Source organism: Micromonospora sp. NPDC049047 (genome assembly GCF_040649135.1).
Classification (GTDB): domain Bacteria; phylum Actinomycetota; class Actinomycetes; order Mycobacteriales; family Micromonosporaceae; genus Micromonospora.
In genome coordinates this window covers 1-57,439 of sequence record NZ_JBEZEY010000034.1, presented here as the reverse complement: position 1 = coordinate 57,439, position 57,439 = coordinate 1, and the positions used below count along the sequence as shown (strand labels likewise).

Genomic DNA, 57,439 nt, shown 5'->3' with positions numbered 1-57,439 from the left:
CCCGGGTCCGCAACAGTCTCGGCGAACTGACCGGCGCGCTACGCCGCGTCGCCGAGCATGTCCTCAGCGACCCGGAGGCCGCGGCCCGATCCACAATCGTCGAGCTGGCCGAGCGCAGCGGCACCTCACCGGCGACCATCACCCGCTTCTGCCGGGCGATGGGCTTCGAGGGGTACGCCGACCTGCGGCTGGGCATCGCCGCCGAGACCGGTCGGGCCCGCTCGGCCGGCTGGACCGTCGACATCGGCCGCGAGATCCAGCCGAGCGACCCGCTCGGACGGGTGCTCGACCAGATCATGGCCGCCGACACCCGGGCGATGCACGACACCGCCGCGCTGCTCGACCTCGGCGAGGTGGAACGCGCCGCGGTGGCGATCGCCGGCGCCAACCGGGTGAACATCTTCGGGGCCAGCGGCAGCGCCCTCGTCGGCGAGGAGATGCAGTTCAGCCTGCACCGCATCGGGGTGGCAGCCTGGGCCTGGAGCGACGTGCACGAGGGGCTGGCCAGCGCCGCGCTGCTCGGCGTCGGCGACGTCGCGCTCGGCATCTCGCACACCGGCCAGACCCGGGAGACGATCGAGATGCTCGCCGAGGCGGGCAGCCGGGGCGCCACCACGCTCGCGCTCACCGGCTTCCCCCGCTCACCGTTGGCCGAACTGGCCGACATCGTGCTGCTCACGGCCAGCCAGGCCACCACCTTCCGACCGGACGCGCTCTCCGCCCGGCACCCCCAACTGGTGGTGCTGGACCTGCTCTACATCGCCGTCGCCCAACGCACGCACGACCGGGCCCACGCGGCCTTCCGACGGACCGCGCAGGCCGTCGACGGCCACAAGGCGGCGAAGGGAGCCCTCGCATGATCAGCGCCCAGGGGTACGCGGACGCCGTCCGCCCGGTGCTCGACCGGCTGCTCGACTCGGAATCCGACGGCATCACCCGGGCGGCCGACCTGATCGCCGACAGCCTGCGCGACGGCGGCGTGCTCCAGGCGTTCGGCGCCGGGCACTCCGAGGCGTTCGCCGCCGAGCTGGTGGCCCGGGCCGGCGGGCTGGTCCCCACCAACCGGCTCTCGGTGCGGGACCTGGTGCTGCACGGTGACGCGCCGCGCGACGTGCTCGCCGACCCGAAGCTGGAACGCGACCCCTCCATCGCCCACCAGATCTACGCGCTCGCGGCGCCCCAGCCGCGGGACGTGTTCGTGGTGGCCTCCCAATCCGGCATCAACGGCTCGGTGGTCGAGCTGGCGGCGCTGGTCACCGAGCGCGGTCATCCGTTGATCGCGGTCACCTCGGCCGAGCACACCGCACGGGTCGCGCCACGACACCCGTCCGGTCAGCGGCTCGCCGACCTCGCCGACGTCGTGCTGGACAACGGCGCGCCGTACGGCGATGCACTGCTGCCGCTCGAGGGCGGCGGCGCGGTCTGTGCGGTCTCCTCGGTCACCACGGCGCTGCTGGCGCAGCTGCTGACCGCGGAGGTCGTACGACGGTTCCACCAGGCCGGAGAGGTGCCCCCTATCTACCTCTCCGCCAACGTCCCCGGCGGGGACGAGCACAACATCGCCCTCGAGTCGCGGTACGCCGGGCGTCTCCGGCGTACCGCCTGACCCGAATTCCACAAGGAGAGACGACGATGTCGAATACCCCCGAACACCCGGCCGCGCTCGACCGTCGCACGGTGCTGCGTCGCGCCGCCGCCGTGGGCATGCTCGCCACCCCGGCCATCGGCCTGCTCAGCGCCTGCGCGACAAGCGGCGGCGACAAGGAGAACGAGCAGGTCGCCGGTGGCACCAAGAGCGAGAAGAACCCGCTGGGCGTCAAGGAGGACGCCGCGATCGAGGTGGTCATCTTCAACGGCGGTTACGGCGAGAAGTACGCCACCGACGTGCACGAGCCGCTCTACAAGAAGGCGTTCCCCAAGGCGGAGGTCAAGCACCAGGCCACCCAGGCCGTCTCCACGGTGCTCCAGCCGCGGTTCGCCTCCGGCAACCCGCCGGAGTTCGTGAACAACTCGGGCGAGAAGCTGATGGACTTCGGTGCGTTGGTCGCCGACGGTCAGCTGCAGGACCTCACCGAGCTGTGGGACGCCCCGTCGGTGGACGACCCGGCCAAGAAGGTCCGCGACACGGTGGTGCCCGGCACCATCGAGGCGGGCTCGTTCAACGGCAAGCCGTTCGTCCTGTACTACGTCTCCACCGTCTTCGGTATCTGGTACTCCGGCAAGCTGTTCAAGGACAACGGCTGGGCACCGGCGAAGACGTGGGACGACTTCATCGCCCTGCTCACCTCGATCAAGGCCAAGGGCATCACCCCGTACGGCTACGCCGGGGCGAACGCGGCCTACTACCAGTGGAACGTGATCCTCACCCACGCCGCCAAGATCGGCGGCACGGACGTGCTGAAGAACATCGACAATCTGGAGGACGGCGCCTGGAAGCAGGACGCCATCAAGCAGGCGGCCACGGCGTGGGCCGAGGTCGGGGCGAAGTTCAGCGACAAGAGCTTCGAGGGCCTCAAGCACACCGACGTGCAGCTGCGGCAGAACCAGTACAAGGTCGCCCTGTACCCCAGCGGCGACTGGCTGGAGGGCGAGCAGAAGCAGGACACCCCGCCCGGCTTCGACTACCAGCTCATGCCGGTGCCGAGCATGTCCTCCTCGGACAAGCTGCCGGCCACCGCGCTGCGGGCCACCGCGGGTGAGGGTTACTTCGTCTCGGCGAAGAGCAAGAACCCCAAGGGCGGCCTGGAGTACATGCGCCAGATGCTGTCGAAGGAGGGCGCGAAGGGCTTCACCGAGGTGGTCAAGGCCCCGACCGTGGTCACCGCCGGCTCTGAGGGCTTCTCCTTCCCGCCCGGTGTGGCCAGCTCGCAGGCCGCGCTCAAGGCGGCCGGCCAGGACGTGTTCAACCTGTACTTCGACGGTTGGTACAAGGAGCTCGACACGGAGGCGCGGACCGCCACCAACGAGCTGATGTTCGGCCGGATCAACGCGGACGCCTTCGTGGAGCGGATCCAGAAGAAGGCCGACGCGATCAAGAAGGACAGCTCCGTCACCAAGTTCAAGCGCTGATCGATCGGAGCTAGGGTCATGCGGCACGGCAAGTATCCGTTCGTGATCGGGTTCCTGATCGTCCCGGTCGCGCTGTACGTGACCTTCGTGATCGCGCCGTACGCGCAGGCGTTCCAGATCTCGATGACCAACTGGCGGGGCCTGTCGGCCCCGCGGTGGGTGGGCTTCGACAACTACCGGAGGCTGCTCGACGACGGCACCTTCTGGAAGGCGGTCCAGCACCACGGCGTACTGCTGCTTGCCCTGCCGCTGATCACCATCGCCATCGCGCTGTTCTTCGCCTTCCTGCTCAATGTGGGCGGCAAGGCCAGCGGCGGGCAACGCCAGGGGGTCTGGGGGTCGAGGTTCTACCGGGTGGTGTTCTTCTTCCCCCAGGTCCTGGCGGTGGCCATCATCGCGGTGCTGTTCCAGACGGTGTACCGGCCGGACGAGTCCGGCCTGATCAACGGCGTGCTGATGAAGATCGGGCTGGACCCGGTGCTGTTCCTGATCCGGCCGAACCTGGCGCTCTGGTCGATCATCGGGGTGCTGGTCTGGCAGGCCGTCGGCTTCTACGTGGTGCTCTTCTCGGCCGGGATGGCCTCCATTCCCGGTGAGATCTACGAGGCCGCGGAGATGGACGGGGCGAGCAGGGTGACCCTGTTCTTCCGGGTCACCCTGCCGCTGCTCTGGGACACCCTCCAGGTGGCCTGGGTGTATCTGGGCATCGCGGCGTTCGACGCGTTCGCCGTCGTGGCGGTGCTCTCCATCGACCAGGGTGGCCCGGACGGCGCCACCACCGTGCTCGCCGTGGAGATCTACCGCAACGCGTTCACGTACCAGAAGTACGGCTACGCCTCGGCGATGGGTGTGGCGCTCTTCTTCCTCACCCTCACGTTCGCGGCGCTGACGCTGCGGCTCACCAAGCGGGAAAGCGTGGAGTACTGATGGACGCGCAGACGACGCTGCCGCCGACGGCGGCCACACCGCCCCCGCCGAGCACGGGTCCGAAGGCCGCCGGCGGCCGCCGGGGCAGGGGTCCCCGATCCGAGGTACGCCTCTTCGCCGGCCTCGGTCACCTGGCCCTCGCCGCGTGGGCCGTGATCGTCATCGTGCCGATCCTGTGGACCTTCCTGGCCGCGTTCAAGAACACCAGCGAGATCTTCAGCAGCCCGTGGACGCTACCGGCCGAACTGCGCTGGGAGAACTTCGGCCGGGCCTGGACCAAGGCGCACGTCGGCAGGTACTTCCTCAACAGCGTGCTGGTGGTCGGGGCGAGCACCTTCTGCACCATGCTGTTCGGCTCGATGGCCGCGTACGTGCTGGCCCGGTACAAGTTCATCGGGAACCGGGCGATCTACTACCTGTTCGTCTCCGGGTTGGCCTTCCCGGTCTTCCTCGCCCTGGTGCCGCTCTTCTTCGTGGTGCAGAACCTGGGCCTGTTGGGCACCCACACCGGGCTGGTGCTGGTCTACACCGCGTACTCGTTGCCGTTCACCGTGTTCTTCCTGGCCGCGTTCTTCAAGACGCTGCCGACGTCGGTCGCCGAGGCGGGGATGATCGACGGCTGCGGGCACACCCGGCTGTTCTTCCAGGTGATGATGCCGATGGCGAAGCCGGGCCTGATCAGCGTGGCGATCTTCAACATCATCGGTCAGTGGGCGCAGTACCAGTTGCCGCTGGTGCTGCTGCCCAGCGGCTACGAGGACAAGTGGGTGCTCACCCAGGGCATCGCGAACATCTCGGTGAACGCCGGCTACCAGGCGGACTGGTCTGGACTGTTCGCCGCACTGACAATCGCCATCCTCCCGATGATCGTCGTGTACGCGGTCTTCCAACGCCAGATCCAGGCCGGCCTCACCGCCGGCGCCGTCAAGTAGGCAGTCACCTCGGGCGCTCGTCGGCCTGACTGTGCCAGGAGCGCCACAGGTCCGCGTACGCCCCGTCGGCGGCCACGAGGTCGTCGTGGCTGCCGATCTCGGTGATCCGCCCGTCGGCCAGCACGGCGACCCGGTCGGCGTCGTGCGCGGTGTTGAGCCGGTGCGCGATGGCGATGACGGTCCGTCCGACCAGCACCGCGGCCAGCGTCCGTTCGGTACGGCGCGCGGTGCTCGGGTCGAGCGCGGCGGTCGCCTCGTCGAGGATCAGCGTGTGCGGGTCGGCGAGCACCAGCCGGGCCAGCGCGAGCTGCTGTGCCTCGGCCGCGCCGAGCTGCCGGGCCCCGTCGCCGAGCTGCGTGTCGAGCCCGTCGGGCAGCTCGGCGTACCAGTCGGCGCCCACTGTCGCCAGCGCGGCGCGCATCTGCTCGTCCGACGCGTCGGGCGCGGCGAAGGAGAGGTTGTCGCGCACCGAGCCGATGAAGACGTGGTGTTCCTGGGTGACAAGGGCGATGCGCCGTCGACGCTCGGCGGGGTCGAGGTCGGTGACCGGGCAACCGCCGATGCTGACCACGCCGTGGCGGGGAGCGTCGATCCCGGCCAGCAACCGGGCCAGGGTGGACTTGCCGGCGCCCGACGGACCGACGACGGCCAGCCGTTCACCCGGCTGCACCTCCAGGTCGATGCCGTGCAGCACGTCCGGCCCGCCGGAGTAGGAGAACCGCGCCCCGCGGACGACCACCCGTTCGCCCCGCGACGTGGCCGGCTGCCCGGGTGGCTCCGGCGGGACCATGCCGACGCCGAGCAGCCGGGCGTACGACGCGAAACCGCGCTGCGCCTGCTCCGTCCACTGCAACAGCCGGTCCAACGGATCGATCGCCTGTTGCAGGTAGAGCGCGGCGGCGACCACCGCGCCGAGGGTGACCAGATCCCGGGAGAGCAGGTAGCCGCCGACGAGCAGCACCACTGCGATCGGCAGCGGGTAGCTGGCCTCGACTACCGAGAAGAACACCGTACGCAGCGCCAGGGTCGCCCGGCGGGCCTGCCACACCCGGGTGATCCGGGCGGTGCCGTGCCGGATCCGGTCGTCGGTCAGCCGCAGCGCCTCCACCGTGCGGGCGCCTTCGGCGGTGGTGGTGAGCGTCTCGGTCAACTCGGCCGCCGCCGCGCCCTCGGTGAGGTAGGCGGGACTGGCTCGCCGCAGGTACCAGCGGGTGACCGCCACGATCGACGGGAGCCCGGCCAGCGCCGCCAGACCGAGCAGCGGGTGCAGCAGGAAAACCGCCCCGAACAGCAAGATCAACTGAACCGTGGCGATGACGATGGTGGGCACCACGTCGCGCACCGTGGTCCCGACCGTCGAGACGTCGACCGAGCTGCGGGTGGCCAGGTCGCCGGAGCCGGCGCGCTCGACGACCGAGACCGGCAGGCCGAGGGTCCGGGAGACGAACTCCTCCCGCAGCTCGGCGACGGCCCGTTCACCGAAGCGGTGGCCGGCGTACTGGGCGTAGCGGGAGAGCAGCGCGCTGACCAGGACACAACCGGCGATGGCCAGCGCCAGCCGGTCCACTGTGGCCACTCCGGCGCCCGCGGTGACGCGGTCGACGATGGTGCCCAACAGCCACGGCGGGGCCAGGCCGGCGATCGCTGCCGCGCCGTGCAGCGCCAGCACGACGCCGACGGCCCGGCGGTGCCGGCTGATCATGTTCCGCAGGGCGCGCCGTACGGTGCGCCGGTCGGCCACCGGCAGCGGGCTCACCGGTAGACCTCCTCGGTGTCGGCGGGCTGGTCGAGATCCGCATCGCCCCGGGCCACCAGGTGCCGGTAGCCGGCGTCGGAATCCAGCAGGTCGGCGTGGCTGCCGGTGGTGATGCTCCGGCCGGCGCCCAGGTGTGCCACCAGGTCGGCCCGGCCGAGCAGCAGCGGCGAGGTGGCGATCACCACTGTCGTCCGTCCGGCCCGGGCGACGCGTAACCGTTCGGCGATCCGCGCCTCGGTGTGCGCGTCCACCGCCGAGGTCGGGTCGACGAGGATCAGCACCTCCGGCTCGCTGAGCAGCGCCCGGGCCAGGCGCACCCGTTGGCGCTGACCGCCGGAGAGGGTCCGGGCCCGGGCGTCCAGCGGGGTGTCCAGCCCGGCGGGCAGGGCGTCGACGATGTCGTCCGCCGAGGCGGCATGCAGGGCTGCCCGGATCCGGCGATCGTCGCCCCCGGGGCACAGCACGTCCCGCAGGGTCCCGGCAAAGAGGTACGAGTCGTGGTCGGCGACCACGATCCGGGCGCGGACCTCGTCCAGGGCGACCCTGGCCAACGGCACGCCACCCCAGGTGGTGTCGCTGACGACGTAGCGGCCGAGCCGGTCGGCGAGCGCCACGGCCGCGGCCGGGTCGTCGGCGGCCACCCCGGTCAGCCGGCCGGCGGGCACGGTCAGGCCGGTCTCCGGGTCGTGCAGGTCGGCGGGGCCGGCCGGTGCGGCCAGGGCGTCGGGCCGGCGGGCGTCGGGCTGGCGGGGGTCGGGCACCGGGCCCGACCATCGCCGACCCGGGCCACCGACCTCGTCCGCTGTCACGTTGAGCAGGTCGGCGATCCGTCGGGCGGCGACCCTCCCCCGGATCAGCTGGTGGCTGCCCTCCAGCAGGAACCAGACCGGCACGATCAGAGTCGCCACGTAGCCGTAGACGGCGACCAGCTCGCCGATCGTGACGGCACCTGTCACCGCCATCCGAGCCGTCAGCCACACCACGGCGGCCAGGAACAACCCGGGGATGGCGACTGTCGCCGCGTCGATCCAGCTGTTCACCGCGCCGACCCGGTAACCCTCGGCGCGCAGGGCCTGGGACCTGGCCGCGTACCGCCGGGCGAACAGGTCCCGGCCGCCCACCCCGGCGAGCACCCGCAGCCCCGCCACGATGTCTCCGGAGCGGGCCGTGAGCGCGCCCTGCTGCCCCCGATAGACCGACTCGGCCCGTTCCAGCCGGCGCAGCAGCGGGCCGACGACCAGGCCGACCGCCGGCACTCCCAGCAGCACGCAGAGCGCCAGCAGCGGGGAGATCGACCAGAGCACCACGGCGATGATCCCGTACGCCACGATCGCGCCGACGCCCGGTCCGGTAAGCGTCAGCACCTGTGCGGCCCAGTCGATGTCGGAGCCGCCGATGGTGGACACCTCGCCCGCGCCGACCCGGCGCGGCAGCACCGCGCCGATCCGGGACAGGTGGCGCAGCAGCACCTCCGCCGAGCGCGCCTTGGCGTCCTCCCGGATGAAGGTCATCGTGCGGTGCCGCATGATGCCGAGGTAGGACAGGCCCACTCCCGCGACGATGATCGTCGCGACCCAGAACGCCAGGGCGCGGGTGTCCCCGGCGCGCAGCCCGTCGTCGACGGCTCGGTAGATCAGGTAGGGCCGCGCCGACAGCCCGACCATCCAGGCCGTCCCGAACAGGCTGCCGCGCAGCACCCGCCACGGTTGGCAACGGACCAGCCACCACAGGTATCGCATCGGACCCCGCGTGTCGGGGGTGCCAGGATCGGAATGGGGGATTTGCGGGGGCACCTGACCACGCTACCGAGCAGCTCCGCCGCCCGACCGACCCATTTCCGGTGAGGTGCGCCTCCGTTTCTGTCGGGAGGGGGAGGCAGAATCACGTTCGTGCTGGTGGCGGTGGTGTCCGACGAGCGGGGTGGGGGCGTGCTGTGCCCGCTGGCTGCCGACGGGCGCCCGACCGGCCCGGCCGAGGTCGTCGTCGACCTGGCCGCCGCGGTCGCCGCCCGCGAGGCCGCCGAGCACCCGCGGTGGGTCTGGTCCACCGCCACTTCCGCCTACCCGCCGCTGCTGCGCGCCGGCGTCCGGGTCGACAGGTGTCACGACGTGGAGTTGACCGAGGCGTTGCTGCTCGGGCAGGCGGGCCGCTGGGGTGAGCCCCGCTCGCTGGCCGCGGCCTGGGCCCGGTTGACCGGCGCGCCGGTGCCGCCCGACCCGGCGCCGCGCGCCGCCGCACCTCCCGGGCACGGCCAGGGCGCGCTCTTCGACACGGTGCCCGGCCCGCCGGGCCCGGGCATCGAGGCACTGACCCGGGTGTACGCCGACCAGCTCGCCCGCATCGCCGCGACCGAGCACCCCGGCCGGTTCCGGTTGCTGGTGGCCGCCGAGTCGGCGGGCGCGCTGATCGCTGTGGAGATGGGTGCCGCCGGGTTGCCGTGGCGTGCCGACGTGCACGACGAGATCCTGCACGAGTTGCTCGGCGAGGCGTCCCCGGTCGGTGGCCCGCCCCGCCGGCTCGCCGAGCTGGCCGCCCGGATCGCCGACGCGTTCGGCGTCCGCCACCTGCACGCCGAGTCCCCGGCGGAGCTGCTGAAGGCCTTCGCCCGGGCCGGGGTGGAGCTGCCCAACACCCGGGCCTGGGTGCTGCGCGGGGTCGACCATCCGGCGGTGCCGCTGCTGTTGGAATACAAGGAGCTCTACCGGATCTGGACGGCGCACGGCTGGTCCTGGCTCGATCAGTGGGTGCGCGACGGGCGGTTCCGGCCGGAGTACGTGCCGGCCGGTGTGGTTTCCGGCCGCTGGGCGACCCGCGGCGGTGGCGCCTTGCAGATCCCGAAGGTGATCCGCCGGGCGGTGGTGGCCGATCCGGGCTGGCGGTTGGTGGTCGCCGACGCCGGCCAGTTGGAGCCGCGGGTGCTGGCGGCGGTGTCCGGCGACGCGCGGCTGGCGGCGGCCGGCGGAGCCGGCGACCTCTATGCCGCGCTGGCCCGCGACTCGTTCGGCGGCGACCGGGCCAAGGCCAAGGTGGCCCTGCTCGGCGCGATGTACGGGCAGACCGGCGGCGCGGCGGTGCCCGCGTTGGCGGTGCTGAAGCGCAGCTACCCGACGGCGTTCGGTTACGTCGAGGCGGCGGCGCGCACCGGCGAGGCGGGTGGGCTGGTGCGGTCGTGGTTGGGGCGGACGTGCCCGCCCGGTTCGGTGGGGTTCGGTGATCCCGACGACGCGCCCTCCGATCCGGACGGGGCGGCTGACCCACACGGTCCCCGGGCTCGTGCCGCGCGATCCCGGGGCCGGTTCACCCGCAACTTCGTCATCCAGGCGACCGCCGCCGAGTGGGCCGCCACCTTGCTTGCCACGCTGCGCACGGAGTTGGCCGGCAGCGACGCGCAGCTGGTCTTCTTCCAGCACGACGAGGTGGTCGTGCATGCGCCCGCCGCGCAGGCGGAGGCGGTCGCCGAGGCCGTCAGCCGGTGCGGCGAGCAGGCCTCCGCATTGCTGTTCGGTGTGACGCCGGTCCGGTTCCCGCTGGATCTGTCCATCGTGGAGTGTTACGCCGACGCGGCCTGACCCGCGCGGTTGCGCAGGTCGTCGGGGTGGGCCGCGTGGGGTGGAACCTCGCCGAGGGGGCCGACTCGGTTAGCCTCACCGCTGGCGTCGGATAGTCGTCGTCGCAACGGGGGAGGTGCGCCGTGGTTGCCGGAATCGCCCGTCACCTGGCTGGCATTGTCGTCGCCTGGTTGGTCTTCGTCGCCGAGGCGATAGTGGGCTACCTCGGGCTGCTGGCCTACACGTTGGCCACCGGTTCCGAGGTGGGCGGCCCACTGGCCGGGCCGATGCTCGTGTTGATCGCCGCCGTGCTCGGCGTGGCCCTGGTACCACTGCTCTTCCTGCCCTCGGTGGCGGTCGCGGAGCTGGCCAGCCGGCGGCGGGGGACCGGTCGGGTGGTGGCGGTGGCCGCGCCCGTCGCGGTCGTGCTGGCCGCCGGGTACGCGGTGGCCGGGGCGATCGCCACGCAGGTGCCCACCGGGTACGTGCCGCTTGTCGCGGCAGTCGCCGCGCTGCTCGTCCTCGCCCCGGTCGTGCTGTACGCGCTCACCGCCCGCGGCGTCGGCTGGATGGCCCGACGGGTGTCCCTGCGGTGGGGTGGCACGGCGGTCGCGCTGTCTCCCCAGGTGGGCTGACCGCCGCTCGACGGCCGCCGGGACTCCCGCCGGTCCACGACGCATCCTCGCCCGACCGCTCTGAGGGGAGCCGCCGGGCGTGTAACGGTTGTGCTATTTCTCCTTTTCGCCCCGCTACTCCCGGCCGGCCGTCCTCGTTGCAGTGTCCGTAGGAGGGGGCGGATCGGTAGCGGTCGCTCCCATGCGTGAGGGGGCACAGCTGAACGGGATCGCAGGAATGATCATCGCCGCAGGCGGGGGACGACGGATCGGTGGTCCCGAGGCGCTGCTGCACCAGGGCGAGAAGCCACTGGTCAACCAGATGATCGACACGATGACCGAGGCGGGCTGCGAGCAGATCGTGGTCGTGCTGGGTGCCGCCGCCGAGCAGGTCCGGGAGACCGCCGACCTGGGCGGCGTCACCGTCGTCATCAACAAGGCATGGGGCACCGGGGTCGGCTCCTCCATCCGGGCCGGCCTCGCGGCAATGGACGACGAGGGGATCGAGGCGGTGGTGGTGGTCCCGGTCGACATGCCGGGGCTGACCGCCGTGGCGGTCCGTCGGGTGGCCGCGCTGCCGTACCCCGACGTGCTGGTCTGCGCCACCTACGACGGGCTGCGCGGCTACCCGATGCTCTTCGGTCGTCGGCACTGGTCCGGCATCGCCACCCTGGCCAGCGCCGACGTGGGTGCCCGACCGTACCTGCTGGCACACAAGGACCAGATCGTCGACATCGCCTGCGACTCGGTGGCCGACGGCAGTCGGGTCGACACCCCGGCGCTGATGGAGCTCTACGGGCTCACCGTCCCGCCGCAGCGCGTCGAGGTGTAGCAGGCGTCGGCGACCAGCAGGTCACCGCGCCACCCGGGCCGCGCTCTCGTACGCCGCCGCTCGGGCGGTCACCTCCTGGCTGGCCCGGTCGGGATGGCCGCTGTCGAACGGCGGTTGTGGGTCGTACTCCATCCAGAGCTGAACGGCCCGCGCGGTCGTCCGGTCGGTCAGGAGTTCGACGAGTCTCAGCCCCATGTCGATGCCGCTCGACACGCCGGCCGCGGTGATGATCCGTGCGTCCAGTTCTTCGACGACCCGCTGGTTCGTCGGCTCGGCGCCGAAGCGGCTCAACTCCCGCGCCACCCGGTAGTGACTCGTCGCGCGCCGCCCCCGCAGCAGCCCGGCCGCGCCGAGGAGAATCGAGCCGGAACAGACGGAGGTGGTGAACGTCGTCGTCTCGTGGATCCGCCTGATCCAGCCCGGTAGTGGTCCGGCCAGGGCCTGGACGGTCCCCGGTCCTCCCGGGACGACGAGAACGTCGGTCGCCATCACGTCGTCGAACCCGGACTCGGCCACCAGTGAGGCCGCTCCGCAGTCGTCCCGGACGGGGCCGGGGAGTTCGGCGACCAGGGTCACCTCGATGCCCGGAGTGAGGGCCAACGGCTGGTAGACGCCGATGACGTCCAGCGCGGTGAAACGCTCGTACAGCGGGATGACGACCTGGGTCAACAGAGGCTCCTACTCGGGTGGGTTGCGGTCAGCGGGTCGAGAAGCGTTCGCGAAAAGCGCCAGGGGTGGTGCCGAGCCGATCGCCGAAAATCCGCCGCAGCGACTCGGCGGATCCGAATCCCGCCCTGGCCGCCACGGCGTCGAGACCCAGGTCGGACTGCACCAGCAGGCGTTTGGCCGCCTCCAGGCGCAGTTCGGCGAGGTAGCGCCCGACGGTGAGTCCCGTCTCCCGGGCGAAGAGCCGCTGAAAGTGCCGGGGTGACATGGCGAACCGCGCGGCAAGGTCGTCGACCCGATGTGTCGCGGCCGGATCGGCGTCGAGAACCCGCTGAACGGCGGCGATCCGCTTCTCTGTGGCGCGTTCCAACCACACCGGGCCGGAGAACTGCGCCTGCTGGCCGGGCCGGTGCAGGAACATCACCAGCCAGCGGGCGATCTCCTGGGCGACTCGTGCCCCGTGGTCGGCCGCTACGACGGCAAGTGCCAGATCGATTCCTGCCGTGACCCCACCCGAGGTCCAGACCGGGCCGTCGTGCACGTAGAGGGCGTCGTGGTCGACGGTGAGGTCGCAGAACCGCCGACCGAGGGCCCTGGACAGCGACCAGTGGGTGGTCACCCTGCGACCGCCCAGCAACCCGGCCCGCGCGCACAGGAACGCCCCCGAGCAGATCGACAACAACCGGGTGGGGCGGCACCGCCGCAGCCAGGCGACGAGGTCGGCGTGTTCGTCCTCGGCCGCCGCCGCAGCGCCGCCGGGCACGACGAGGGTGCCGGAGCTGACGGGCTCTGCCAGCGCGTCGGCCACCATCACGAGGCCGCTTTCGGACGCGACAGCGCCCTGCCTGCCCGCCAGCCTCAGGTCGTACGCGGGGCGCTCACCGTGCGCCGCCCGGTACCGGTTCGCCCCCGTCAGGACCTCCCACGGCCCGGTCACGTCGAGGGACTGCATGCCCGGGAAGGCGACAACTGTGACGTGCTCAACCATGCCCCGAGTCTGCCGACGCAGCCATCGTGGCGCCATGACGCCGTTGCCACGGAAAGTGACACGGCGGTGGACGCCCCGGTCCGGGTTGAAGCGTCCTAACCCGGCGGTGACCGTCGGTCACCTTCGTGGGATCGGTTGCGGCGGTGAGCGGTATACCTGAGGGTCATGTTCATACCCCTGAGGTAAACCGCTCACCGGCACATCGAGAGGGCGGGCAGCCACAGCGGATGGCGAGAGCCCTCCGGTCAGTCCTGCGCCGAGTCGAGCTTTCCGGTGGCGGCGAGCCGCTGGTACCAGTGGGCGCTGTCCTTCCAGATGCGCTCCTGGGTGTCGTAGTCGACCCGGATGATCCCGAAACGGCGGTCGTAGCCGTAACCCCACTCGAAGTTGTCGAGCAGCGACCAGACGAAGTAACCGCGCACGTCCGCGCCCTGCGCGCGGGCGTCGGCCATCGCGCCGATGTGCCGACGCAGGTAGTCGATCCGCCGGTCGTCGTGGATCCGCCCGTCGGCCGACACCACGTCGTCGAACGCCGCACCGTTCTCGGTGATCATCATCGGCTGGCTGGGGTATTCGCGGTGCAGGCGCAGCAGCAGTTCGGTAAGGGCCGGCGGGTCGATGTTCCAACCCATCGCCGTGTACGGGCCGGGCTGCGGCAGGAAGTCGACGTCGTCCGCGGCGACCCACGGCGTCGAGGCCGACGCACCGTGCCCGTCGGCGTCGGAGCGGGCCGACACGCCGTCCCACGCCCGGACCAGGGTGCTGGAGTAGTAGTTGACCCCGAGCACGTCCAGCGGCACCGCGATCAGCTTCTCGTCACCGGCACGCACGAACGACCAGTCGGTGACGGACGCGGTGTCGGCCAGCAGGTCGGCCGGGTATTCCCCGTCGAGCATCGGGCCGAGGAACGCACGGTTGGCCAACGCGTCGATCCGCCGCACCGCGTCCTGGTCCGCCGCCGAGTCCGAGGCGCCCCGGATGACGTGCAGGTTCAACGTCACCGACAGCTCGGCGGCGGGCGCCAGCTCCCGGACCACCCGACCGGCCAGGCCGTGCGCCAGGTTGAGGTGGTGCACCGCGGCCAGTGCCGCCGCCGGCTCGGTCCGACCCGGCGCGTGCACCCCGGAGGCGTAGCCCAGGTACGCCGAGCACCACGGCTCGTTGAGCGTCGTCCAGGTGTGCACCCGGTCGCCAAGCGCGCCGACGATGCCGGCCGCGTACTCCTGGAAGCGCAGCGCGGTCTCCCGGGACGCCCAGCCGCCAGCGTCCTCCAACTCCTGCGGCAGGTCCCAGTGGTACATCGTGGCCACCGGCTGGATGCCCCGGTCCAGCAGACCGTCCACCAGCCGTGCGTAGAAGTCGATGCCGGCCTGGTTGAAGCGGCCCGAACCGCCCGGCTGCACCCGCGGCCAGGCGATGGAGAACCGGTACGCGCTGAGCCCCAGGTCGGCGACGTGCCCGAGGTCGTCGGCCCACCTGTGGTAGTGGTCGGCAGCCACGTCGCCGGTGTCACCGTTCAACGTCCGACCCGGCGTGTGGCTGTAGGTGTCCCAGATGGACGGTCCGCGCCCGTCCTCGGTGACCGCACCCTCGATCTGGTACGCCGCCGTCGCGGACCCCCAGACGAAGCCTTCCGGGAAGTGGTGTTGCGTCATCGTTGCGTCCCCTGGATCTCGCAGCTGTAGCCCGTCGAGGTGCCGGCGACCAGTTCGACACTGGCCGTCGCCGCCTCGTAGCGCACGTCGAACTCGGCGCCCGGCCCGTCCCCGGGTGACGGTACCCGTACCCGGGTCCGCTGCCCCTCGGCCGGTGCGTACAGCCGTAGCCGCACATCGTCGGCCCACTCGTAGTCGGGTCGGTCGGTGCGGGAGCCGAACGGGATGACCGCGCCGGGCCGGGCCAGCACCGGCAGGCTGTCGATCGCGTGTTTCTCGGTGACCCACGCCGGACCGGTGACCTGAGCGCCGCTGACCAGGTGCGTCCAGGTGCCGGCCGGCACGTAGTAGGTGACGGTGCCGTCGGCGCTCAACACCGGTGCGACAAGGACGTCGGGGCCGAGCATGTACTGCCGGTCCAGGTGCGCCGTGGCCGGATCGTCCGGGAACTCCAGGAACATCGGGCGCATCACCGGCGTACCGTTGCGGTGCGCCTCCTGCGCGGCGGCCGCCAGGTACGGCATCAGGCCGAGCTTGAGCCGGGTGAAGTGGCGCAGCACGTCGACGGCCTCCTCGTCGAACGCCCACGGCACCCGGTACGACCCCGAGCCGTGCAGCCGGGAGTGCGAGGAGAGCAACCCGAAGGCGACCCACCGCTTGAACACCGTCGGATCGGGGGTGCCCTCGAAGCCGCCGATGTCGTGGCTCCAGTAGCCGAAGCCGGACGCGGCCAGGGACAACCCGCCGCGCAGCGACTCGGCCATCGCGACGAACGTCGCCTCGCAGTCGCCACCCCAGTGCACCGGGAACTGCTGGCCGCCGGTGGTGGCCGAGCGGGCGAACAGCACCGCCTCGCCCTCGCCGCGTTCGGTCTCCAGCAACTCGAAGACCGCCTTGTTGTAGAGGTAGGAGTAGTAGTTGTGCATCCGCTGCGGGTCCGAACCGTCGTGCCAGACCACGTCGGTCGGGATGCGCTCACCGAAGTCGGTCTTGAAGCAGTCGACGCCCATGTCGAGCAGCGCCTTGAGCTTGCCGGTGAACCAGCGCACCGCGTCCGGGTTGGTGAAGTCGACGAGCGCCATGCCGGCCTGCCACTTGTCCCACTGCCAGACCGAACCGTCCGGGTTGCGGACCAGGTAACCGGCCTCGCGCCCCTCCTCGAACAGGTACGACCGCTGCGCGATGTACGGGTTGATCCAGACGCACACCTTCAGGTCACGCTCGTGCAGCCGGCGCAGCATCCCCTCCGGGTCCGGGAAGGTCGCCGGGTCCCAGACGAAGTCGACCCAGTGGAACTGGCGCATCCAGAAGCAGTCGAAGTGGAACACCGACAGCGGCAGCCCGCGTTCGGCCATCCCGTCGACGAACTCGGTGACGGTCTTCTCGTCGTACGAGGTGGTGAACGAGGTGGACAGCCACAGCCCGTACGACCAGGCGGGGATCCGGGCCGGGCGGCCGGTGAGCGCTGTGTAGCGGCGCAGCACGTCCTTCGGTGTGGGCCCGTCGATGACGTAGTAGGTGAGCGACTGACCCTCGACGCTGAACTGGGTCTGCGCGACCACCTCGGAGCCGACCTCGAACGACACGTGCTCCGGGTGGTCCACGAACACCCCGTAGCCGGCGCTGCTCAGATAGAACGGCACGTTCTTGTACGCCTGTTCGCTGGCGGTGCCCCCGTCGGCGTTCCAGATGTCGACGGTCTGCCCGTTCTTCACGAACGGGCCGAAGCGCTCACCCAACCCGTACACCGTCTCACCGACGCCCAGGGCGAGCCGCTCGTGTACGTGCCGGCGGCCCTCGCCGTCGGTGACGACGCCGATGCTGCGCTCGGTGGACGCGGTGACGAGCCGGTCGCCGTGCCGGAACTCGACCCGCCAGCCGTCGATGAGCGCGACCCGCGCGGTCAACTCGCCGGTGGTCAACGTCGCGCTGATCCCGGTGATGTCGACAGCGACCGGGTGCGTCTCGTCGGTGTTCAGCCCGAAGTGCGGCTCGCGGGGCAGCCCACCGGTGTGGTGGGCGATGGTCACCCCGATGACGCCGGGGGCGGGGGAGAAGAACCGGACGGTGACCACGGGTCGGTTGAGGGTGGCGCCGCGACCGGTGAGCTGGCCGGTCGGCGCGAAGACGGTGAAGCCGCGCTCGTCCGGCTCGACCGACTCCACGACGCCGGGGCGCAGGACGCTTACCCCGGGACGCAGTTGCCAGTACCCGTCGGTGAACTTCACTTCTCGGCTCCTGCCGTGATGCCGCGCGCCAGAGTGCGCTGGAAGATGAGGAAGAAGAGGATGGCCGGTACCAGGCTGATCAGCGCGCCGGCGTTGGTGGTCGGCGCGTCCATCAGCCGGTCGCCCTGCAACGACGCGAGCGCGACCGGGATGGTCTGCGTCTGGTTGTCGATGAGCATGACCAGCGGGATGAGGAACTCGTTCCAGGTCCAGATGAAGAAGAAGATGAGCAGCACCGACAGGGTGGGGCGCAGGTTGGGGAAGACCACCCGCCACAACACCGTCCACTTGCCCGCGCCGTCGAGCGCCGCCGCCTCCAGCAGCGAGCGGGGGAACGTGCCCAGCACCGAGGCGAGCAGGTACGTGCCGAACGCGCTCTGGATCACCGTGAAGATGATGATCACCGCGAGTCGGGTGTTGTAGAGCCCGACCTCCTTGGCCGCGTAGTACAGCGGGTAGATCAGCGCCTCCTGCGGCAGCATGTTGGCGAGCAGGAAGAGACCGACGATCCAGAGCCGGCCGCGGACCCGGCCAATGCCCAGGGCGTACGCGTTGAGCAGCGAGACGGCGACGCCGAGCACTGCCACGCAGCCGGCGATGAGCGCCGAGTTCCAGAGCTTGAGCGGGAAGTCGACAGCGGTCCAGTACGTGCGCAGACCCTTTGTGTAGAACTCCGTCGGCCAGCTCAACGGGCCACCCGAGGAGTAGTCGCCCGGCGACTTGAACGCGTTGAGCAGCATGAACGCGAACGGCACGAGCATGACCAGCGCGCCGAGGACGACCAGGGCGAGCACCACCCAGCGGCTGACGCCACGGTGGTGCCGATCGGGTACGTGCCGACGTGGCGCGACCGGCGCGGTGCTCGGTGTGAGCGTGACAGCCATGTCAGATCCCCCGGTCCCGGCGTTCGCTGCGCGCCTGCATCCAGATGAAGACCACTGCCACCACGACGATGATCAGGGTCAGCACCGTGGAGATCGCGGAGCCGTAGCCGACCTGCAACTTCTTGAAGAACGTGTAGTACGCGAAGTAGCTCGGCACGTTTGTCGCGTTGTCCGGGCCGCCCCGGGTCAGGGCGAAGATCGGCCCGAACACCTTCAGCGCGGCGATGGTGCAGGTGAGCGCCACCACGAACGTCTCCGGCCGGATCTGCGGGAGGGTGATCGCCCGGAACCGGTGCAGCCAGTTCGCGCCGTCGACCTCGGCCGCCTCGTACAACTCGGGGTCGACCCGCTGGAGCGCGGCCATGAAGACGACCACCGGGTAGCCGATCTGCACCCAGATCATCACCGCCATCACGGCCGGCAGGGCGGTGCCCGGGTCACCGAGCCAGTCGTGGCGCAGCGCGCCGAGACCTACCGCGTCGAGCAGACTGTTGAACGCCCCGTCGGGGCGCAGGATCCAGCCCCAGACGATGCCGGCCACCACGACGGGCAGCACCTGCGGGAGGTAGAACGCGGCCCGCAGCGCGGCGGCGGTGCGCGGCTTGAACCGGCGACCGATGACGTCGAAGAGCACCGCGGCGAGCAGCAGCCCGAGCACTGTGGGCACCACCACCATCGCGACGATCATCCAGACGGTGTTGCGGAACGACGCCCAGAACACGTCGTCCTGGAAGAGTTGCCGGTAGTTGTCCAGGCCGACCCACCGGGGGTCGCCGATGCCGGACCACTTGGTGAGCGACAGGTAGAGGGTGCCCACCAGCGGAACGCCGATGACCAGGATGAAGAGCACCACTCCGGGGAGCAGGTAGAGCCAGTACGCCGCGTTGCGGCCGCGGCGTCCGCGGCGGGGCGCGGGCGGGGTGGGCGTCGCGGCCGGTGGTGTGGCGGCGACGGTCTCGGAGACTGCCATGGAAGATCCTTCCCGGCGGGGCGGGCGGGCGCGCCGGTCGTGCCGGTCGCGCCCGCCGCTCGCCGTGTCACTTGCCGGTGATCTCCTTGACGCCGTCGGCGTACGGCTTGGCGATCGTGTCGAGGACCTGGTCGGGCGACTTGGAGCCGTTGATCAGGGCCTGGAAGCCGGAGACCAGCACGTCGTAGTAGCCGGGCACCGGCCAGTCCGGGTAGAAGGCGAGCCCGTCCTGCTTGCTCACGGTGTTGAAGTCCTCGATCAGCTTGCGGTCCTTCGGGTCGCTGATCTTCGACGCGTCCGCGGCGATCGGGACACCACCGTTGTTGCCGATCAGGTCCTGGATCTCCGGACGCAGCGTGATGTCGATGAAGTCGTACGCCAGGCTCTTGGCCTTGCTGTTCTCCGGCACCACCCAGAGGTTGCCGGAGGAGCCGGCCTGCAGGGTGTTGCCGGGGAAGAGGAAGGTGTCCCAGTTGGCCTTCATCTCGGTCTTGAACCGGCCGTACCACCAGCTACCCGAGACGATCATCGGAACCTTGCCGCCGATGAAGGCGGTGCCCATGTCCTCGGCCTTGAGGCTTGCCGAGTTCTTCGCGACGTAGCCCTTCTGCACCCACTGGGCGAAGGTCTCCGCGCCGTACTTGAGCGGGCCGGCCTTGAAGTCGACAGGGTTCTTGTAGAGCTGGTAGTTGTCGACGAACTGCCGGTCGCCCTTGGAGAGGGCGAGCTGGTAGAAGAGCTGCCCGGCCGGGTACTCGGCACCGGCCATGCCCAGCGGGGTGATGCCCTTGCCGACGAAGGTGTCCATCGCGGCGGTCATCTCCGCCAGGGTGGTCGGGACCTTGACGCCGTTGCTCTGGAACAGGTCCTTGTTGTAGTAGACAGTGACGTACTCGCCGTAGTTCGGCACACCGAACCACTTGCCCGAGCCCATCACACCCTTGTCGCTGTACCGGGCGGTGGTCTGCAGGCTGGGGCTGAGCTTGCCGGCCCAGCCGCGCTTGTCGGCCTCCGCGCTCAGGTCGGAGAGCAGGCCCTGGGTGGAGAGCAGGCCGGCGGTGGCGTTGCCCTTGTTGTACTCCATGATGTCCGGGCCCTCGGACGAGTTGATGATCATGCCGGCGTTCTGCTGGATCTGCTCGAACGCCTTACGCTCGAAGCGCACCTCGACGCCCGGGTGCTCGTCCTTGAAGATCTCGATGGCCCGGTTCCAGCCGACCCCCATGGCACTGTTCTCGCTCTCGTAGTGCCAGAGCTTGAGGACCTTGGCGTCACTGTCGTCACCGTTGTCGCCACCGCCGCAGGCGGCCAGGGTGGTCGTCGCGGTCGCCGCCAGGGCGAGCGCGGCGACGATCCGGCGGAATCGTTGCATTACCATCCTCCTCGTTGAGTATCTAGCCGGTACTTCACGAGGCCCGTCGTCGCGTTGCCGCGCGGCGGCGGGCCGTTCCTACCTGTCAGCCCCCATGGGTTGGCGGCTTCGTGGCGCGGCCGTCGAACCCCGGATCTCCAGCGAGCACGGCAGCAGTTGCTGGTGCAGCCGATTACCGGCGCCATCCAGGTGACGCACCAGCGCCTCGATCGCGATCCGACCCAGTGTCGAACCGGGTGACGTCATCGCGGTCAGCGCCGGGGTCGCCAGTTCGGCCACCTGCGGCGAGGTGACCATCGAAACGACGGAGACGTCGTCGGGCACCGACAACCCCCGGCCGGTCAGCTCGCCGAGAATGCCGAAGATCGCGGTCTCGTTCATGGCCAGCACGGCGGTCAGCTCCGGGGCCCGCGCGAACGCGTCGGCCAGGGCGGCACGACCGCCGGCGGCGCTGTCCTCCGCCGTGATCATCACGGGGTCGAGGCCGTGCCCGGTCATCGCCGCGACGAAGGCGTCCCGGGTCCGCAGCGCCGGCCCGTACCCGCTGGCCACCGTCGCGGCCGAGTGGTTGACGTAGACGATCCGCCGGTGCCCGAGACCAACCAGGTGTGCGACGGCCTCCCGGACGGTCTGGTCGAAGTCGATGTCGACGTAGGAGAGCGCGCTGGTGTCGCCCGTCCGACCGATCAACACGAGCGGTACGCCGGCCTCCTGGAGCACGGTGACCCGCTCGTCGGCGAGCTGAACCTCCATCAGCACGACGCCGTCGAGCATCCGCTGGGTGGCCAGCCGCCGCAGGTCGTCCAGGTCGCCACCGCCGACCGGCGAGAGCACCAGGTGGTAGCCGGCCGCGCTGGCCGCCGAGGCGGCGCCGGTGACGAAGGCCGTTTCGGTGGCGCCGAGGCCGCGCTCGTCCATCGGCATCAGCAGGCCGAGGATCCGACTGCGCCGGCTGGCCAGGCCACGGGCCATCGCGTTGGGTTGGTACTGCAACTCCGCCATCGCGGCGAGCACCTTGTCCCGGGTGGCCTGGGAGATCGGCCGGGCGCCGGTGAGCACGTACGAGACGGTGCTCACCGAGACCTGCGCGAGGCGGGCGACGTCGTGCATGGTTGCCACGCGTACCTCCTCTGGCCGGCGGCGGGACCGCGTCCACAGCTTCGTCGAAACGCTTCGTCGAAGCGGTTCGACAGGACGCTAGGCCACCTGTTACGGCGACGTCAATAGCGGATGTCGAAAAGAATTCGCCTCGCGCCTCGCGCCTCGCGCCTCGCGCCTCGCGCCTCGCGCCTCGCGGTTCAAGATCGCGCTTGATCCTGGATGTAGTTCCCTCTGTCTTTTCGGATGCCACTGCATCCAGGATCGAGCACGATCTTGAGGTGGGTGTGGGTGTGGGTGTGGGTGTGGGTGTGGGTGTGGGTGTGGGTGTGGGTGTGGACGTGATCTGCGGGCCTCGCGGTTCAAGATCGCGCTCGATGCTGGATGTAGTTCCCTCTGTCGTTCTGGAGGCCACTGGATCCGGGATCGAGCACGATCTTGGGCGCGGGGCGCGGGGCGCGGGGCGCGGGGCGCGGGGCGCGGGGGGCGCGGGATGGCTTGGCCTCGTTGAGCGGGGGCTCCTGGGCGGGGGCGTGTGGGATGGGGGGCGAGTGCGGGGGCGTCAGGGGAGGCCGAAGAGGGCGGCGGCGTTGTTCCAGCAGACTGCGCGGAGCCAGTCGTCGCCCAGGTCCAGGCGGGCCAGTCCGGTCAGTTGGTCGGCGTACGGGTAGGGGATGTTGGGAAAGTCGCTGCCGAGGAGCACTTTGCCGGCCAGCCCCAACTCGCGCAGCCGGGGCAGCTCGGCTCTGGGGAAGGGGGCGAACCTGTCGAGAAACGGCGTGAACGCCATTGTGGTGTCCAGCCGGACCTGTTCGTACGTCTCGCTGAGGTCCAGGAACTCCCGGTAGTCGGGGGCGCCGAGGTGTGCCACCACCGCGGGCAGCCGAGGGTGGCGGGCGAGCAGGGCGGCGAACGGGTCGGGGCCGGTGTGTGCGATCCCGACCGGGGCGTGCCCGGCGTGTACGACCACCGGTACGCCCGCGTCGGACAGCATCCCCCACACCTGGTCCAACGCCGGGTCGGTCGGCGCGAAGTTGCCGACCTGGATGTGCACCTTGAAGACCCGGGCGCCGCCGGCCAGTGCCGCCGCCACGTAGCTGGGGGCGTCCGCCTCGGGGAAGAAGGTGGCCGAGGGCAGGCAGCCGGGGGTGTCGCGGGCGAATTCAAGTGTCCAGCGGTTGAGTTCGACTGCCATGCCCGGCCGGTGGGCGTACGCCAGGGCGCTGAATGCCACGACTCCCAGCCGGCGCAGGTGCGCGACCCGGTCGGCGTCGCTCCACCGGTACCTGATCGGCCACTCGGTGCCGACCAGCGGCCCGGCCGCGTCGAAGTACGCCCAGACCCGGCGCATCAGCCGTGGGGGCAGGAAGTGCACGTGTACGTCGGCCAGCCCGGGGAGCCCCAGCGCGCGCCAGAACGCCGGCACCTCGTCGTCGGCCGCTGGCGGTGACGCGAGAGCTGGATCGGTCATACCTCGATGTCGAACCGGCTCAGCACCGAGGGCGCGATCAGGCCGATGGTGGCGAGCGCGGAGACGATTGTCAGTGCGATGCGCATCCCGACCACCTCGGCCTTGCTGCCGACCCGCAGGGCGATCTTGTTCGGTAGGCCGATCATCATCCACATCCGCCGCTTGATCGGGATCGGCCAGAGGATCGGCACACCCGCTCGGGTGATCATGTCACCGAGGATGTGCACGAAGCAGCCAACGCCCAGGGCCGTCCCGATGAGCGGATAGCCGCGACCACCCGGCAGGTTCGCATAGGTGAACCAGGCGGCCCCGGCCGACGCGAGGGTGATGATGACCCACCCGGCGCGTTCGGCCCACTCGTCGAACAGCCCGCGCAGCGCGAGGCCGAACATGAAGAACAGGATGGTGATGACCGCCCACTTGCCGTACGCCGCGCAGAGCGCGGTGGTGCCCCAGCCGACGAGCACGGTGAACGGCAGGGTGTGGGTGAGCGTCCGGTGTCCGTTGTTGCGACGGGGGTCCTTGCTGAGCTTCGTGGCGTAGTAGACCCCGAGTGAGATCTTCTCCATCACCTCGGCGGCGAAGAGCGAGAAGACGCCGAAGGTGCGGGCTACCGTGGCTCCACCCTGGTTCTTCGTCACCTTGCCCGACATGTCGAGGTCGGGAAAGAGTGCCCCGCCCGCACACACCGCGGTGCCCACCGCCAACGCGAGTGGCGACTGGTGATAGTCGGCGAACTGGTCCAGTGCCCAGGACCCGGCCAACCACGCCGCCGCGCCGGACAGCGCGTGTTGCGGTCCCATCATCTCGGCTCACCCTCCCCAGGGATCTTGAGCGCCCAAAACTACGCCACTGTAGTCAGCGCCGGTGCCGCAGGGGCATCACCCGGAAGGTCCACATCGGACCGGGTCACATCGCGGGCGTGAAGCTCTGCCGGATCATCGGCAAGTATGCCGCGTTGACCTGCCAGTCGAACTCTTTTGTCAACCACGAGACGGTGTAGGAACGCGTGGCCGAGGTGTTGGCCAGCAACCGGAAACTGTGTAGCTGATCGCCGGCGGCGTTGCGCCAACCGCACTCCCAGACCGCGCCGCCCCTGAAGATGTCCATCGCGGAGATGTCCACCCCGACGTAGCCGGTCAGCAGCGCGTCGCCGGTGGTGAGCCGCGCCTCCTCCGCCTTCAGGTACGCCACCGGGTCGGCCCGCGCCGGCCCTGCCTCGACACTGAGTACCCGGGCGCCCCCCTGCTCCCGGAAGCAGGTCACCGCCCCCTCGGTCCAGCGTGTCCAGCCCACCGGCGCGGCGATCCGAAACCCGGTCGGGTCGTCGTGCCACGTCCAGCCCTCGCGCAGTCGGTAGGGCGCGTCCGCCGGGCGCGACATCGCGACCACCGGAGTGGCCGACGGTGGCGGCGGCGGTGGTGCCGCGCAGGCGAACGCGGCCGGTCGGGCGGTCGGCGCGCCCCCTCCGGACCCCGACGGTGGTGTCCGCTCGACGGTGCGGTCGACAAGTGCCAGCGTCACCCCCGCGGCGACGAGCAGGGCGGTGACCGCGCCGCCGAGGACGATCAGACGACGCCGGCCGGGCCGGGTACCCGGCGCGCGGGTCCGCGTCGGTGCGTCGCCGGGTGGGCCCGGCGGGTCGACCGGTTCGGGCCGCAGGGCCCGGCTCGCGCTGCGTACCGCGCTCACCGCCGAGGACGGCATCGGGTCGACCGGCTGCTCGTGGCCCGCGGCGGCGCTGCGCAGCAGCGGTTCCACCTCGGTCGCGGTCAGCCGCCGCCAGGGGTCGCGTTGCAGCAGGCCGGTGAGCGCGGGGCGCAACGGACCGGCGCGGCGCATCGGGTCCGGCGGGTCGGTGGCCAGCGCGCTGAGGGTCGCCATCGCGCTGGACCGGGCGTACGGTGACTGCCCCTCGACCGTCGCGTAGAGCGTCGCGCCCAGCGACCACAGGTCGGTGCGCGGATCGGACACCCCCTCGCGGGCCCGCTCCGGCGCGACGAACTGCGGCGAGCCGAGCACCGTGCCCGGCCCGGTCATGGCACCCTCGCCGCCGTCGAAGGTGGCCAGCCCGAAGTCGGTGAGCACCACCCGCCCGTCGTCGGCGACCAGCACGTTGTGCGGTTTCACGTCGCGGTGCAGCACCCCGGCGGCGTGCGCGGCCCGCAGCGCGGCGAGCACCGCCAAGCCGATCTGGGCGGTGCGCTGCGGGCTCAGCGGCCCCTCGGCGCTGATGATCTGCTGCACCGACCGGGACGGCACGTACTCCATCACGATCCAGGGGCTCTCCCGGTCGTGCACCACGTCGTAGATCCGGACCACATTGGGGTGACTGAGCCGGGCGGCGGTGCGCGCCTCGCGCAGCGTGCGCAGTCGCGACTCCTCGCGCTCGGCCTCGGACAGCCAGGACGGCGGCACGACCTCCTTCACCGCGACGTCGCGGTGCAGCATCTCGTCGCGAGCAAGCCACACCCGACCCATCCCGCCGGTGCCGACCAGGTCGAGCAGCCGGTACCGACCCGCGATCAGCAACTGATGCACGGTCGCTCCCCCTCGGTCACCCCGTGTTACACGATAGCCACCGTCGGCCGCATTCTCATCCGCTGAGCGGCCTCGATCCACGCCGGACGGTGGTCGGGATCATGGCCATACGGTGCAGGTCAGCGGGGTGGTCGGAAACTTTCTCGCACCACTGCCCAGTCGGCGTCGGCTGCCGCCCAGTCCCCGTCGTCGGTGATCCAACCCAGCGTCCACGGGCCGGCGCCGACGACGAGTTGTCGGGCGTGGAGCATGGGCCCGTCCGGAGTCCGCCAGCGGCACTCCCACTCGGCGCCACCGTCGCTCGCGGAGAGTCGGATCTCGTCGTACGCCGGCAGTGCCCCGGCGCGGGCCGCCGCGTCACGGACCGCCCGCAGCCCGGCCAACGGATCGGCGGTGCCACCCGCGCCGACGCTGAACGCCCGGCCGGTCGCCGGGTCCTGGAAACAGGCCACCACCCCGTCGCGGGAGTAGTACCAGGTCGCCGGCACGGAAACCCGGAAACCGGCGGTGTCGGCGTGCCAGACCCAGCCGGACGGCGGGCGGAATCGTTCGCCGGGAGCCGGCGCACCGGCCGACACCGGGGCACCGCCAATGTCCGGTCGAACGCAGGCGAACGGTGGCGGGGCCACGCCGCGCCCGCCGGGTGGCGGTTGGTGACGGTCCGGGCCGGGACCGTCCCGGCCGCCGTCCCACCGGGCGCGCGGGGGTGGGTCGGTGGGTCCGCTCGCGGTGTCGGTGGGCTGGTCAGCGGTGACGGCCAGCGCGGTGCCGACACCGGCGGCCACGGCCACCAGCAGTGACACGGCGACAAGCGCGACCCGTCTCGTCGAGCGCCGCCCGTTCGAGCCGGAAAGCGTCGCAGCCGGCTCACCTGGTGCGGCGGCCCCACCGGCCGCGGGCAGCGCAATTGTCGGCTCCTGTTCGGCCAGCTCGTCGGTACCGGCCGGCGGTGCGCCCGCGGCCGGGCCGAGCCGGCCCGCCGCCGAGGCACCCGCCGGCCGTGCCGACGCCAGCTCCGTACCCGACGCGGCCGACGTCGGCTCCGCCGCTGACGCGGCCGACGCAGCTGACGTCGGCTCCGCCGCCGACGCGGCCGACGCAGCTGACGTCGGCTCCGCCGCCGACGCGCCCGACGCCACCGACCCGGCCGACGCCACCGACGACGACGCCGCCGACGTCGCTGCCGAGCCGGCCGGGGGTGGGTCGGTGCGGCCGGTCGCGGCCCTGACCAGCAACCGGCGGGCCGCGTCGTGGTCGAGGCGGTCGCGCGGGTCACGGCGCAGCAGCCCCGCGAGGACCGGCGCGAGCACTCCGGCGTGCGGGGCCGGGTCCGGCGGTCCGGCGGCCAGCGCGCTCAGGGTGGCCATTGCGGTGCTGCGGGCGTACGGGGAGCGGCCCTCCACCGCTGCGTGCAGGGTCGCCCCGAGGGACCACAGGTCGGCGGCGACAGTGGACGCTCCCTCGGCGGCCCGCTCCGGGGCGACGTACTGCGGGGAGCCGAGGACCATGCCGGGGCGGGTCGTCACGCCGTCACCGCCGTCGAAGGTGGCCAGCCCGAAGTCGGTGAGCATCACCCGCCCGTCGTGCGCCACCAGCACGTTCTGCGGTTTGATGTCGCGGTGCAGCACCCCGGCGGCGTGCGCGGCGTGCAGCGCGTCGAGGACGGCCAGGCCGACCCGGGCGGCGCGGCTCGGCTCCAGCGGCCCCTCGGCGTCCACCACGTCCTGCAGCGTGCGGGACGGGACGTACTCCATCACGATCCACGGGCTGCCGTCGACCGGGATGACGTCGTAGAGCCGGACCACTGCGGGATGGTTGAGCCGGGCCGCGGCCCGCGCCTCCCGCAGGGTGCGCGAGCGCAGTTCGTCCCGCTCGTGGTCTCCCAGCCAGGTCGGCGGCACGATCTCCTTGACCGCGACGTCGCGGTGCAGCATCTCGTCGCGGGCCAGCCACACCCGACCCATGCCCCCGCGCCCCACCAGGTCGAGTAGCCGGTACCGACCGGCGATCAGCACCTGCGCACGCTCCTCCTCCACCGCTGTCCGGGCTACACCCTAACCAGCGGATCGGGAGTCACCTATCGGTAGTCCGACTTGGCTCAGCAGGCGGCGTGGTCGACGCGTGCCAGCAGATTGCCCTCCGGTATGGCAATCCGGGCACGTCCGCCGGCCAGTCGGGCGGAGGCCCGCCGGGCCTGGAGCGGGTCGTGCTCCCGGCGGGCCGCGGCGTAGCTCGCGGCCGTGCGGGCGGCGATCGTGGCCCAGCCGTACTGTTCGCCCACCATGGTGCGGGCCCGGCGGGCCACCCGCCGGGCGAAGATCTCGTCGTCGAGCAGTTGGCCCACCGCGCCGGCGAGCGCATCCGGGTCGCTGTGCGGGAAGGTCACCCCGGTTACGCCGGACTCCACGATCTCGGCGAGGCCGCCGGTGCGGGCCACCGCCAGTGGCGCCCCGGCGGCGGCCGCCTCGAGCGCCACCATGCCGAACGGCTCGTAGAGGCTGGGCACCACCGTCGCGTCGGTGGCGCCGAGCATCGCCGGCAGCTGGGTGGAGTCGAGGAACCCGGTGAACCGGACGGTCGAGCAGAGCGCCAGCCGGCGGGCCTGGTCTTCGAGCTCGGACCGGTACGGGCCGTCACCGGCGATCACCACACGCAGGCCCTGGTGCTGCTCGCGCAGCCGGGGCACCGCGTGCACCAGGTGCTGCACGCCCTTCTCGTAGACCAACCGGCCGGCGTACCCGATCAGCGGGCCGTCCGCGGCGAACCGGGCCCGGGCCGACGCGACCGCACGCGGACGCGCCCGCCAGGCCCGGCCGTCGACCCCGTTGGGCACCACGTCGACCTGGCTGGCCGGGATGTCGAACAGGGCCTTCACCTGCTCACGCATGTACCCGGAGCAGACGATCACCCGACCGGATTCGGTGCTGAGCCATTGTTCGACGCCGTGGATGGTGCGGTTCATCTCCTCGGGCAGCCAGCCCTGGTGCCGTCCGGCCTCGGTGGCGTGGATGGTGGTGACCAGGGGTAGGTCGAGGTGGTCGCGCAGTGTCATGGCGGTGTGGGCGACGAGCCAGTCGTGGGCGTGGATGACGTCGTAGGCGCCGGCTTGGGTGGCGCGTAGGGCGGTGCGGGTGAGGGTGTGGTTGAAGGCCATGGTCCAGGCCAGCAGGGAGTTGGTGGCGAGGGGGAAGGTGACGGGGTCCTCGGCGGCGCGCAGGATGCGGACACCGTCGGCGTACTCCTCCATGGGTGCGCCGTCGGTGTGGCGGGTGACGACGGTGACCTCGTGGCCGGCGGCGGCGAGGGCGACGGAGAGTGCGTGCACGTGGCGGCCGAGGCCGCCGACGAGCACCGGCGGGTACTCCCACGACAGCATCAGCACCCGCAGGTGCCGGGCGGGGTGAATGTCGATCACGTGGGCGTCGGGTGACATGCGGCCCCCTTTGAGTTGTCCCCGGGCGCGCGCCGACCGACACCGGAAGTCGATGTCGCCGTCGCGTCTGGATCGGGGCCAATCCTGCCGCGATCGAGATAACCGGCGGCGACACCGCCGTTGCGGTCGTGTAAAGCGCTACTGGCCCTTTCGGCGCACCCGCAGCAGCTCGGCCACCGACCACGCCTGAAAGGGGCAGCCGGTCGCGGCGTGCGGCGCGAGGCCGTCGGCCGTCTCGCTTACCGAGCCTAATCCATATTCGGTCAGATGTGACTCAATCCCAACGAACGCGTCATCGACTGACATCTTCCTCCGGCGGGCGGCGTCGACGTACGGGCCGAGCAGCCACGGCCACACGGTGCCCTGGTGGTAGCCCCCGTCGCGTTCGGCGGGGCCACCCCGGTGCCGGCCCACGAACTCCGTCGAGTCGGGGGCGAGGCTGCGGGGCCCGAGCGGGGTGAGCAGCCCGTCCGCGACGCGGCGCAGCGTCGCCTCGTCCGGCTCCAGCGGCGCGAACGGCAGCGACCAGGCCAGCAGCTGATTGGGCCGCAACGCGTCGTCGTCGTGCAGGGCCGCACCCCCGAGGGGGTACGCCGGCGCGGGCGCGTCAAGCACGTCGTGCAGCCACCCGGTCGGCGCCGGGAAACGCTCCCGGAACGAGGCGGTCGCCTGCCCGTGCCGTCGCCACAGCTCGTGCGCGTCGTGCCCGGCCAACTCGGTCAGCTCGGCGAGCCCGGCCAACCCGTTGATCCACAACGCGTTGACCTCGACCGGTTTGCCGGTACGCGGGGTGACCGGCACCCCGTACACCCGGGCATCCATCCAGGTCAGCGCGGTGCCCGGGGCGCCCTGGGTGAGCAGCCCGTCGGCCGGGTCGACGGCGATGCCGTAGCGGGTGCCGGCGACGTGGGCGTCGATCACCGCGCGCAGGGCGGGCAGCAACTCGTCGCCGAGGTCGGTGTCGCCGGTGACGGTGACGTGCCGGCTCACCGCGTGCAGGAACCACAGCGTGCCGTCGACGGTGTTGTACTCCACCCGACCGGTGTCGGCGGTGTTGGCGAGCATCCCCTCGGACAGCGTCGCCGCGTAGGACCGCAGTAGCGCCTTGCCCAGGTCGGCGCGATTGGTGCAGAGGAACAACCCCTCGTACGAGATCATGGTGTCCCGCGACCAGGCCCCGAACCAGGGGTAGCCAGCCACCACGTCCGCCGGCGCGTCGTTGGTGCGCACCACGAACGCGTCGGCGGCCAGCGCCAGGGTGGCCTCGACGTCGTCGGCCGGCTTCGCCGTCGCCACCACCTGCCGGTTGCGCCGCCGGGCCGTCGCCACGATCTCCTCGGCCGGCCCCGGCTCCAGGTCGAGCTGGCCGGCCCAGGCCCGCACCGACACCGTGTCACCGGGGCGTTCCAACTCTCCGGAGAAGCGGCCCGCGTACCAGAGGTCCTCGTCCGGGTGTAGGCCCCGGTTGGCCTCCTCGCGGTGGTGCACGCCCAGCCACCACTGCCCCTCGGGCGTCCAGCCCGGCCCGGCCAGCCGGTACGCGCCCTCGACCACCGCGCCGTCGGCGACCGCCTCGACCTGCGGGGTCGGGCCGTCGGCCCGCCGCTCGCCGTGCGCGTCCCGCCAGGTGCAGGCGGCCGACAACTCCAGCCGGACCGGCCCGCCGGCGACCAGCCGGTGCACCACCGCCACGCAGGAGCGGCCGGGCAGCATGGCCACCTCCCGTTCGATCACCACCGCGCCGATCCGCCACCGCCAGCGGGGCAGCCCGTCGATGAGGTCGAAGCGCTCCAACAGCTCGAAGCCGCGTGGGTCCACGTCACCTGAGGCCCACTCGTGCGCGCCGAGCCGCACCCGCGCCCCGGACGGCAGGGTGACCGCCGGATCCAGACTTACCAGTCCCACCTGGCGGGAGGCCGGGGTTTCGCCGGGGACCACGAGCAGACCGTGGTAGCGGCGGGTCCGCAGCCCGGCGACGGTGCCCATCGCATATCCGCCGACACCGTCGGGCACCAGCCACTCCCGGCTGGCCGCGCTGGTCAGATCGCCGCAGACCTGCGGACCGAAGTGAATGTCGATCAACTTTCCTCCACCGGCGGCAAGGTGTAACACGCCACGACGACAATGGCTGCTGTGGTCAAGTACGGAGACGGCGTCAAGGATGTGTACGTGATCACTGACCGATCGTCCTCCGACGCCTCGCCACCCGACGCTGAGCGGCTCCGGCTCGCCCAGGCCGACTCGGGGGAGCAGGACTGGCGCGCATGGGGTCCCTATCTGTCCGAACGGGCGTGGGGGACGGTACGGGAGGACTACAGCGAGCACGGTACGGCCTGGGACTACTTCCCGCACGACCACGCGCGGTCCAGAGCCTACCGGTGGAATGAAGACGGGATGGCCGGCGTCTGCGACGAACGACAGACGTTCGCCTTCGCTCTCGCGCTGTGGAACGGCAGGGATCCGATCCTGAAGGAACGGATGTTCGGCCTCGGCGGCGACAGCGGCAACCACGGCGAGGACGTCAAGGAATACTGGTGGTACGAGGACTCCACGCCCACCCATTCCTGGATGCGCTGGCGTTACCACTACCCGCAGGCCGCCTTCCCGTACGACGAACTCGTCGCGGTGAACGCGTTGCGCGGCCGCGACGACACCGAGTACGAGCTTGTCGACACCGGAATCTTCGACGACGACAGGTACTGGGCGGTGACAGTCGACTACGCCAAGGCGTCCCCCACCGACCTGTGCATCGTGGTGACGGTCACCAACCGGGCCGACCGGGCGGAGACCCTGCACGTGCTGCCCACCCTGTGGTTCCGCAACACCTGGGCCTGGGGCCTGCCCGGCGGTGACCGGATCCCCCGGTTGACCGGCCAGGGCACCCGGCTCGTCGGCGAGCACCGGGTGCTCGGCCAACTGCTGCTCGAGGGCGACGGCGGGCCGGTGCCGCTGCTCTGCGACAACGACACGAACGCCGAACGGCTCTGGGGCCTGCCCGGCCGCTCGAAATATCCCAAGGACGGCATCAACGACCACGTCGTCAACGGCGCGGCCACTGTCAACCCCGACCGGGAGGGCACCAAGGGCGCGCTGCACTACGTGCTCGACGTGCCGGCCGGCGGGCAGCGTCAGATCCGGCTGCGGCTGACCCGTACCGCGTCACCGCCGGCCGCCGCGCCGCCCCCGCCGGCCGACCTCAGCGACGGCTTCGAGGCGGTGGTGTGGGCGCGGCGGGCCGAGGCGAACAGGTTCTTCGCCGGGGTGATCCCGCCGGCGGCCACCGCCGACGAGGCGCTCGTCGCCCGGCAGGCCATCGCCGGGCTGATGTGGGGCAAGCAGTTCTATCACTTCGACGTCAAACGCTGGCTCGAAGGCGACCCCGGCTCGACACCGCCGGCCGGGCGTCGGCACGGGCGCAACAGCGCCTGGTGGCACATGACCAGCTTCGACGTCATCTCCATGCCCGACCCCTGGGAGTATCCCTGGTACGCGGCCTGGGACCTGGCCTTCCACTGCGTGAGCATCGCCCGGGTCGACCCGGGCTTCGCCAAGGAGCAACTGCTGCTCCTGCTCCGCGAGTGGTACCTGCATCCCAACGGGCAGATCCCGGCGTACGAGTGGGCGTTCGGTGACGTGAACCCGCCGGTGCACGCGTGGGCGGCGCTGAAGGTGTTCGAGATCGACGGCGGTCAGGACTACGAGTTCCTGGGCCGGGTGATGCACAAGCTGCTGCTCAACTTCACCTGGTGGGTCAACCGCAAGGACACCGGCGGCAACAACGTCTTCGAGGGCGGCTTCCTCGGGCTGGACAACGTCGGGCCGTTCGACCGCTCGGCGGCGCTGCCGGTGGCCGGTGTGCTGGAGCAGTCCGACGGCACCGGCTGGATGGCGATGTACGCGCTGAACATGCTGGACATGGCGATCGTGCTGGCCGAGCACGACCGGACCTGGGTGGACACCGCCACCAAGTTCTTCGAACACTTCGCCTACATCGCCGCCGCCGCGTACGAGCAGGGGTTGTGGGACGACGAGGACGCCTTCTTCTACGACGTGCTGCGCCTCGCCGACGGCACGAAGGTGCCGTTGAAGGTCCGTTCCGTCGTCGGTCTGCTGCCGTTGGCCGCGACCACCCGGCTCACCGCGAAGACCCTGCACCGCATCCCGGAGTTGGGCGCGCGGTTGCGCTGGTTCCTCACCAACCGACCGGAGTACGCCCAGGTGATCGGCGTGCGCCGGCTGGGCCCGGACGGCCGGCAGCAGCGGCTGCTGTCCATGGTCGGGCCGGAGCAGGTGGTCCGACTGCTCGCCCGGATGTTGGACTCCGACGAGTTCCTCTCCGACTTCGGCCTGCGGACGCTGTCCCGCGCGCACCTGGACAAGCCGTTCTCGGTCACCCTCGGCGGGCAGGAGTTCTCCGTCGGCTACGAGCCGGCCGAGTCGACAAGCGGTCTGTTCGGCGGCAACTCGAACTGGCGTGGCCCGATCTGGATGCCGACGAACTTCCTGCTGATCAGTGCGCTCCGCGACTACGCGGCGTTCTTCGGCGACGACCTCCAGGTGGAATATCCGACCCGCTCCGGGGTGAAGCACACACTCGACGAGATCGCCGACGACCTCTCCGCCCGGCTGATCTCGCTCTTCACCCAGGACGACTGGGGTCGGCGGCCGATCTACGGTGCCGCGCAGATGTTCCAGACCCACCCGGACTGGCGCGACCTGATCGCCTTTCCCGAGTACTTCCACGGCGACAACGGGGCCGGTCTGGGCGCCTGGCACCAGACCGGCTGGACCGCCCTGGTGGCCGACCTGATCCTCACCCTGCGCCGCTGACCACCCACCCCGGCGCGGCGCGGTGCGCCGTGTCCGCGCCGCGCGTAGTCCGGGGCCGCCGCGGCCATGATCGTGCTCGATCCATGTTGTGGTGGTGTCCTTGCGTCCGGAGGCCACCACATCCTCGATCGAGCACGATCATGCGCGCAGCGCGCAGCGGGCTGCGCTAACCGCACGCGGCGTTGTGGCTGGCGACCAGGCTCGGCAGCTCGTCGAGCGAGTCGATGCGGAAGAGGCACTGCGCGGCCACGTCGGGAAGGTCGAGGATGTGACCCCACGGGCCGCGCCGGATCAGGCACGTCGGCATGCCGAGCTCCTGGGCCGGGCGTACGTCGTTGTCGGGCCGGTCGCCGACGTACAGGATCGTCGACGGGTCGCCGCCGCCGGCGCTGACGACCTGCTCGAAGAAGGCGGGCGACGGCTTCGCCACTCCCCACCCGTGCGACGTGCCGATCACGTCCACGGGGAGGTCGAGGGCGCGAAGGGACGCCTCGGCGTGCGCCGGCTGGTTGCCGGCCAGGCCCAGGAGCAGGCCCTGTTCCTTGAGGGAGATCAGGCACTGCCGGGCGTCCGGGTAGAGATCCTCCTCGCCGAACGACTCGGCCTGGCCCGCGGCGGCCCGCCGCTCAAGCTCGGCGTCCAGGTCGAAGTCGGGCCGGAAGGCCCGGAACGTCTCCTGATAATCAAGCCCTCTGGCGATCACCGCGCCCAGGACGGCCGAGAGCGTGTGCCGGGGCACACCGAACCAGTCGGCCCAGGTCGCGAACTCGCGGGACTCGTCGAGGATCGTGCCACCGACGTCGAAGAAAACCGCCTTGATCACTGCGCCCCCCGGGTCACGGTCGTGATGTCGGTGCAGCGTAGCCGCTTGTCGCCTGTGGACAGGGGGCGAGGGAATGGCACTCACGTCGTACCGTGTGCCGGTGCATGTCCTTGACGATCCGGCCCTGTCGGCGAGGGTGGCCCGCTTCCTCGCCGCGCACGGGCAGCGGTGGCCGAGCACCCCGGTCGAGCAAGTCCGGCGGTTGGCGAGCGCGGACGGACCGGACGGGCCGCTGGCCGTGGTGCCCGACGAGCTTGTCGCGGTCGCCGTCGCGTTCGAGCAGCGGTACGGCGGGCTCGCCTACCGGCTCAGGACCAACGGCAACCACATGGAGTACGGCCTGGACGGTGAGGCGTACTTCCGCTGGACCGCCGAACACGGGTGGATGTTCCCGGCAGCCGTCGACGGGGACTGGACCTGGGGTGTCGATGTCCTGCTCGACGGGCGGACCGCCATGGCCCCGGGTGAGTGGCCGTACCGGCTGATCGACAGTGCCGTGCAGCAGCGGCTGGAGAAGCACGCGCTGCTGGCGGAGGTGCGGCTCTGGCCGCACGTCACGCTCACCTACGAGACCGAGACCCTGGTCCCGCCGACGGTCACAGTGACCGGTGTCCCCGAGGTGCCCGAGGCCACCGGCCCGGCCGACCGTTGGTGGTACGACGGCGAGGTGGCCGCACACCTCTCGCTCCGCGGCTGGCCGGCGGGGACGGACCACTGGGTGCTGCGGTGCTTCTCCCGAGCGAGAGCTGGGTTGTCCGGCGTGCTCGACAGGCTCAGCGCGGTCGGCGAGTTGGACGACTGGTGCTCGATCTGCGGCCGGGCCCTCCAGCCGTCGTTCCGTTCGTACGTGCCCCAGGGCGGCGAACTCGGCCTCTGTCTGCCCTTGCCGGTAGCCCGCTGAAGCGTGCTCCGCCCACGTTTCCTGGCGCTGCGCCGACGGCGCCGAACGTGTCGACCATTCACTATCGTGAACGTCCATGGGGGAGTCGGCCGAGCCGGTGGGTGAGGTGCTCGTACTCGGGCAGTCCCGGGTCTGGCCCGCCGTCGCGGTGCCGGCTGCGGTCCTGATCGGGCTGATCGTCGGCGCGGTGCTGCTCGACTGGGTCAGCTGGGGCGGGTTGCTGCTCGGCGCCGTGTCGATAGTTCTCGCGTTCCTCCAACGGCGCAACGCGGTGTTGGCTGACGACACCGGTCTGCTGGTGCGCGATCGGGGCGGCTTGCGGCGCTCGTACGCGTGGCCGGAGATCGAGCGGATGGGCTGGCAGAATTCCGGAATGTGGGGGAGTTCCCTGGTGGTGTATCCCCGCGGCGGCCCCTACGACGTACCCGGACCCAATGCGTCCGTCACCGTGGCACGCATCTGGCGACCGACACGCGCACACCTCGCCGACCCGATGCCCGCGCTGCTCCGGACGCACGGCATCAAGACGATCAGCGAGCCCTGACCCGCTCAGGGGCGAGGTGGCTCATGATTCATGACCAGTCGCAGCGTCCGGGCGGCCGTGGGTGCGAAACCCAGGGCGCGGTAGATCGACTCCCCGTCCTCGCTGGCCTTCAACTCGATCACCGTCACCCCACGGTCGTGATACCAGGCCAGCAGGGCCTCCAGGCAGGCTCGGGCGTAACCGCGGCGGCGATGGTCGGGGTCGGTGGCGACGTTGAAGACGTACCCGGTCGCACCGCTGGGGTTGATCGGTCCGCCGAGTCGGTGCTCGACGACGCCGACCACGCACGCCGCCAGCTCGTCGGGCACGTCTGGCTTGTCGACCACGTATGCCGCCAGCGAACCCTCCGGATCCGTGAGGTGTCGCCGCAGCGCCCGCAGGGCTTCGTCCTGCCACGGGCCGGGCTCCGGCGCCCGCCCGTCCATGGCGGTAAGCAGCACCCCGCGCAGCCGCACCAGTTCCCGGGCATCGTCGATGGTCGCCCGGCGTACGGTGATCACACGCCAGACCCTAGGCCTCTTGCCTCTTGCCTCCAGGACTGGCCACGACGACCGGCGGCGGTGCGCTGAACTACCTGTCTAGTAAGGCGGGGTGGGCATTTCCGGCGCGCGCCGACGTGACCGTCGGGAGTCCGCGCCGACCACGGCGAGCAGTACCACGGCGGTGGCGGCGCTGGCGATGAGCGGGTTGAGGTGCGGTGCCACCGGCACCAGCAGGCCGAGGGTCAGCAGGCCGGCCGTGCGCGATGGGGAGACCCGGGCGAAGACCTGGTATTCCAGGGCCGCCCGGCCGGCGAGGAAGAGCGCCGGGCCACCGAGGATGGCGATGAGCCAGGCCGCCGAGAGGTGCCGGAGTGGTTCGGTGATGACCAGTTCGAAGCCGACGCCGGTCAGTACGATTCCCGCGATCATGATCAGGTGGGTGAAGGCCATGTCGGTGGCGAGCCGGGCGGCGTCGCGGGAGTGGCCGATGGCGGCGTCCAGCAGTCCTCCCGCGACGTGGAAGTAGATCCGCCACAGCAGGACGGTGCTCGCCATGGCGAGCAGGAAGCCGCCCGTCTGGTCGGCGTGGAACTCGCTGCCGCTGAACGCCAGCCCGATGACGAAGATCGCCTCACCGAGGGCGATGAGCAGGAACTGTTGGTACCGCTCGGCCAGGTGCTCGGCCGCGATGGCCTGGACGCCGAGCCGTCGCGCGCCGAGTCGCGGTGTCGGCCAGCCGAGGAACAGGCCGGTGTAGTCGATCAGCACCGCGGCGGTCCAGAGTGGCCCTCGGACGTTTCCTTCGGCGGCCAGGGCACCGATGACCCAGAGTGGCGCGCTCATGCCGAGCCAGAACAGCACCCGGATGGATTGCCGGGGGTCCGGTCGGCCGTGCGCGGCGAGGTGGAAGTAGATCACCCGGCCGATCTGCAGGCTCACGTAGGTGATGGCGAACAGGGGTGCCCGCGCGCCGAAGCCGTCGGGGACCGCGACCGCCATCGTCATGGCGCCGACCACTGTCATCACGATGACGATCTGGACGATCGGCGCCTCCGGGTCGAGCCAGCTGGTCGACCAGGCAGTCAGCGACCAGACCGCCCAGAGCGCCAGGAACAGCAGCAGGGCCTGACCGAGGCCCGCGTACACGCCCCGCTGGCCGTCGGTGAAGTCGCTGATCACCCGGGCCGAGATCCGGGTGAGGGCGAAGACGAAGACCAGGTCGAGGAAGAGTTCCAGGAACGTCGCTCGTTGCCGGCTGGCGGCGCTGCGCACCAGCCCTTCGGCGCGCCGGTCGCTCATCCGTCCGCCACGGGCCGGTGCCGTGCAACGACCACGTGCCCTCCCGTCGTGGTGATCTCCTCACCTAACGACTGACGGTTGGCGGTGGCACGTGGGGCGGAGAAGCTGACCTGTTCGCCTTACGACGGTTGTAAGGTCATGCGGCGACCACACCGAGAACGCGGGCTCGCAACAGGCGCGGCGAGGGTGCCCAGCTCCGGGCGGCGACGCCGCTGTTTCCCTGGCCGCCGAACCTGCCGGCGCCCCCCCGTAGGCCGGCTGGCATTGCTGGTCTGACCGGCCCAAACAGTCGCCAATCCGTCACCAGCCGGCTGCGCTCGGTGTCCGCCCTTACGCTCAACTGCGTGCCCGGACCTGCCGAGAACGCCACCGAACAGGACCGGCGTGACCTCTGTGTGCCCGGATCTGGCGAGCAGGCCACCGAACGGGACCGGCGTGACCTCATCGTCACCGTGGCGCGCGAGCTGGCCGAGGCGGAGGGCTGGGCGGGGGTGAGCACCCGGCGGCTCGCCGAGCGGGCCGACGTTGACGTCGGGGACCTCTACCGGCACTTCCCGGATCTTGACGCACTCCTCGCCGCCGTGGCCGTCTGCGCCTTCGCCGATCTGGCCGCCGATCTGGCGGAGGCGCACGCGGAGGCAACAGGCAGCCCCGAGGGGGCCTGGCCGGCGGTCGCGACCGCGTACCTCGACTTCGCGTACACCAATCCGGAGGTCTATGACGCGATGCTCGCGCTGACCCCCGACCTGGCCCTCGGCGTCGATGGCGTCCCGGCCGCGCCGCGGGCGGTCTTCGCCGAGCTGCGCGCGGCGCTGACCCCGTTGGCCGAGGGGCGCGACCCGGACACCCTCGCCGAGGTGGGTTGGAGTCTGTTGCACGGCGTGGTGATGCTCACCCGGGGTGGTCGGCTCCGCCCCGAGGGGCAGGAGGAACGCGAGGTGTTGATCGCTCAGCAGATGCTGCGCTGGCCGTGACCGACGGTGCGGTCAGTCCGTGCGCTCGCGGTCGGCCGGCCCCCCGTCGCCGATCTCCCGCCTATCCTGTCCCTTCGACCCGGCGGGTGACGTCACGGGGGAGGGGAGACGGTATGACGGACGGTGCGGTGGCGCGGCGGCAGGCGCAGGTGCTGATCTTCGATGCGGACGACACGTTGTGGGAGAACAACGTCGTCTTCGAGCGGGTGATCGACGACTTCCTTGAGTGGCTCGACCACCCCACCCTGGACCGCACCGAGATCCGGCTGATCCTCGACGACATCGAGCGGGCCAACACGGTGGCGCACGGGTACGGCAGCAAGGTCTTCCTGCGCAGTCTCGCGGAGTGCCTGGAGCGGCTGCGCGAACGGCCGGCCACCGACGCCGAGCGTCAGGAGATCGAGCGTCTGGCAGTCGCTCTCGTCGAGCACCAGGTGGAGCTGATGCCCGGGGTGGCCGACGCGCTCGACGAGCTGGCCGGCCGGCACGAGCTGCTGCTGCTCACCAAGGGGGACAAGGCGGATCAGCAGCGCAAGTTGGACGCCTGCGGGCTGCTGCACCACTTCCGGGCCGCGCACATCGTCGCCGAGAAGGACGTCGAGACGTACCGGTGGCTGGTCCGGGAACACCGCCTTGATCCGCCCCGGGCCTGGATGATCGGCAACTCCCCGAAGTCGGACATCCTGCCGGCCCGCGCGGCCGGGTTGAACGCGGTCTTCATCCCGAACGAGAACACCTGGGTGTTGGAGCACGACGAACTGGACCCCACCGACGCCGGGGTGTTGCGGCTCGCCGCGTTCCGCGACCTGGTGCGGCACTTCTGAGCGTTCCGAAAGCCAACAGCGTCAGCGATCATGGTCGCGTTACGGAGACTTGTCTGATTTTCACACTGGGCTCAGGCACGCCGTCGGTCGCCCGGCACTGCTTGTCCGCCCGGTCCGGCTCGGCCTAACCTGGCTCGGCGCTCACGGCATTCGGGGTGTCTGCCGGGGGTGCGCGCCGGTGTTCGGCGGCTGGCACCGTGGAGCTGAGTGCCGGAGCTGTCCGCTCCCATCCGGACGGCAGCGGGTCAGGACCGGGTAGTTGCGGACCCGGCCCTGACCCGGCCACGGATCGACCCCGCCACCGGCGAGCCGGGCAGACCGCGCGCCGGTTGGACTGTGAGGATGACGGGATGAACCGCCGAGCACTCCTGTCTGGCGCTGCCGCGGCTCTGGCGGCACCTGTCCTGTTCGCCCCGACGACGCCCGCGCTCGGCGCGACCCGGCCGAGGCCGCCCGAGGCTGCCACGCCGCCGCCCCGCCGCAGCGGACCGAGCACCCCGCGCCGTAACCTGGCCGCCCGGTTGACCACCCTGCCGACACAGACTCGGCAGGTGCTCGTCGTCGGCGCCGACAGCTACACCACCACGTACGCCACCCTTGAGGCGTACGTGCGGATCCGGGACCGCTGGCAGCCGGCGTCGGCCGCGTTGCCGGCCCGCCTCGGCTCCAGGGGTTTCAGCGACAACCACGTGGAGGGCGTGCCGACCACCCCCACCGGTGTCTACTCGATCGGCCCCACCATGTACGGCATCGCCGCCAACCCGGGAGTGCGCTACCCCTATCACCAGTTGGTCAGCGGCGACTGGTGGAACGAGAACCCGTCCTCCCCGCGCTACAACACCTTCCAGCACAGCTCGACCAGCCCGGGTGGGGCCAGCGAGGCGCTGTGGCAGGAGACCCCCTCGTACACGCACTTCGCGGTGATCACCTACAACATGCCGCCGAACGTGCCGACCCCGATCCCCAACGCGGGCAGCGGCATCTTCCTGCACCAGTTCCGGGTCAGCGCCGGCAACGCCACCGCCGGCTGCGTCTCGCTCGCCCACGACCACCTGGTCGGCGTGCTCAACTGGCTGGACCCGGCACTCTCGCCGCGCATCGTGCTCAGCCCGTACGCGCAGCTTGACCGATATTGACCAGCGTCGTGCGGGCCCGGCCTCAGGAGGTCTCGCCCCGGACGATCGCGACCGCCACCCGACAGAACTCGTCCATGTCCGGGTTGAACCCGGCGGCGATGTCGGGATGCAACCCGGAGCGGGTCTCCTCCAACAGTCGCTGGCAGACCTGCTCGACCGGTTCGCCGCCGTAGCCGGCGCGGACCCGGTCGGTGGCCGCCTGAAGCGCCGAGGTCAACTGCTCTTCCAGCGGGCCCCGTAGCTTCTGCTGGACCGGGTCGAGCCCGCGTGGGTCGAGCGTGACATGTGGCTCCGACATCGGTGCTCCCTTCATCGGCGTCCGCGATACCCCACCGCGATCGTCGGTCAAACCCCGTCCGGCACGGCGGCGACCCGCACCTGGTACGAGAAGTCCTCGCCCGGCTTCTCCTGGTACGACAATCGGCGGATCTGCCGGTCGTCGTGGTAGAGCGCGACGTCCACCAGCACACCGAGGTGGGTGAGGCCGATTGACGACACCCGCTTCTTGTCCTGCAACACGGCGCAGACGCCGCCGAGCAGGGTGCTGGCGTCGGCCGTGCGGTGCCCGGGCGGGCATCGCAGGACCAGCTCCACCTCGATCGGCCCGGGCAACGGCGTCCAGCCGGTGCGCTGAGCCGCCGCCAGGGCGGCCTGGAGCAGGGTGCGGACCCTCGTCGCCTGCCGATGCCCGGCGGCGAAGATGGACAACGCTTCGGTCTTGACCGGTGGCAGGCCGCTCACCTCGAACGTCAGGGCGAGAGCGCGGGTGTCCTGCACGAGCACCTCCTCGTTGGGACGATCCTGCCGAACCGGGGGAGCGGCGGTGGGACGTTCCCGCGATTACCAACCGATCGGGCAGGCAGGGGTCGGCCGGAGGCGTGTCGACGGCGGCGGCGAGCGCCCTGGCTGCGGCGTGAGGAAAACGCTAGCCGACGGCGCCCGCCCCCGGTAGTCGGCCAGTTACCCGATGGGGTGCGGCGGAAAGGCGCAGAACTCGTTGCCCTCCGGGTCGGCAAGCACCCACCAGCGGGCCTGGGGGTGTGGCTCCCGCAACAGGGTCGCGCCCGCGTCGATGAGCGCGGTGGGCTCCGGGTCGACCAGGTCGACGTCCCAGTGCAGCCGGTTCTTGACCGTCTTGGGCTCGGGCACCCCGACGAAGACCCAGTAGTCCCAGGGGAAGCCGGCCGCGCCGCTGATCCCCGCGTGGCTTGACTCGTCCTCGACGGTGCCGCCGACCACGCCGGCCCACCAGGTCGCCTGCGCGAGCGGGTCGGCCGAGTCGACGACCAGCTCGAACGGGCCCGGCCGGGCGCCCTCGCGAGCCGGGAACGCGCAGAACTCGTTGCCCTCCGGGTCGACGAGCACCCACCAGGTCGCCGCGCCGGCCGGTTCGCGGACCAGCCGGGCGCCGGCTGCGAGCAGCGCCGCCGGGTCCGCGTCGGCCAACCGCAGATCCAGGTGTACGCGGGTCTTGCCGACCCGTGGCTCGGGCACCTTGTTCACCCAGATCGATTCGGCAGGTGAGCGTGCGGAGCGGGGGTCGACCCGGGTGTCGTCGTCGCCGGCGTCGGCCACGTCGGCGTCGAGCATCCGGGCCCAGAAACCGCCGAGGGCGAGTGGGTCGGCGGCGTCCAGACAGAGATCCTTGAAGCGCGCGATCATGTGTCGGCCGGGTCAGTGCTGCTTGGCCGAACCGACGAAAGCCTTCCAGGCCGCCGGATCGACACGCAGGGTGTCGCCGGACCGGGTCGACTTGCGCCACTGTGGGGTCAGCATGTCCATGACTTCGCCACTCCCTTGATCAGCTCGGTTGACTGCCGGCGGGGAACGCCGCGTTCCGCACGATCTCCCACGTCTTCGCCAGCTTAGCGACGTCGGTCGGTGCATCGCCCTGTCGTCCGGTGCAGCAGCGCCAGGTCCTTGCCGGTCGCCATGGTCAGCGCCTCGGTCGCTGCCACCACGCAGGTGACGCTCGTACCGTCAGGCGGGTTTGACTCTGGTGGTGTCCGGGTGCGAGGTGTCGGAGGCGGCCCGGCCCTCGCGCACTGACAGGTGACGTGCCAGTGCCGTGGCGCCCGCGAGTGCGGCCAGGACCAGGGCGATCTCCGTGACCACCACTGACGGGGCCAAGCTGTAGCCGGTGGCCCAGGCGAAACCGATGGTGATCGGCATGATGATGATGCAGGCCACCGGTACGAAGACGGTCATCATCCGAGCCGTCCGCCGAATCATGGGCAGGTCACGTAGTCGAGTCCGTACCGCGATGACCATTCCGGCGGCGACCACAACGGCCGGTACGCCGTAGTAGACGGCGACGGCGAGTTGGATCGGTACGTCGATCGAGCGGGGGATGTCGACCATGCGGACGAAGACCGGGTAGGCCGCCATCAGGAGGCCGTAGCCGAGCACGGCACCGAGCACCGCGCCGGTCAGTGCGGTGCCGAGAACCCGGCAGTAGTCGCCGCGCACCCGTCGGACGCCCGCCTCGTCGGCGAGCCGCCGTGCGAAGCCGGCCACGTCGCCGCCGATCAACTGGGCGGGATCGCCCCCGTCGGAGGCCGCGGCCCGCAGGTCGAGGCGCAGGTCCGCGGCGAGTGCCGCCCGGTCGGCCGCGCCGACCCCGTACCCACGCCACGCCTGGTCGGCTTCGCTCAGCAGGCAGTCGATGGTGTCCATGGGTCAGCTCCTCGTGGGGTTGTGGTCGAGCGGGCGGAGGGCGGCGTCGACGGTGTCGGTGAAGCGGTCCCACTGTTTCCGCCAGGCATCCAGGTGGAGCTGACCGGACCCGGTCAGCGCGTAGACCTTTCGGGGCGGGCCGGTCGGACTGGCCTGCTGTTCGTGAGCGACGAGGCCGAGTCGGCGCATCCGCGTCAGCAGGGGATAGATGGTGCCGTAGCTGATGGCGCCGAAGCCGGCCGTCTCCATCCGCCGCACCAACTCGTAGCCGTGCGCGGGCTCGCGCGCCAGCAGTGCCAGCAGACACATGTCCAGCGCGCCCCGCAGTAGTTGGGTCTGCCGGTCGTTGTCGTCGATCGGCTGGCTCTCCGCCCCTATCATGCGACACATACTACCTCGCTATTTGGCGTCGCGATATACCGGAACGGACTTCCGCTGTGACAGCAGGTTTCGCGACTTCGCGGGTGGGGCAGAGTAGCCGCACAGAGCTTCCGGGCCGGGGCGTTTTCGCAGCTCGTCGACTTGGACATGGCTCGCCGTGCACCGGGGCACGGACGCCCTCCCCGGTCTTTCGCCGAGGAGAGGGGGAGGGCGATGACGGACCCCGAAACGGCTCGACACCGACGCCGGCCGATTGTTCGGCTGGGCGCGGCGGCTGCCTCGTTGGCGCTGGCCGCACCGCTCGCCGCGTGCGGCGCGGGCGACGACGGCGGCCCACCGACGATCAACCTGTACTACCCGCCCGAGCAGAACCTGCAAAAGGTCGTCGACGACTGCAACGCGCAGGCCCAGGGGCGCTACGAGATTGCCTACCAGGTGCTGCCCCGCCAGGCCGACGACCAGCGGGTGCAGATGGTGCGCAGGCTCGCCGCCGAGGACAGCGGCATGGACCTGCTCGGGCTGGACGTGACCTGGACCCAGGAGTTCGCAAGCGCCGACTGGATCCGCGAGTGGACCGGCCAGGACAAGGCCGAGATCGAGCAGGGCACCCTCGCCGGGCCACTGTCGACCGCCCGCTACCAGGACAAACTGTACGCGGCACCGAAGAACACAAACGTCCAGCTGCTCTGGTACCGCAAGGACCTGGTGCCGCAACCGCCGACCACCTGGGACCAGATGATCAGCGCGGCCCAGCAGCTCAAGGACCAGGGCAAGCCGTACCAGGTGCTCACCATGGGGGCCCAGTACGAGGGCCTGGTCGTCCTCTACAACACCCTGGCCGAGAGCGCCGGAGGGAAGATCCTCAACGACGACGGTACGCAGGCCGTGATGGACGAGGGCACGGTCCGGGCGTTGGAGCAGCTCAAGAAGTTCGCCACGTCGGGCGTTACCTCGCCGTCGTTCAGCAACGCCACCGAGGACCCGGTCCGGTTGGAGTTCCAGTCCGGCTCGGGCGCGTTCCAGGTGAACTGGCCGTTCGTCTACCCGGCCCTGCAGGAGGCCAACCCGGACCTGGCCAAGCAGGTCGGCTGGGCGCGGATCCCCGGCGTCGACGAGGGCACCCCCAGCAAGGTCACCATCGGCGGAGTCAACCTGGCGGTCAGCTCGTACTCCAAGCACCCGGAGATGTCCTTCGAGGCGGCCCGGTGCATCCGTAGCGCCGAGCACCAGAAGTTCTCCGCGATCAAGGACGGCGTGCCGCCCACCATCGAGGCGGTCTTCGACGACCCGGAGATGACCGAGGCGTACCCGATGAAGGACACCATCCTGGAAGAGCTGAAGGAACCGGCGACCCGTCCGCTGACACCGGCGTACCAGAGCATCTCCACAGTGATGTCGGCGATCCTGTCGCCGCCGTCGGGGATCCGGCCGCAGCAGACCGCCGACGAGCTACGCGACGCCATCGCCGACGCCCTCCAGTCGAAGGGGGTCCTGCCGTGAGCATCAACGCCACGCCTACCGGCGCGGACGTCGCCGCCCAGGAGACCCGTGCGCCCGCCGCCGTGCCCACCCAACGCGGCGGCCGCCGTAAGCCGCCGTTGAGCGAGAACAAGAAGGCCGAACGCCGGCTCGGCTGGTTGCTCTGCGCACCCGCCGCGCTGGTGATGGTCGCGGTGACCGCGTACCCGATCATCTACTCGGTCTGGCTGTCACTACAGCGCTTCGACCTGCGCTTCCCCGACGAACGTGAGTTCATCGGGCTGGAGAACTACGTAACGGTGCTCACCAATGAGTTCTGGTGGACCGCGTTCGGGGTGACCGCACTGATCACCGTGGTCACCGTGGTCGTCGAACTGGTGCTCGGCATGGGCCTGGCGATCATCATGCACCGCACCCTGGTCGGCCGCGGCCTGGTCCGCACCTCGGCGCTCATCCCGTACGGGATCGTCACTGTCGTCGCGGCGTTCTCCTGGCGGTACGCCTGGACGCCCGGCACCGGCTACCTGGCCGAGCTGTTCAGCGACGGTGCGCCGCTCACCGAGCGGGCCAGCGCGCTGGCGATCATCATGCTCGCGGAGATCTGGAAGACCACCCCGTTCATGGCGCTGCTGCTGATGGCCGGGCTGGCGCTGGTGCCGGAGGACCTGCTCAAGGCGGCCTCCACCGACGGCGCGACCGCCTGGCAGAAGTTCACGAAGGTGATGCTGCCGGTGATGAAGCCGGCGATCCTTGTCGCGCTGCTGTTCCGCACCCTGGACGCCTTCCGCGTCTTCGACAACATCTTCGTGTTGACCGCCGGGGGCAACGAAACCTCGTCGGTGTCGATGCTCGCCTACAACAACCTGATCCGGGGCCTGAACCTCGGCATCGGCTCGACCATGTCGGTGCTGATCTTCATCACCGTGGCGATCATCGCGTTCGTCTTCGTGAAGCTGTTCGGCACCGCTGCTCCCGGCAGCGACGACGGGGAGAGGCGCTGACATGGCTGTCGAAACCACCACCCGGGCGAAGTTGCGCTGGGGCCTGCTGGACGTCCTCGTGATCGTCTTCGCGCTCATCCCGGTGCTCTGGATCGCGTCGCTGTCGTTCAAGACGTCGGCCACCCTCACCGACGGGAACTTCATCCCGCGGGAGTGGACGCTCGACAACTACCGAACGATCTTCGACACCGACCAGTTCGTCCGAGCGCTCGTCAATTCCATCGGCATCGCCCTGATCGCCACGCTGATCGCTGTGGTGCTCGGTGCGATGGCCGCGTACGCGATCAGCCGGCTGGACTTCCCCGGCAAGAAGCTGTTGGTCGGGGTCTCCCTGCTGATCGCGATGTTCCCGCAGGTGTCGCTGGTGTCCCCGCTGTTCGAGATCGAGCGTCAGCTCAAGATCTTCGACACCTGGCCGGGGCTGATCCTGCCGTACATCACCTTCGCCCTGCCGCTGGCGATCTACACGCTGTCGGCGTTCTTCAAGCAGATCCCCTGGGACCTGGAGAAGGCGGCCAAGATGGACGGCGCCACGCAGGCCCAGGCGTTCCGTCGGGTGATCGCCCCGCTGGCCGCGCCCGGATTGTTCACCACGGCGATCCTGGTGTTCATCTTCTGCTGGAACGACTTCCTGTTCGCCATCTCGCTGACCTCCACCGAGCGGTCCCGCACGGTGCCGGCCGCGTTGTCGTTCTTCACCGGCGCGTCACAGTTCGAGGACCCCACCGGGGCGATCTGCGCCGCCGCCGTGGTGATCACCGTACCGATCATCCTGTTCGTCCTCTTCTTCCAGCGCCGCATCGTGTCCGGTCTGACCTCCGGCGCCGTCAAGGGATAGGTGAGTAGTCATGGCTGACATCGTGCTGGACAAGGTGAGCAAGAGCTTCCCGGACGGGACCGTCGCCGTGCAGGACGTCGACCTGGAGATCGCCGACGGCGAGTTCGTGATCCTGGTCGGCCCCTCGGGCTGCGGCAAGTCCACCACCCTCAACATGATCGCCGGGTTGGAGGACATCAGCTCCGGCGAGCTGCGCATCGCCGGCCAGCGGGTCAACGACAAGGCCCCCAAGGACCGGGACATCGCCATGGTGTTCCAGTCGTACGCCCTGTACCCGAACATGACGGTGCGGGAGAACATGGCGTTCCCGTTGCGGCTGGCGAAGCTGGACAAGGAGACCATCAACTCCAAGGTCGACGAGGCGGCCAAGGTGCTGGAGCTGACCCCGCTGCTGGACCGCAGGCCGGCCAACCTCTCCGGCGGGCAGCGCCAGCGGGTGGCGATGGGCCGGGCGATCGTCCGCCAGCCCAAGGCGTTCCTGATGGACGAGCCGCTGTCCAACCTCGACGCCAAGTTGCGGGTGCAGATGCGCACAGTGGTGTCCCGGCTGCAGAAGCGACTCGGCACGACCACCGTCTACGTCACCCACGACCAGACCGAGGCGATGACCCTCGGCGACCGGGTGGTGATCATGCGCGGTGGCGCGGTGCAGCAGGTCGGCGCACCGCAGGAGCTCTACGACCACCCGCGCAACCTCTTCGTGGCCGGCTTCATCGGCTCCCCGTCGATGAACTTCCTGCACGCAGCCGTCCAGGACGGCCGGCTGCACACCGCGCTCGGTGACGTGCCGCTCGGCGACCGGGTCCGCCGCGAGTTGGAGGCCGCCGACGCACCCCGGGAGCTGATCCTCGGCATCCGCCCCGAGCACTTCGAGGACGCCGAACTTGTCGACGACGACACCCGCCGCCGGGGCATGGAGTTCGAGGCGCCTGTCGACATCGTCGAGTCGATGGGCTCGGACAAGTACGTCTACTTCACCGTGGAGGGCGAGAAGGCCAGCGCCGCCGAGCTGGAGGAGTTGGCCGCCGACGCCGGCGCCGCCGACTTCGCCGGTGGCGGCGACAACCTGGTGACCCGGCTGTCCGCCGAGTCGCCGGTGGCCGAGGGAGAGTCGCGCCGGGTCTGGTTCAACCTGGAGAAGATCCACCTGTTCGACCCGGCCAGCGGCCGCAACCTGACCCTGCGCGAGGGGCGGGCGGCCGGCGCGCTCGCCGACTGACAGCGGATCCGGCACCCCGATCGCACTCGATCATCGTGCCGGTGTCGGGCCGTGCGGGATGCCCCCGCAACGGGGATCCTGACGAGGGGGTCGGCGGTGAACCCGCCGGCCCCCGATCGTGTCCTGCGCCGCGCCGCAGGTCGTGGCAAGGTGGTCGAAGGTCGCATCGTGAGGCGGGGGGCGGGATGGACCGACGACTGGCCGCGCTGGCCACGGCGCACGGCGTGTCCACGTGGTACGAGGACTGGCGGCACCGCCGCGTCGAGGTCGCACCGGAGACCGTCGTGGGCGTGCTCGGCCTGCTGGACGTGGACGCCACCAGCCCGGCGGCCATCGCCGAGGCGCTCGCCGCCGCCCGCGCGGTCGACCGGGACGCGCTGCCGGAGACGGTGGTGCTCACCCACGGCGCCACCCGGGCACTGCCCGGCTCCGCGGTGGTGACCCTCGAGGACGGTGGTCGGCGCACTGTCGACGGTCAGTTGCCGGCCGACCTCCCGCTGGGCTGGCACCGGCTGGCCTGCGCCGGCCGGGAGGTGACACTCGTGGTGGTGCCCCGCCGGCTGCCGGTGCCGCCGCGCACCTGGGGTTGGCTGCTCCAGCTCTACGCGCTCACCTCGGAACGCTCCTGGGGCATGGGTGACCTCGGCGACCTCGCCGACTTCACCACCTGGGCCGGTGACACCGGCGCCGGGCTGGTGCTGCTCAACCCGCTGCACGCGGTCGGGCCGGCGCACCCGGTCGCTGCCTCGCCCTACTCGCCGGCCAGCCGACGCTTCGTCAACCCGCTCTACCTGCGGGTCAGCGACACCGCCGCGTACCGGGCGGCGGACCCGGCGACCCGGGCGGTGGTCGACGCCCTGCGCCCCGACCGCGCTGCCCGGATCGACTACGACGAGGTGTGGACGGCCAAGCGGCACGCCCTCGAGCTGCTGCACCCGCACGCCGAGCCGGTCGACCTCGCCGCGGACCCGGCGCTGGCGAGCTTCGCCACCTGGTGCGCGCTGGCCGAGCGGCACGGTAACGACTGGCGGGCCTGGCCGGCCGAACTGCACCACCCGGACGCCCCGGCCGTCGCCGAGCAGCGCCGCCAGCTCGCCGACCGGGTGGCCTTCCACGCCTGGCTGCAGCACCTCTGCGATGAGCAGCTCGACGCCGTCACGGCGGCGGCCCGCGCGGCCGGGATGCCGGTCGGCGTGGTGCACGACCTGGCGGTCGGCATCGATCCGGGCGGCGCGGACGGCTGGCAGCTCGCCGACGTGCTGGCCCAGGGTGTGCGGGTGGGGGCCCCACCCGACGACTTCAACCAACTCGGCCAGGACTGGGGCCTCGCCGCGTGGCGCCCGGACCGGCTCGCCGCGACCGGGTACGCCGCCTACCGGGACATGCTGCGCCGCACCCTGCGGCACGCGGGCGGCCTGCGGATCGACCACGTCGCCGGCCTGTGGCGGCTGTGGTGGGTGCCGCCGGGCGGCGGGGCCGCCGAGGGCACCTACGTCCGCTACGACGCCGCAGCGATGCTCGGCATCCTCGCGCTCGAGGCGCACCGGGCCGGCGCGGTGGTGGTCGGTGAGGATCTCGGCACGGTCCAGCCCGCGGTGACCCGAGGGCTGCGCGGCCGCAACATGCTCGGCTCGACGGTGCTGTGGCTCGCCCGCGACGACGAGGGTGACTTCGTCCCGCCGGCCCGCTGGCCGCGCAACGCGCTCGCCACCATCTCCACCCACGACCTGCCGACCGCACCGGGCTTCCTCACCGGCGAGCACGTGCGGGTGCGCGACGAGCTGAAACTGCTCGGCACGGACGTGGCGGTGGAGCGGGCCCGCGCCGCCGCCGACCGGGAGCGCCTGCTCGCGATGTTGCGGGCCGAGGGCCTGCTGCCCGACCCGGCGCTGCCCGACCCGGCGCTGCCCGACCCGACCGCGACCTCCGGCCCGGCGCTCGGCCAGCCGGCCGCGACCTCCGATTCGGCGTTGAGCCGGCCGGCGGCGACATCACCCGACGGCGAGGTGGTGGTGGCGATGCACGCCGCGCTCGTCGCGAGCCCGGCCCGGCTGCTCGGCGTCTCCCTCTACGACGTGCTGGGCGAGGTGCGCCAACCCAACATGCCCGGCACCGTGGACGAGTACCCGAACTGGCGACTGCCGCTGCCGGCGACCGTGGCGGAGATCCGCACGGACCCCCGGGTGGCGCGGATCGTCGACCTGCTCAGCACCGCCCGGCCCCGACGGGCCAACACCGCGCCGGCCGAGGACTGACGTCGGCCCGGTCACCCCAGCCAGGTGAATCGGGGCGGGAGCCCGAGGAAGTCCGCGTACCGTCCCAGCGCCTGCTCCACCCGGGCCCGGGCCACGGCGTCGAGTGGCGCGAGCGGTTGGATGGTCACGGTGACCGCGGCGCGGCCGACCTTGCGCTTCCACACTCCGACGACCCGACCGGCGCGAACCACCGTTGCCTGGAAGATGCCGTTGTTGCCCGGTACGACGGCCGGTTGGTGGCTGGGGTCGAGCATCAGCCGGCGATCCCGGTAGCCGAGCAGGTACTCGTCGAAGCCGGGCAGCACGAGCAGGTCGTCATCCGGAACACCAGGCATCTCGGCCAGCGCCGCGTCGACGTACATCGGCTCGCCGTCGACCCGGACGGTGCTGAGCGCGTTCTCGGCGGCGGCCAGACCGCGTCGCGCGTCGGTGAGCGTGAGGCCGCTCCAGCCGGCGAACTCACGGGCGGTGACCGGCCCGTGCCCACGGACGTAGCGGAGGGCGAGCAGCGCCAGGGCCTCGTCCCGGTCCAGCTGGCGTGACTCGGGCGCCCACTCGTCGAGCAACGCGAAGGTCTGTTCGGTCCCGACGTTCGGGGCCAGGCAGGTCACCCCGCGCACGCTCGCGGACCACAGCAGGTGGTACCCGCGTTGCCCGTCGGTGCCGATGCCGGCCGCACGCAGGGTGGCGAGGCACTGCGCGCGGGTGAGCCGGCCGCCGCCGGCCAGCGCCTCGCCGAGCACGTCTATCGCGCGGGCCTCGTCGGCCTCGCTGAGGCCGAGCTGTGCCCGCCGGGTCGCCGAGGCGGGAAGCGAGCGTACGCCGGTCAACGCCAGCATCCAACGGGCGTCGGCGGGCGGAACGAGATGCACGGTGCCCCGCATCGGCCAGGTGCGCAGTGCCTCGCGCCGCTCCAACGCCGCCTGCACCTGAACGACGGTCTGCCCGGGCAGCCGGGCGCCAAGCGACCACAGACCGCTCGCCAGGTCCTGCGCCTGCATCGCGCCGAACCACTGCACGACGTCGGCGACACTGCCGGGTTGGCCGCCCGGGTGCGGGCGCAGCAGCAGGCTCGCCATCCGCAGACCGAGCGCTTCGGACGCCGTGAGGTCCCTGCTCATCGAGCTCCTTTCCCGGGGTCGTCGCGCCAGGGTAGGGCAACCGGCCGACATCGACCCCGTGCCGGCGGTGCCGGCCCGCTGCCACCGGTGGTGTCGCCCCGACGGGTGGCATAACCGCCCACGCAGGGGGAAGGCGGTCGCCCGGAGGTGCGCGCGCCGCGCGCACGGAAGGGAGTCTCATGACTGCCGCAAGCGAGCCGGCCCGCGGGGCCGGCGTAACCGCCGGGTCCCGGGGCCACCGGGGGGACGCCCGTGCGAAGACCAGCGCGGCTGCCACCTTCGCCCTGGTGTTCGGGGTGGCCGGCTTCTTCAGCGTGCTGACGGCGATCCTCGCCTGGTTGGGGCTGGTGCTCGGCATCATCGGGATCATCCTCGGCATCGTCGGCCTCAAGATGGCGCGTCGACCCGGGGTCACCGGTCGTGGCGTGTCGATCGGCGGCCTGGTGCTGAGCATCCTGGCCGTGCTGATCGGCCTCGGACTGGCCGCCGGCATCACCACGTTCGTCAACAACGAGAACGCGGTGAACCGGCTCCAGACCCAGGTCGACAAGCTGCGCGACAAGCTCGACTGAGGGTGTGCGGGGGCCAGGGCATGCCGCTGGCCCCCGGCCCGGTCCGCGGCGACCACGCCGACCCCGGCCTCGGAGATCACAGTAGGGTGGGCCACGTGCTCCGCCAGGTAACCGCGATCCGCTACGTCACCCCGCTGCGCGAGGGTGGTTCGTTGCCGGGCGTCGTCGAGGCCGACGACCTGGGCACGTACGTGGCGAAGTTCCGGGGTGCCGGCCAGGGGCCCAAGGCGCTGATCGCCGAGGTGATCTGCGGCGAGCTGGCCCGCCGTCTGGAGCTGCGGGTGCCCGCACTGGTCGTGCTCGACATCGACCCGGTCATCGGGCGGGCCGAGCCGGACCAGGAGGTCCAGGAGTTGCTGCGCAACAGCGGCGGGGCCAACCTGGGGATGGACTTCCTGCCCGGGGCGCTGGGCTTCGACCCGCTGGCGCATTCCGTCGACCCGACGCTCGCCTCCCGGGTGCTCTGGTTCGACGCGTACGTGGAGAACGTCGACCGGAGTTGGCGCAACCCCAACCTGCTGGTCTGGCACCGGGAGTTGTGGCTGATCGACCACGGTGCCGCGCTCTACTTCCACCACAACTGGCCGCGCGCCGGGGCGGCAGTGCACCGCGCCTACCGAGCCGACGACCACGTGCTCGCACCGTACGCCTCCCGGCTGGCCGACGCCGACGCCGAGTTGGCTCCCCGGATCACCCCGGAGTTGCTCACCGAGGTGTTGGCGCTGGTGCCGGCGGAGTGGCTGACCGCCGCCGACTTCGCGACGGCCGAGAGCGCCCGCGCCGCGTACCTGGAGCACCTGTCCCGCCGGGTCGCCCGCACCACCGACTGGCTGCCGCAGGGGAGCGCCGCATGAGGCACCCCTTCGAGTACGCGCTGATCCGGCTGGTGCCCCGCATCGAGCGCGGCGAGCAGATGAACGTCGGGGTGCTGCTCTACTGCCAGCAGCGTGACTTCCTGGCGGCGCGTACCCACCTGGACGCCGACCGGGTCCGCGCGCTGGCGCCCGACGTCGACCTGCCGGCCGTGGCCGCCGTGCTCTCGTCCTGGGACCGGACCTGCTCCGGCGACGGGCCGGCGACCCGGATGCGGTTGGGCGAGCGGTTCCACTGGCTGGCCGCGCCACGCAGCACGATGATCCAGACCGGGCCGGTGCACACCGGGCTCACCGCCGATCCGGCGGCCGAGTTGGAACGGCTGATGGCGGCCCTGGTCCGCTGAGCGGCGGCAGCCCGGGGTGGGTCCCCTGATCGCGCTACGCCAGCGTCGTTGCTGGCGGAGCGCGATCCCCCGTTCAGGTGCGCGGTGCGGGGCGGCGGTCGGTTCCCGCCGGCACCGGTGGCATCAGGATCGCCGTCCGTACGGGCCGGGGGACCGAAACAGTCGGGAAGTTGCGGAAAACTTGAGCCGGCGGACCGGAACAGGGGTCCGTCCGCCCCGCCGTTAGAGGTCATGGCCACCGGGTAGTCGCGAGAGCTGACCCGAGACGAGAAGGGGACATCTGATGGCTGCCCAGACCAAGGTAGCGGTGATCTACTACAGCGCCACGAGCATCACGTACCAGATGGCGCAGGCCGTCTGTGAGGCCGCCGGAGAGGCCGGCGCCGACGTCCGCCTGCGTAAGGTCCGCGAGCTGGCGCCAGACGAGGCGATCCGCTCCAACTCCGGCTGGCAGGCGCACCATCTGGAGACCCAGGATGTGCCCGAGGCGATGGTCGACGACCTGGCCTGGGCCGACGTGGTGATCATGGGTGCCCCGACCCGGTACGGCATGGTGGCGGCCCAACTGAAGCAGTTCATCGACACCACCGGTCCGCTGTGGGCCCAGGGGGCGCTCGCCAACAAGGTGTACGCCGCCTTCACCTCGACGGCGACCTCGCACGGCGGCCAGGAGACCACGCTGACCTCGCTCTTCAACGTCTTCTACCACTGGGGCGGGGTGGTGGTCGCCCCCGGTTACACCGACACCAGCCAGTTCATCGCCGGCAACCCGTACGGCGCCTCGCACACAAGCAACAACGGGGAGATCGCCCCGGACGCTGTGGCACTCGGGGCCTGCGCGCTCACCGCCCGACGCGCGGTGTTGTTGGGAACCGCGTTGAAGGCGGGCCTGGCCGGCTGACGACCGGTGGCGTGGGCGGGGGCTCTCAGCCCGTCCACGCCACCGGTCGCCGCCAGCCCTACCCGGTGCGGGGGACGGCTAAGCCCGTCCACCAGTGGCGGACAGCTCGTCGGCACGCGGTGCCGGCAGCAGATCGGTCAGCAGTTCGGTGAGCACCGCCAGCCCGTCCGGGCTGAGCACCGACTCCGGGTGGAACTGCACCCCGGCGAAGCCGTGCCCCCGCAGGGCGTGCACGGCGCCGTCGCCCGCGTCCCGGGCCAGCTCCACCGACCCGTACGCGCTGGCCAGCCGGTCCGCCTCGGCCCGCGCGGTGAAGGTGGAGTAGAACCCGACCCGCCGGACCCGACCGAACAGCGACACCTCCCGCTGCATGCCCTGGTAGGGGGCCTCCCGGCGGTGCAGGGACAGCCCCAGCAGCCCGGCCAGCACCTGATGGCCGAGGCAGACCGCGAGGGTGGGTCGCCCGGTCGTCAGCAGCTCGGTCAGCAACTCCCGCAGCACCACCATCTTCGGCTCGGTCGAGCTGCCCGGGTCGCCCGGCCCGGGACCGACCACCACCAGGTCGTAGTCGTCGACCGGGCCACCCGCGTGCCACTGCCGAAGGCTCACCGTGAGGCCGAGCGCGCCCAGTTGGTGGGCCAGCATCGCGGTGAAGGTGTCCTCGGCGTCCACGATCAACACGTGGCGGCCGACCAGAGCGGGCAGCCGGGACGCGTCCGGCGCCCGCTGGTCCAACCAGAACCGGGCCAGCGGCGCATTGCGGGCGGCCAGCGCGTCGCGTACCGCCGGGTCGTCGGCAAGCCGCGCGACCGGGCCGGCGCTGGCGGACGCCGCCGGCCCGAGGCCGAGCGCGGCCAGCACCCCGGCGGCCTTGGCGTGCGTCTCGGCCACCTCGCCGGCCGCCGTCGAATGCCGGACCAGGGTGGCGCCCACCGGCACCCGCAGGTGGCCGGTGGGGGAGATCTCGGCGGTACGGATCAGGATCGGCGCGTCGAGCGTCTGCCGGCCGGCCTCGTCGTGGCCGAGCAGGGCCAGCACACCGGCGTAGTAACTCCGACCGCGACCCTCGTGTCGGGCGATCACCCGGCAGGCGTTCTCCATCGGGCTGCCGGTCACGGTCGGGGCGAACATCGTCTCGCGCAGCACCTCCCGAACGTCGCGGGTGCCCCGCCCGGCCAGCAGGTACTCGGTGTGCACCAGGTGCGACATCTCCTTCAGGTACGGCCCGATCACCTGGCCGCCGTCCTCGGCGACGGTGGCCATCATCTTCAGCTCCTCGTCGAGCACCATGTACAGCTCCTCGACCTCCTTCGGGTCGGCGAGAAAGCGCAGCAGTGCCTCCCGGTCCGCGGTGCCGCCGCCGGACCGGAAGGTGCCGCTGATCGGGTTCATCATGACGAGCCCGTCGTCGACGCTCACATGCCGCTCCGGGCTGGCACCGACGAGCGTCCTGGTGCCGGTGTGCACGACGAACGTCCAGTACGCGCCGCGTTCGGCGACCAGCAGCCGGCGGAGCGCGGCCAGCGCGGCGACGAGCGGTCGGCCCTGCACTGTGGCGTGCAGGGTGCGGTGGATGACGAAGTTCGCGCCCTCGCCGCGGCCGATCTCCTCGGCGAGGACCCGCTGCACGGTCCCGGCGTACTCCTCGTCGGTGACGTCGAAGGCGACGTCGGTGGTGCGGACCGGCTCGTCGGGCAGCGTGGCCAGGGCGTCGGCAAGCGCGATCCGCCGGTGCTCGCGGACCTGGAGGCACTCCAGCGCAGCGCCGTCGTCGACGCAGGCGAAGCCGCGTTCGGTGATCTGCCGGTACGGGACCAGGGCCAGCGTCCGGGCTCCGGGCGGGCCGGCCGGCAGTGGAATGTCGGCCAGGCGCTCGACGGTGTCGACCGGGCCGGTGAACAACTCCAACTCGTCCGCGCCGTCGCGGCGCAGCAACGCGAAGGGGCCCGGGTCGGCGCCACTGGTCACGGCGGCGAGCAGGTCGGTCAGGTGGGTCATCGATGTCTCCATGGGGCCGGGCGCCGCCGGTCGGGGCGGCCATCCGGGCCGGGAGAACCGGCGGCCGCCTCGATGGCGGCCGCGTGGATGAAGCTACGCGCGGAGGGTGGCCGCCGGGTTGGCGGGCCACCAGCAGGTCAGATGCGCGAGCATGTGATCCACCCTACGCGCCCGGCGCCCGCCTGGCACCGGGTAACTTGACCGGCGATGAACATTCTCGCGCTCGATCTGGGTACCTCCTCGGTACGCGGGCTCGTCCTGGACTCCGACAGCCGCCCGCTGCCCGACGCGCTGGCCCGTCGCAAGGTCGACCTCGCCATCGGCGACGACGGCACCGGCACGCTGTCCGGCCCCGGGTACCTCGCCTGCCTGATCGAGTGCCTCGACGAGTTGGCCGACGCGGGTCACCTGCACGACGTCGACCTGGTGGCGATCTCCGCCCAGTGGCACTCGGTGCTCCCACTCGACGACCACGGCACCCCGCTCGGCCCGGTGCTCACCTGGCTGGACACCCGGCCCGCCCCGGTCGGCGGTACGGCCGGACCGGGCGACCCGGACGGCTTCCACCAGCGCACCGGCTGCTGGTGGCACCGCTCGTACTGGTCGATGCGGGTGCCCTGGCTGCGTGCCCAGTCCGGCAGCTCGATCGCCCGGTTCGTCGGCCTGCCCGAGTACGTGCTCGGCGAACTGCTCGACGCTGCGCCCATGTCGGTGTCCCAGGCCTCCGGGACCGGTCTGCTGGACCTGCGCACCCTGCGTTGGGACGAGGAGGCGCTGACCCTGGCCGGGGCGCGGCCGGGGGACCTGCCGGAGCTCGGCGAGTTGGACTGGCACGGTCGGCTCCGGCCGGAGCTGGCCCGCCGGTGGCCGCAGCTGGCGCAGGCCCGGTGGTCACCACCGGTGGGCGACGGTGGGGCGTCGAACGTCGGCTCGGGTTGCGTCGATCCGAGCCGCGCCGCGGTCACCGTGGGCACCTCGGCGG

General features: G+C 71.4%; 51 protein-coding genes (1 of these 51 cut by a window edge). 24 read left to right on the top strand and 27 right to left on the bottom strand.

The window, feature by feature from the left end; translation table 11 throughout:
* The 5 genes in view from AB0B86_RS32480 to AB0B86_RS32460 are tightly spaced (at most 26 nt apart) and all read left to right on the top strand, a layout consistent with a single transcriptional unit that may run on beyond the window.
* Window positions 1–860, top strand: partial view of a MurR/RpiR family transcriptional regulator gene (locus AB0B86_RS32480; protein WP_357407326.1) — the 3' portion only. Its footprint begins 103 nt before the window's first position; the window shows 860 of its 963 coding nt (coding positions 104–963); its start codon lies beyond the left edge, outside the window; it ends in the stop codon at window positions 858–860.
* Window positions 857–1,606, top strand: a complete 750-nt coding sequence (locus AB0B86_RS32475) for an SIS domain-containing protein (protein WP_357407324.1) — start codon at window positions 857–859, stop codon at window positions 1,604–1,606. Before AB0B86_RS32480 ends, AB0B86_RS32475 begins: the two co-directional genes overlap by 4 nt.
* Window positions 1,607–1,632: 26 nt before the next feature.
* Complete coding sequence (gene ngcE / locus AB0B86_RS32470; protein ID WP_357407322.1) at window positions 1,633–3,069, top strand: N-acetylglucosamine/diacetylchitobiose ABC transporter substrate-binding protein; 1,437 nt, start codon at window positions 1,633–1,635, stop codon at window positions 3,067–3,069.
* Window positions 3,070–3,087: 18 nt separating this feature from the next.
* A complete protein-coding gene (locus tag AB0B86_RS32465) occupies window positions 3,088–3,996 on the top strand; it encodes a sugar ABC transporter permease (RefSeq protein WP_357407320.1) in 909 nt (302 codons plus the stop codon).
* Entirely contained in the window at window positions 3,996–4,928 is a 933-nt protein-coding gene (locus AB0B86_RS32460; RefSeq protein WP_357407318.1) for a carbohydrate ABC transporter permease, read from the top strand. The genes AB0B86_RS32465 and AB0B86_RS32460 overlap by 1 nt, the downstream gene beginning before the upstream one ends.
* A gap of 4 nt (window positions 4,929–4,932) precedes the next feature.
* On the opposite strand, the gene AB0B86_RS32455 is transcribed toward AB0B86_RS32460, so the two are convergent.
* Window positions 4,933–6,630 carry an ABC transporter ATP-binding protein gene (locus AB0B86_RS32455; RefSeq protein WP_357420477.1) on the bottom strand — a complete coding sequence of 566 codons (1,698 nt, stop codon included), beginning with the start codon at window positions 6,628–6,630 and terminating at the stop codon, window positions 4,933–4,935.
* Window positions 6,631–6,680: 50 nt separating this feature from the next.
* Entirely contained in the window at window positions 6,681–8,423 is a 1,743-nt protein-coding gene (locus AB0B86_RS32450) for an ABC transporter ATP-binding protein (protein ID WP_357420468.1), read from the bottom strand.
* Between the two features lie 120 nt (window positions 8,424–8,543).
* On the opposite strand from AB0B86_RS32450, the gene AB0B86_RS32445 reads away from it, so the two are divergent.
* From AB0B86_RS32445 to AB0B86_RS32435, 3 genes are all read left to right on the top strand, one after another.
* Window positions 8,544–10,253, top strand: coding sequence for a bifunctional 3'-5' exonuclease/DNA polymerase (locus AB0B86_RS32445; RefSeq protein ID WP_357420475.1), 1,710 nt, complete (start codon window positions 8,544–8,546; stop codon window positions 10,251–10,253).
* Between the two features lie 122 nt (window positions 10,254–10,375).
* A complete protein-coding gene (locus AB0B86_RS32440; protein ID WP_357407315.1) occupies window positions 10,376–10,867 on the top strand; it encodes a hypothetical protein in 492 nt (163 codons plus the stop codon).
* 217 nt (window positions 10,868–11,084) lie between these two features.
* Complete coding sequence (locus tag AB0B86_RS32435) at window positions 11,085–11,678, top strand: nucleotidyltransferase family protein (protein ID WP_357407313.1); 594 nt, start codon at window positions 11,085–11,087, stop codon at window positions 11,676–11,678.
* A 21-nt stretch (window positions 11,679–11,699) separates the two neighbouring features.
* Here the strand turns inward: AB0B86_RS32435 and AB0B86_RS32430 are convergent, their stop codons facing one another.
* From AB0B86_RS32430 to AB0B86_RS32365, 14 genes are all read right to left on the bottom strand, one after another.
* Window positions 11,700–12,347: a DJ-1/PfpI family protein gene (locus AB0B86_RS32430; RefSeq protein ID WP_357407311.1), complete on the bottom strand. Its 648-nt coding sequence runs from the start codon at window positions 12,345–12,347 to the stop codon at window positions 11,700–11,702.
* 28 nt (window positions 12,348–12,375) lie between these two features.
* A complete protein-coding gene (locus AB0B86_RS32425; RefSeq protein ID WP_357407309.1) occupies window positions 12,376–13,332 on the bottom strand; it encodes a helix-turn-helix domain-containing protein in 957 nt (318 codons plus the stop codon).
* A gap of 245 nt (window positions 13,333–13,577) precedes the next feature.
* Window positions 13,578–14,987, bottom strand: coding sequence for a GH1 family beta-glucosidase (locus tag AB0B86_RS32420; protein ID WP_357420466.1), 1,410 nt, complete (start codon window positions 14,985–14,987; stop codon window positions 13,578–13,580).
* Entirely contained in the window at window positions 14,984–17,215 is a 2,232-nt protein-coding gene (gene yicI / locus AB0B86_RS32415; RefSeq protein ID WP_357407305.1) for an alpha-xylosidase, read from the bottom strand. The genes AB0B86_RS32420 and yicI overlap by 4 nt, the downstream gene beginning before the upstream one ends.
* A complete protein-coding gene (locus tag AB0B86_RS32410; RefSeq protein ID WP_357407303.1) occupies window positions 17,212–18,099 on the bottom strand; it encodes a carbohydrate ABC transporter permease in 888 nt (295 codons plus the stop codon). Before AB0B86_RS32410 ends, yicI begins: the two co-directional genes overlap by 4 nt.
* 1 nt (window position 18,100) lies before the next feature.
* Window positions 18,101–19,069, bottom strand: a complete 969-nt coding sequence (locus tag AB0B86_RS32405) for a sugar ABC transporter permease (protein ID WP_357407301.1) — start codon at window positions 19,067–19,069, stop codon at window positions 18,101–18,103.
* A gap of 67 nt (window positions 19,070–19,136) precedes the next feature.
* The gene (locus AB0B86_RS32400) at window positions 19,137–20,441 is read right to left on the bottom strand and encodes an extracellular solute-binding protein (protein ID WP_357407299.1); all 1,305 of its coding nucleotides are present in this window, start codon (window positions 20,439–20,441) and stop codon (window positions 19,137–19,139) included.
* 78 nt (window positions 20,442–20,519) lie between these two features.
* Window positions 20,520–21,551, bottom strand: a complete 1,032-nt coding sequence (locus AB0B86_RS32395; protein WP_357407361.1) for a LacI family DNA-binding transcriptional regulator — start codon at window positions 21,549–21,551, stop codon at window positions 20,520–20,522.
* 550 nt (window positions 21,552–22,101) lie between these two features.
* Window positions 22,102–23,010, bottom strand: coding sequence for an amidohydrolase family protein (locus AB0B86_RS32390; RefSeq protein ID WP_357420463.1), 909 nt, complete (start codon window positions 23,008–23,010; stop codon window positions 22,102–22,104).
* On the bottom strand, window positions 23,007–23,816 hold the full coding sequence (locus tag AB0B86_RS32385; RefSeq protein WP_357407295.1) for a metal-dependent hydrolase: 810 nt from the start codon (window positions 23,814–23,816) through the stop codon (window positions 23,007–23,009). Before AB0B86_RS32385 ends, AB0B86_RS32390 begins: the two co-directional genes overlap by 4 nt.
* Before the next feature lie 103 nt (window positions 23,817–23,919).
* The gene (locus tag AB0B86_RS32380) at window positions 23,920–25,551 is read right to left on the bottom strand and encodes a serine/threonine-protein kinase (protein ID WP_357407293.1); all 1,632 of its coding nucleotides are present in this window, start codon (window positions 25,549–25,551) and stop codon (window positions 23,920–23,922) included.
* Between the two features lie 119 nt (window positions 25,552–25,670).
* Window positions 25,671–27,587, bottom strand: a complete 1,917-nt coding sequence (locus AB0B86_RS32375; RefSeq protein ID WP_357420460.1) for a protein kinase — start codon at window positions 27,585–27,587, stop codon at window positions 25,671–25,673.
* Window positions 27,588–27,649: 62 nt separating this feature from the next.
* Entirely contained in the window at window positions 27,650–28,984 is a 1,335-nt protein-coding gene (locus AB0B86_RS32370) for a glycosyltransferase family 4 protein (protein ID WP_357407289.1), read from the bottom strand.
* Between the two features lie 138 nt (window positions 28,985–29,122).
* Complete coding sequence (locus AB0B86_RS32365; protein ID WP_357420458.1) at window positions 29,123–31,066, bottom strand: amylo-alpha-1,6-glucosidase; 1,944 nt, start codon at window positions 31,064–31,066, stop codon at window positions 29,123–29,125.
* 42 nt (window positions 31,067–31,108) lie between these two features.
* Here AB0B86_RS32365 and AB0B86_RS32360 point away from each other — a divergent pair, with 42 nt between their 5' ends.
* Window positions 31,109–33,814 (top strand): glucosidase, encoded by a 2,706-nt coding sequence (locus AB0B86_RS32360; protein ID WP_357407285.1) that lies wholly within the window; start codon window positions 31,109–31,111, stop codon window positions 33,812–33,814.
* A gap of 166 nt (window positions 33,815–33,980) precedes the next feature.
* On the opposite strand, the gene AB0B86_RS32355 is transcribed toward AB0B86_RS32360, so the two are convergent.
* Window positions 33,981–34,637, bottom strand: a complete 657-nt coding sequence (locus AB0B86_RS32355; RefSeq protein WP_357407283.1) for an HAD family hydrolase — start codon at window positions 34,635–34,637, stop codon at window positions 33,981–33,983.
* A 100-nt stretch (window positions 34,638–34,737) separates the two neighbouring features.
* Between AB0B86_RS32355 and AB0B86_RS32350 the strand changes: the two genes are divergently transcribed.
* Together AB0B86_RS32350 and AB0B86_RS32345 are read left to right on the top strand one after the other, a co-directional pair.
* Complete coding sequence (locus AB0B86_RS32350) at window positions 34,738–35,538, top strand: hypothetical protein (RefSeq protein ID WP_357407281.1); 801 nt, start codon at window positions 34,738–34,740, stop codon at window positions 35,536–35,538.
* A gap of 76 nt (window positions 35,539–35,614) precedes the next feature.
* A complete protein-coding gene (locus tag AB0B86_RS32345) occupies window positions 35,615–36,082 on the top strand; it encodes a hypothetical protein (protein WP_357407279.1) in 468 nt (155 codons plus the stop codon).
* 5 nt (window positions 36,083–36,087) lie between these two features.
* Here the strand turns inward: AB0B86_RS32345 and AB0B86_RS32340 are convergent, their stop codons facing one another.
* Window positions 36,088–36,582: an N-acetyltransferase gene (locus AB0B86_RS32340; protein ID WP_357407277.1), complete on the bottom strand. Its 495-nt coding sequence runs from the start codon at window positions 36,580–36,582 to the stop codon at window positions 36,088–36,090.
* Window positions 36,583–36,660: 78 nt separating this feature from the next.
* On the bottom strand, window positions 36,661–37,863 hold the full coding sequence (locus AB0B86_RS32335; RefSeq protein ID WP_357407275.1) for a low temperature requirement protein A: 1,203 nt from the start codon (window positions 37,861–37,863) through the stop codon (window positions 36,661–36,663).
* A 344-nt stretch (window positions 37,864–38,207) separates the two neighbouring features.
* Here AB0B86_RS32335 and AB0B86_RS32330 point away from each other — a divergent pair, with 344 nt between their 5' ends.
* The 3 genes from AB0B86_RS32330 (at window position 38,208) to AB0B86_RS32320 (ending at window position 40,797) form a co-directional block, all read left to right on the top strand.
* Window positions 38,208–38,837, top strand: coding sequence for a TetR/AcrR family transcriptional regulator (locus AB0B86_RS32330; RefSeq protein ID WP_357407273.1), 630 nt, complete (start codon window positions 38,208–38,210; stop codon window positions 38,835–38,837).
* Between the two features lie 113 nt (window positions 38,838–38,950).
* Entirely contained in the window at window positions 38,951–39,661 is a 711-nt protein-coding gene (locus tag AB0B86_RS32325) for an HAD family hydrolase (RefSeq protein WP_357407271.1), read from the top strand.
* Window positions 39,662–40,011: 350 nt separating this feature from the next.
* Entirely contained in the window at window positions 40,012–40,797 is a 786-nt protein-coding gene (locus tag AB0B86_RS32320; RefSeq protein ID WP_357420455.1) for a L,D-transpeptidase family protein, read from the top strand.
* Between the two features lie 22 nt (window positions 40,798–40,819).
* Here the strand turns inward: AB0B86_RS32320 and AB0B86_RS32315 are convergent, their stop codons facing one another.
* The 6 genes from AB0B86_RS32315 to AB0B86_RS32290 form a co-directional block, all read right to left on the bottom strand.
* Window positions 40,820–41,095 carry a hypothetical protein gene (locus AB0B86_RS32315; RefSeq protein ID WP_357407267.1) on the bottom strand — a complete coding sequence of 92 codons (276 nt, stop codon included), beginning with the start codon at window positions 41,093–41,095 and terminating at the stop codon, window positions 40,820–40,822.
* A gap of 47 nt (window positions 41,096–41,142) precedes the next feature.
* Window positions 41,143–41,574 carry a hypothetical protein gene (locus AB0B86_RS32310; protein WP_357407265.1) on the bottom strand — a complete coding sequence of 144 codons (432 nt, stop codon included), beginning with the start codon at window positions 41,572–41,574 and terminating at the stop codon, window positions 41,143–41,145.
* A gap of 183 nt (window positions 41,575–41,757) precedes the next feature.
* Window positions 41,758–42,459 (bottom strand): VOC family protein, encoded by a 702-nt coding sequence (locus tag AB0B86_RS32305; protein WP_357420453.1) that lies wholly within the window; start codon window positions 42,457–42,459, stop codon window positions 41,758–41,760.
* A 12-nt stretch (window positions 42,460–42,471) separates the two neighbouring features.
* Window positions 42,472–42,579, bottom strand: coding sequence for a DUF397 domain-containing protein (locus tag AB0B86_RS32300; protein WP_357407261.1), 108 nt, complete (start codon window positions 42,577–42,579; stop codon window positions 42,472–42,474).
* A gap of 198 nt (window positions 42,580–42,777) precedes the next feature.
* Window positions 42,778–43,473: a hypothetical protein gene (locus AB0B86_RS32295; RefSeq protein WP_357407259.1), complete on the bottom strand. Its 696-nt coding sequence runs from the start codon at window positions 43,471–43,473 to the stop codon at window positions 42,778–42,780.
* 3 nt (window positions 43,474–43,476) lie between these two features.
* Window positions 43,477–43,854 (bottom strand): PadR family transcriptional regulator, encoded by a 378-nt coding sequence (locus tag AB0B86_RS32290; RefSeq protein WP_357420451.1) that lies wholly within the window; start codon window positions 43,852–43,854, stop codon window positions 43,477–43,479.
* Window positions 43,855–44,067: 213 nt separating this feature from the next.
* Here AB0B86_RS32290 and AB0B86_RS32285 point away from each other — a divergent pair, with 213 nt between their 5' ends.
* The 5 genes from AB0B86_RS32285 to malQ all read left to right on the top strand — a co-directional run bounded on the left by AB0B86_RS32285 (window position 44,068) and on the right by malQ (window position 50,646).
* Window positions 44,068–45,354, top strand: coding sequence for an ABC transporter substrate-binding protein (locus tag AB0B86_RS32285; RefSeq protein WP_357420449.1), 1,287 nt, complete (start codon window positions 44,068–44,070; stop codon window positions 45,352–45,354).
* The gene (locus AB0B86_RS32280; protein WP_357407253.1) at window positions 45,351–46,334 is read left to right on the top strand and encodes a sugar ABC transporter permease; all 984 of its coding nucleotides are present in this window, start codon (window positions 45,351–45,353) and stop codon (window positions 46,332–46,334) included. Before AB0B86_RS32285 ends, AB0B86_RS32280 begins: the two co-directional genes overlap by 4 nt.
* Window position 46,335: 1 nt before the next feature.
* On the top strand, window positions 46,336–47,172 hold the full coding sequence (locus AB0B86_RS32275) for a carbohydrate ABC transporter permease (protein WP_357407251.1): 837 nt from the start codon (window positions 46,336–46,338) through the stop codon (window positions 47,170–47,172).
* 10 nt (window positions 47,173–47,182) lie between these two features.
* Window positions 47,183–48,391, top strand: a complete 1,209-nt coding sequence (gene ugpC, locus AB0B86_RS32270) for a sn-glycerol-3-phosphate ABC transporter ATP-binding protein UgpC (protein WP_357407249.1) — start codon at window positions 47,183–47,185, stop codon at window positions 48,389–48,391.
* Window positions 48,392–48,576: 185 nt separating this feature from the next.
* Window positions 48,577–50,646: a 4-alpha-glucanotransferase gene (gene malQ / locus AB0B86_RS32265; protein ID WP_357407247.1), complete on the top strand. Its 2,070-nt coding sequence runs from the start codon at window positions 48,577–48,579 to the stop codon at window positions 50,644–50,646.
* 11 nt (window positions 50,647–50,657) lie between these two features.
* On the opposite strand, the gene AB0B86_RS32260 is transcribed toward malQ, so the two are convergent.
* A complete protein-coding gene (locus tag AB0B86_RS32260; RefSeq protein WP_357407245.1) occupies window positions 50,658–51,767 on the bottom strand; it encodes a winged helix DNA-binding domain-containing protein in 1,110 nt (369 codons plus the stop codon).
* A gap of 179 nt (window positions 51,768–51,946) precedes the next feature.
* On the opposite strand from AB0B86_RS32260, the gene AB0B86_RS32255 reads away from it, so the two are divergent.
* The 4 genes from AB0B86_RS32255 (at window position 51,947) to wrbA (ending at window position 54,459) form a co-directional block, all read left to right on the top strand.
* Window positions 51,947–52,339 carry a hypothetical protein gene (locus tag AB0B86_RS32255; protein ID WP_357407243.1) on the top strand — a complete coding sequence of 131 codons (393 nt, stop codon included), beginning with the start codon at window positions 51,947–51,949 and terminating at the stop codon, window positions 52,337–52,339.
* 95 nt (window positions 52,340–52,434) lie between these two features.
* Window positions 52,435–53,193: a HipA family kinase gene (locus AB0B86_RS32250; RefSeq protein WP_357420446.1), complete on the top strand. Its 759-nt coding sequence runs from the start codon at window positions 52,435–52,437 to the stop codon at window positions 53,191–53,193.
* Window positions 53,190–53,558, top strand: coding sequence for a DUF3037 domain-containing protein (locus tag AB0B86_RS32245; RefSeq protein WP_357407239.1), 369 nt, complete (start codon window positions 53,190–53,192; stop codon window positions 53,556–53,558). Before AB0B86_RS32250 ends, AB0B86_RS32245 begins: the two co-directional genes overlap by 4 nt.
* Window positions 53,559–53,841: 283 nt before the next feature.
* Complete coding sequence (gene wrbA, locus AB0B86_RS32240) at window positions 53,842–54,459, top strand: NAD(P)H:quinone oxidoreductase (protein WP_357407237.1); 618 nt, start codon at window positions 53,842–53,844, stop codon at window positions 54,457–54,459.
* A 78-nt stretch (window positions 54,460–54,537) separates the two neighbouring features.
* Here the strand turns inward: wrbA and AB0B86_RS32235 are convergent, their stop codons facing one another.
* Window positions 54,538–56,457, bottom strand: a complete 1,920-nt coding sequence (locus AB0B86_RS32235; protein WP_357407235.1) for an anthranilate synthase family protein — start codon at window positions 56,455–56,457, stop codon at window positions 54,538–54,540.
* A gap of 207 nt (window positions 56,458–56,664) precedes the next feature.
* On the opposite strand from AB0B86_RS32235, the gene AB0B86_RS32230 reads away from it, so the two are divergent.
* A partial coding sequence (locus AB0B86_RS32230) for an FGGY family carbohydrate kinase (RefSeq protein ID WP_357420444.1) occupies window positions 56,665–57,439 on the top strand: 775 nt, incomplete at its 3' end.

Bases quoted from the DNA above. Each gene is read 5' to 3' on its own strand.
- AB0B86_RS32410 (WP_357407303.1), bottom strand. From the start codon at position 18,099: ATGGCTGTCACGCTCACACCGAGCACCGCGCCGGTCGCGCCACGTCGG.
- AB0B86_RS32300 (WP_357407261.1), bottom strand. From the start codon at position 42,579: ATGGACATGCTGACCCCACAGTGGCGCAAGTCGACCCGGTCCGGCGAC.
- AB0B86_RS32275 (WP_357407251.1), top strand. From the start codon at position 46,336: ATGGCTGTCGAAACCACCACCCGGGCGAAGTTGCGCTGGGGCCTGCTG.
- AB0B86_RS32465 (WP_357407320.1), top strand. From the start codon at position 3,088: ATGCGGCACGGCAAGTATCCGTTCGTGATCGGGTTCCTGATCGTCCCG.
- AB0B86_RS32255 (WP_357407243.1), top strand. From the start codon at position 51,947: ATGACTGCCGCAAGCGAGCCGGCCCGCGGGGCCGGCGTAACCGCCGGG.
- wrbA (WP_357407237.1), top strand. From the start codon at position 53,842: ATGGCTGCCCAGACCAAGGTAGCGGTGATCTACTACAGCGCCACGAGC.
- AB0B86_RS32315 (WP_357407267.1), bottom strand. From the start codon at position 41,095: ATGTCGGAGCCACATGTCACGCTCGACCCACGCGGGCTCGACCCGGTC.
- AB0B86_RS32290 (WP_357420451.1), bottom strand. From the start codon at position 43,854: ATGATAGGGGCGGAGAGCCAGCCGATCGACGACAACGACCGGCAGACC.
- AB0B86_RS32295 (WP_357407259.1), bottom strand. From the start codon at position 43,473: ATGGACACCATCGACTGCCTGCTGAGCGAAGCCGACCAGGCGTGGCGT.
- AB0B86_RS32435 (WP_357407313.1), top strand. From the start codon at position 11,085: ATGATCATCGCCGCAGGCGGGGGACGACGGATCGGTGGTCCCGAGGCG.
- AB0B86_RS32260 (WP_357407245.1), bottom strand. From the start codon at position 51,767: ATGAGCAGGGACCTCACGGCGTCCGAAGCGCTCGGTCTGCGGATGGCG.
- AB0B86_RS32345 (WP_357407279.1), top strand. From the start codon at position 35,615: ATGGGGGAGTCGGCCGAGCCGGTGGGTGAGGTGCTCGTACTCGGGCAG.
- AB0B86_RS32235 (WP_357407235.1), bottom strand. From the start codon at position 56,457: ATGACCCACCTGACCGACCTGCTCGCCGCCGTGACCAGTGGCGCCGAC.
- AB0B86_RS32460 (WP_357407318.1), top strand. From the start codon at position 3,996: ATGGACGCGCAGACGACGCTGCCGCCGACGGCGGCCACACCGCCCCCG.
- AB0B86_RS32405 (WP_357407301.1), bottom strand. From the start codon at position 19,069: ATGGCAGTCTCCGAGACCGTCGCCGCCACACCACCGGCCGCGACGCCC.
- AB0B86_RS32390 (WP_357420463.1), bottom strand. From the start codon at position 23,010: ATGACCGATCCAGCTCTCGCGTCACCGCCAGCGGCCGACGACGAGGTG.
- malQ (WP_357407247.1), top strand. From the start codon at position 48,577: ATGGACCGACGACTGGCCGCGCTGGCCACGGCGCACGGCGTGTCCACG.
- AB0B86_RS32400 (WP_357407299.1), bottom strand. From the start codon at position 20,441: ATGCAACGATTCCGCCGGATCGTCGCCGCGCTCGCCCTGGCGGCGACC.
- AB0B86_RS32245 (WP_357407239.1), top strand. From the start codon at position 53,190: ATGAGGCACCCCTTCGAGTACGCGCTGATCCGGCTGGTGCCCCGCATC.
- AB0B86_RS32285 (WP_357420449.1), top strand. From the start codon at position 44,068: ATGACGGACCCCGAAACGGCTCGACACCGACGCCGGCCGATTGTTCGG.
- AB0B86_RS32335 (WP_357407275.1), bottom strand. From the start codon at position 37,863: ATGAGCGACCGGCGCGCCGAAGGGCTGGTGCGCAGCGCCGCCAGCCGG.
- AB0B86_RS32450 (WP_357420468.1), bottom strand. From the start codon at position 8,423: ATGCGATACCTGTGGTGGCTGGTCCGTTGCCAACCGTGGCGGGTGCTG.
- AB0B86_RS32320 (WP_357420455.1), top strand. From the start codon at position 40,012: ATGAACCGCCGAGCACTCCTGTCTGGCGCTGCCGCGGCTCTGGCGGCA.
- AB0B86_RS32385 (WP_357407295.1), bottom strand. From the start codon at position 23,816: ATGATGGGACCGCAACACGCGCTGTCCGGCGCGGCGGCGTGGTTGGCC.
- AB0B86_RS32305 (WP_357420453.1), bottom strand. From the start codon at position 42,459: ATGATCGCGCGCTTCAAGGATCTCTGTCTGGACGCCGCCGACCCACTC.
- ngcE (WP_357407322.1), top strand. From the start codon at position 1,633: ATGTCGAATACCCCCGAACACCCGGCCGCGCTCGACCGTCGCACGGTG.
- AB0B86_RS32475 (WP_357407324.1), top strand. From the start codon at position 857: ATGATCAGCGCCCAGGGGTACGCGGACGCCGTCCGCCCGGTGCTCGAC.
- AB0B86_RS32420 (WP_357420466.1), bottom strand. From the start codon at position 14,987: ATGACGCAACACCACTTCCCGGAAGGCTTCGTCTGGGGGTCCGCGACG.
- AB0B86_RS32370 (WP_357407289.1), bottom strand. From the start codon at position 28,984: ATGTCACCCGACGCCCACGTGATCGACATTCACCCCGCCCGGCACCTG.
- ugpC (WP_357407249.1), top strand. From the start codon at position 47,183: ATGGCTGACATCGTGCTGGACAAGGTGAGCAAGAGCTTCCCGGACGGG.
- AB0B86_RS32395 (WP_357407361.1), bottom strand. From the start codon at position 21,551: ATGCACGACGTCGCCCGCCTCGCGCAGGTCTCGGTGAGCACCGTCTCG.
- AB0B86_RS32360 (WP_357407285.1), top strand. From the start codon at position 31,109: ATGGCTGCTGTGGTCAAGTACGGAGACGGCGTCAAGGATGTGTACGTG.
- AB0B86_RS32425 (WP_357407309.1), bottom strand. From the start codon at position 13,332: ATGGTTGAGCACGTCACAGTTGTCGCCTTCCCGGGCATGCAGTCCCTC.
- AB0B86_RS32325 (WP_357407271.1), top strand. From the start codon at position 38,951: ATGACGGACGGTGCGGTGGCGCGGCGGCAGGCGCAGGTGCTGATCTTC.
- AB0B86_RS32455 (WP_357420477.1), bottom strand. From the start codon at position 6,630: ATGATCAGCCGGCACCGCCGGGCCGTCGGCGTCGTGCTGGCGCTGCAC.